The 51,305-nt window shown below is 62.8% G+C and carries 46 protein-coding genes, 2 tRNA genes and 1 pseudogene; 23 read left to right on the forward strand and 26 right to left on the reverse strand.

Annotated features, from left to right (window positions below):
- Nucleotides 1–192 (forward strand): annotated as a pseudogene (locus AB4Z10_RS27650) (glucose-1-phosphate thymidylyltransferase RfbA); the annotation flags it as partial.
- A 69-nt stretch (nt 193–261) separates the two neighbouring features.
- Here the strand turns inward: AB4Z10_RS27650 and AB4Z10_RS27655 are convergent.
- Nucleotides 262–1,143, reverse strand: a complete 882-nt coding sequence (locus tag AB4Z10_RS27655; RefSeq protein WP_441473610.1) for a rhamnan synthesis F family protein — start codon at nt 1,141–1,143, stop codon at nt 262–264.
- A gap of 489 nt (nt 1,144–1,632) precedes the next feature.
- Between AB4Z10_RS27655 and gmd the strand changes: the two genes are divergently transcribed.
- Genes gmd through AB4Z10_RS27680 form a run of 5 tightly spaced genes read left to right on the forward strand, consistent with a single transcriptional unit; the run spans nt 1,633 to nt 6,851 of the window.
- Nucleotides 1,633–2,706, forward strand: a complete 1,074-nt coding sequence (gmd, locus tag AB4Z10_RS27660) for a GDP-mannose 4,6-dehydratase (RefSeq protein ID WP_441473611.1) — start codon at nt 1,633–1,635, stop codon at nt 2,704–2,706.
- Nucleotides 2,703–3,644, forward strand: coding sequence for an NAD-dependent epimerase/dehydratase family protein (locus tag AB4Z10_RS27665; RefSeq protein ID WP_441473612.1), 942 nt, complete (start codon nt 2,703–2,705; stop codon nt 3,642–3,644). Before gmd ends, AB4Z10_RS27665 begins: the two co-directional genes overlap by 4 nt.
- Nucleotides 3,645–3,649: 5 nt before the next feature.
- Nucleotides 3,650–4,834 (forward strand): DegT/DnrJ/EryC1/StrS family aminotransferase, encoded by a 1,185-nt coding sequence (locus tag AB4Z10_RS27670; protein ID WP_441473613.1) that lies wholly within the window; start codon nt 3,650–3,652, stop codon nt 4,832–4,834.
- Complete coding sequence (locus AB4Z10_RS27675) at nt 4,831–5,712, forward strand: class I SAM-dependent methyltransferase (protein WP_441473614.1); 882 nt, start codon at nt 4,831–4,833, stop codon at nt 5,710–5,712. The genes AB4Z10_RS27670 and AB4Z10_RS27675 overlap by 4 nt, the downstream gene beginning before the upstream one ends.
- Nucleotides 5,712–6,851, forward strand: coding sequence for a glycosyltransferase family 2 protein (locus AB4Z10_RS27680; protein ID WP_441473615.1), 1,140 nt, complete (start codon nt 5,712–5,714; stop codon nt 6,849–6,851). The genes AB4Z10_RS27675 and AB4Z10_RS27680 overlap by 1 nt, the downstream gene beginning before the upstream one ends.
- On the opposite strand, the gene AB4Z10_RS27685 is transcribed toward AB4Z10_RS27680, so the two are convergent.
- From AB4Z10_RS27685 to AB4Z10_RS27715, 7 genes are all read right to left on the reverse strand, one after another.
- Complete coding sequence (locus AB4Z10_RS27685; protein WP_441473616.1) at nt 6,786–7,748, reverse strand: CatB-related O-acetyltransferase; 963 nt, start codon at nt 7,746–7,748, stop codon at nt 6,786–6,788. The two genes, AB4Z10_RS27680 and AB4Z10_RS27685, sit on opposite strands and share 66 nt — an antisense overlap.
- Nucleotides 7,749–7,787: 39 nt before the next feature.
- Entirely contained in the window at nt 7,788–9,599 is a 1,812-nt protein-coding gene (locus AB4Z10_RS27690; protein WP_441473617.1) for a glycosyltransferase family 2 protein, read from the reverse strand.
- A 59-nt stretch (nt 9,600–9,658) separates the two neighbouring features.
- Nucleotides 9,659–10,546 (reverse strand): alpha-1,2-fucosyltransferase, encoded by an 888-nt coding sequence (locus AB4Z10_RS27695; RefSeq protein ID WP_441473618.1) that lies wholly within the window; start codon nt 10,544–10,546, stop codon nt 9,659–9,661.
- Nucleotide 10,547: 1 nt separating this feature from the next.
- Nucleotides 10,548–11,579 carry a glycosyltransferase family 10 domain-containing protein gene (locus AB4Z10_RS27700; RefSeq protein WP_441473619.1) on the reverse strand — a complete coding sequence of 344 codons (1,032 nt, stop codon included), beginning with the start codon at nt 11,577–11,579 and terminating at the stop codon, nt 10,548–10,550.
- 44 nt (nt 11,580–11,623) lie between these two features.
- A complete protein-coding gene (locus tag AB4Z10_RS27705; RefSeq protein ID WP_441473620.1) occupies nt 11,624–12,856 on the reverse strand; it encodes an ABC transporter ATP-binding protein in 1,233 nt (410 codons plus the stop codon).
- A gap of 5 nt (nt 12,857–12,861) precedes the next feature.
- Complete coding sequence (locus AB4Z10_RS27710; protein WP_441473621.1) at nt 12,862–13,728, reverse strand: ABC transporter permease; 867 nt, start codon at nt 13,726–13,728, stop codon at nt 12,862–12,864.
- Nucleotides 13,729–14,436: 708 nt separating this feature from the next.
- Complete coding sequence (locus AB4Z10_RS27715) at nt 14,437–14,811, reverse strand: ParB N-terminal domain-containing protein (protein WP_441473622.1); 375 nt, start codon at nt 14,809–14,811, stop codon at nt 14,437–14,439.
- Nucleotides 14,812–15,224: 413 nt separating this feature from the next.
- Between AB4Z10_RS27715 and AB4Z10_RS27720 the strand changes: the two genes are divergently transcribed.
- On the forward strand, nt 15,225–16,637 hold the full coding sequence (locus AB4Z10_RS27720; protein WP_441473623.1) for a mannose-1-phosphate guanylyltransferase/mannose-6-phosphate isomerase: 1,413 nt from the start codon (nt 15,225–15,227) through the stop codon (nt 16,635–16,637).
- 759 nt (nt 16,638–17,396) lie between these two features.
- Here the strand turns inward: AB4Z10_RS27720 and AB4Z10_RS27725 are convergent.
- The 6 genes from AB4Z10_RS27725 to AB4Z10_RS27750 all read right to left on the reverse strand — a co-directional run bounded on the left by AB4Z10_RS27725 (nt 17,397) and on the right by AB4Z10_RS27750 (nt 21,324).
- A complete protein-coding gene (locus AB4Z10_RS27725) occupies nt 17,397–18,629 on the reverse strand; it encodes an HlyD family secretion protein (protein ID WP_441473624.1) in 1,233 nt (410 codons plus the stop codon).
- Nucleotides 18,622–19,074 carry a hypothetical protein gene (locus AB4Z10_RS27730; RefSeq protein WP_441473625.1) on the reverse strand — a complete coding sequence of 151 codons (453 nt, stop codon included), beginning with the start codon at nt 19,072–19,074 and terminating at the stop codon, nt 18,622–18,624. The genes AB4Z10_RS27725 and AB4Z10_RS27730 overlap by 8 nt, the downstream gene beginning before the upstream one ends.
- A 20-nt stretch (nt 19,075–19,094) precedes the next feature.
- On the reverse strand, nt 19,095–19,877 hold the full coding sequence (gene ppk2, locus AB4Z10_RS27735) for a polyphosphate kinase 2 (RefSeq protein WP_441473626.1): 783 nt from the start codon (nt 19,875–19,877) through the stop codon (nt 19,095–19,097).
- Nucleotides 19,878–19,893: 16 nt separating this feature from the next.
- Complete coding sequence (locus AB4Z10_RS27740; protein WP_441473627.1) at nt 19,894–20,382, reverse strand: hypothetical protein; 489 nt, start codon at nt 20,380–20,382, stop codon at nt 19,894–19,896.
- A gap of 61 nt (nt 20,383–20,443) precedes the next feature.
- Nucleotides 20,444–21,019, reverse strand: a complete 576-nt coding sequence (locus AB4Z10_RS27745; protein ID WP_441473628.1) for a hypothetical protein — start codon at nt 21,017–21,019, stop codon at nt 20,444–20,446.
- A gap of 35 nt (nt 21,020–21,054) precedes the next feature.
- Nucleotides 21,055–21,324: a hypothetical protein gene (locus AB4Z10_RS27750; protein WP_441473629.1), complete on the reverse strand. Its 270-nt coding sequence runs from the start codon at nt 21,322–21,324 to the stop codon at nt 21,055–21,057.
- Nucleotides 21,325–21,463: 139 nt separating this feature from the next.
- Here AB4Z10_RS27750 and AB4Z10_RS27755 point away from each other — a divergent pair, with 139 nt between their 5' ends.
- From AB4Z10_RS27755 to AB4Z10_RS27770, 4 genes are all read left to right on the forward strand, one after another.
- Nucleotides 21,464–23,338: an adenylate cyclase gene (locus AB4Z10_RS27755; protein WP_441473630.1), complete on the forward strand. Its 1,875-nt coding sequence runs from the start codon at nt 21,464–21,466 to the stop codon at nt 23,336–23,338.
- Between the two features lie 193 nt (nt 23,339–23,531).
- Nucleotides 23,532–23,963 carry a hypothetical protein gene (locus AB4Z10_RS27760; protein WP_441473631.1) on the forward strand — a complete coding sequence of 144 codons (432 nt, stop codon included), beginning with the start codon at nt 23,532–23,534 and terminating at the stop codon, nt 23,961–23,963.
- 62 nt (nt 23,964–24,025) lie between these two features.
- A complete protein-coding gene (locus AB4Z10_RS27765; RefSeq protein ID WP_441473655.1) occupies nt 24,026–24,655 on the forward strand; it encodes a response regulator transcription factor in 630 nt (209 codons plus the stop codon).
- 74 nt (nt 24,656–24,729) lie between these two features.
- On the forward strand, nt 24,730–25,392 hold the full coding sequence (locus AB4Z10_RS27770) for a hypothetical protein (protein WP_441473632.1): 663 nt from the start codon (nt 24,730–24,732) through the stop codon (nt 25,390–25,392).
- Between the two features lie 13 nt (nt 25,393–25,405).
- On the opposite strand, the gene AB4Z10_RS27775 is transcribed toward AB4Z10_RS27770, so the two are convergent.
- From AB4Z10_RS27775 to AB4Z10_RS27790, 4 genes are all read right to left on the reverse strand, one after another.
- Nucleotides 25,406–27,079: a SulP family inorganic anion transporter gene (locus AB4Z10_RS27775; protein ID WP_441473633.1), complete on the reverse strand. Its 1,674-nt coding sequence runs from the start codon at nt 27,077–27,079 to the stop codon at nt 25,406–25,408.
- 79 nt (nt 27,080–27,158) lie between these two features.
- Nucleotides 27,159–28,097 carry a DUF2950 domain-containing protein gene (locus tag AB4Z10_RS27780; protein ID WP_441473634.1) on the reverse strand — a complete coding sequence of 313 codons (939 nt, stop codon included), beginning with the start codon at nt 28,095–28,097 and terminating at the stop codon, nt 27,159–27,161.
- 54 nt (nt 28,098–28,151) lie between these two features.
- Nucleotides 28,152–29,831 (reverse strand): DUF3300 domain-containing protein, encoded by a 1,680-nt coding sequence (locus AB4Z10_RS27785; RefSeq protein WP_441473635.1) that lies wholly within the window; start codon nt 29,829–29,831, stop codon nt 28,152–28,154.
- A 380-nt stretch (nt 29,832–30,211) separates the two neighbouring features.
- On the reverse strand, nt 30,212–30,427 hold the full coding sequence (locus AB4Z10_RS27790) for a hypothetical protein (protein WP_441473636.1): 216 nt from the start codon (nt 30,425–30,427) through the stop codon (nt 30,212–30,214).
- A gap of 348 nt (nt 30,428–30,775) precedes the next feature.
- On the opposite strand from AB4Z10_RS27790, the gene AB4Z10_RS27795 reads away from it, so the two are divergent.
- Nucleotides 30,776–31,636 (forward strand): DUF4118 domain-containing protein, encoded by an 861-nt coding sequence (locus tag AB4Z10_RS27795; protein WP_441473637.1) that lies wholly within the window; start codon nt 30,776–30,778, stop codon nt 31,634–31,636.
- Between the two features lie 152 nt (nt 31,637–31,788).
- On the opposite strand, the gene AB4Z10_RS27800 is transcribed toward AB4Z10_RS27795, so the two are convergent.
- Nucleotides 31,789–31,863, reverse strand: a tRNA-Gln gene (locus tag AB4Z10_RS27800).
- A 147-nt stretch (nt 31,864–32,010) separates the two neighbouring features.
- On the opposite strand from AB4Z10_RS27800, the gene AB4Z10_RS27805 reads away from it, so the two are divergent.
- Nucleotides 32,011–32,087, forward strand: a tRNA-Pro gene (locus AB4Z10_RS27805).
- A 404-nt stretch (nt 32,088–32,491) separates the two neighbouring features.
- On the opposite strand, the gene AB4Z10_RS27810 is transcribed toward AB4Z10_RS27805, so the two are convergent.
- On the reverse strand, nt 32,492–32,653 hold the full coding sequence (locus AB4Z10_RS27810; RefSeq protein ID WP_441473638.1) for a peptidoglycan-binding domain-containing protein: 162 nt from the start codon (nt 32,651–32,653) through the stop codon (nt 32,492–32,494).
- Between the two features lie 88 nt (nt 32,654–32,741).
- Between AB4Z10_RS27810 and AB4Z10_RS27815 the strand changes: the two genes are divergently transcribed.
- Nucleotides 32,742–33,302, forward strand: a complete 561-nt coding sequence (locus AB4Z10_RS27815; RefSeq protein WP_441473639.1) for an NUDIX hydrolase — start codon at nt 32,742–32,744, stop codon at nt 33,300–33,302.
- Between the two features lie 147 nt (nt 33,303–33,449).
- Here AB4Z10_RS27815 and AB4Z10_RS27820 read toward each other — a convergent pair whose 3' ends face one another.
- On the reverse strand, nt 33,450–33,569 hold the full coding sequence (locus AB4Z10_RS27820; protein ID WP_441473640.1) for a peptidoglycan-binding domain-containing protein: 120 nt from the start codon (nt 33,567–33,569) through the stop codon (nt 33,450–33,452).
- Nucleotides 33,570–33,644: 75 nt separating this feature from the next.
- On the opposite strand from AB4Z10_RS27820, the gene AB4Z10_RS27825 reads away from it, so the two are divergent.
- Nucleotides 33,645–34,673: an acyltransferase family protein gene (locus AB4Z10_RS27825; protein WP_441473641.1), complete on the forward strand. Its 1,029-nt coding sequence runs from the start codon at nt 33,645–33,647 to the stop codon at nt 34,671–34,673.
- A gap of 1,024 nt (nt 34,674–35,697) precedes the next feature.
- Here the strand turns inward: AB4Z10_RS27825 and AB4Z10_RS27830 are convergent.
- Together AB4Z10_RS27830 and AB4Z10_RS27835 are read right to left on the reverse strand one after the other, a co-directional pair.
- Nucleotides 35,698–37,254, reverse strand: a complete 1,557-nt coding sequence (locus tag AB4Z10_RS27830) for an acyltransferase family protein (protein WP_441473642.1) — start codon at nt 37,252–37,254, stop codon at nt 35,698–35,700.
- Between the two features lie 364 nt (nt 37,255–37,618).
- Nucleotides 37,619–38,092 carry a hypothetical protein gene (locus AB4Z10_RS27835; RefSeq protein WP_441473643.1) on the reverse strand — a complete coding sequence of 158 codons (474 nt, stop codon included), beginning with the start codon at nt 38,090–38,092 and terminating at the stop codon, nt 37,619–37,621.
- Between the two features lie 144 nt (nt 38,093–38,236).
- On the opposite strand from AB4Z10_RS27835, the gene AB4Z10_RS27840 reads away from it, so the two are divergent.
- Nucleotides 38,237–38,698, forward strand: a complete 462-nt coding sequence (locus tag AB4Z10_RS27840) for a hypothetical protein (RefSeq protein WP_441473644.1) — start codon at nt 38,237–38,239, stop codon at nt 38,696–38,698.
- A 57-nt stretch (nt 38,699–38,755) separates the two neighbouring features.
- Here the strand turns inward: AB4Z10_RS27840 and AB4Z10_RS27845 are convergent, their stop codons facing one another.
- Entirely contained in the window at nt 38,756–39,436 is a 681-nt protein-coding gene (locus AB4Z10_RS27845; protein ID WP_441473645.1) for a transposase, read from the reverse strand.
- 566 nt (nt 39,437–40,002) lie between these two features.
- Here AB4Z10_RS27845 and AB4Z10_RS27850 point away from each other — a divergent pair.
- The 5 genes from AB4Z10_RS27850 to AB4Z10_RS27870 all read left to right on the forward strand — a co-directional run bounded on the left by AB4Z10_RS27850 (nt 40,003) and on the right by AB4Z10_RS27870 (nt 46,925).
- A complete protein-coding gene (locus AB4Z10_RS27850; RefSeq protein ID WP_441473646.1) occupies nt 40,003–40,848 on the forward strand; it encodes a hypothetical protein in 846 nt (281 codons plus the stop codon).
- A gap of 138 nt (nt 40,849–40,986) precedes the next feature.
- Entirely contained in the window at nt 40,987–42,975 is a 1,989-nt protein-coding gene (locus AB4Z10_RS27855; protein ID WP_441473647.1) for a hypothetical protein, read from the forward strand.
- A gap of 28 nt (nt 42,976–43,003) precedes the next feature.
- On the forward strand, nt 43,004–45,073 hold the full coding sequence (locus tag AB4Z10_RS27860) for a type I secretion system permease/ATPase (protein WP_441473648.1): 2,070 nt from the start codon (nt 43,004–43,006) through the stop codon (nt 45,071–45,073).
- Between the two features lie 51 nt (nt 45,074–45,124).
- Nucleotides 45,125–46,465 (forward strand): HlyD family type I secretion periplasmic adaptor subunit, encoded by a 1,341-nt coding sequence (locus AB4Z10_RS27865; RefSeq protein WP_441473649.1) that lies wholly within the window; start codon nt 45,125–45,127, stop codon nt 46,463–46,465.
- 322 nt (nt 46,466–46,787) lie between these two features.
- Entirely contained in the window at nt 46,788–46,925 is a 138-nt protein-coding gene (locus AB4Z10_RS27870) for a hypothetical protein (RefSeq protein WP_441473650.1), read from the forward strand.
- Nucleotides 46,926–47,014: 89 nt separating this feature from the next.
- Here the strand turns inward: AB4Z10_RS27870 and AB4Z10_RS27875 are convergent, their stop codons facing one another.
- Nucleotides 47,015–47,638, reverse strand: coding sequence for a biotin transporter BioY (locus AB4Z10_RS27875; protein ID WP_441473651.1), 624 nt, complete (start codon nt 47,636–47,638; stop codon nt 47,015–47,017).
- A 150-nt stretch (nt 47,639–47,788) separates the two neighbouring features.
- Here AB4Z10_RS27875 and AB4Z10_RS27880 point away from each other — a divergent pair, with 150 nt between their 5' ends.
- Nucleotides 47,789–48,703 (forward strand): MBL fold metallo-hydrolase, encoded by a 915-nt coding sequence (locus AB4Z10_RS27880; protein WP_441473652.1) that lies wholly within the window; start codon nt 47,789–47,791, stop codon nt 48,701–48,703.
- A gap of 103 nt (nt 48,704–48,806) precedes the next feature.
- On the opposite strand, the gene AB4Z10_RS27885 is transcribed toward AB4Z10_RS27880, so the two are convergent.
- Entirely contained in the window at nt 48,807–49,583 is a 777-nt protein-coding gene (locus AB4Z10_RS27885; protein ID WP_441473653.1) for a DUF1499 domain-containing protein, read from the reverse strand.
- 172 nt (nt 49,584–49,755) lie between these two features.
- Between AB4Z10_RS27885 and AB4Z10_RS27890 the strand changes: the two genes are divergently transcribed.
- Nucleotides 49,756–51,305 (forward strand): HAMP domain-containing protein (locus AB4Z10_RS27890; protein WP_441473654.1); only part of this gene is annotated, 1,550 nt, incomplete at its 3' end.

The following is a 51,305-nucleotide window of genomic DNA, read 5'->3' on the forward strand; positions in this document are numbered from 1 at the left end:
AGCATGCTCGAGGCCGGCGAGTTCGTCCGCACCCTCGAAGCCAGGCAAGGCCTGCGCATCGCCTGCCCCGAAGAGATCGCCTATCGCCAGGGATGGATCTCGAACGCCCAGTTGACCACCCTCGGCCAGAAGATCGCAAAAAGCGATTATGGTCAGTATGTACTGCGCGTAGCGCAAGAGTTGGCCGGCTAACGTTTGGCCGACGGTTCCCCCCAGAAGTGAGGCGTGGGCCTGCGTCCCTGCGCTTCCTGGGTAGGGCCCTTATTCAAGGACACGCCCGTCTAGGTCGCGGACAAGGAAATCGTCGGCCCGTGCGGCAATTGTAAAGCAGCGTTCGATCGCATGATGGAGGGTGCCGTCGAGCTGCCGCTCCTCGGGCTCGAAGTCCTCGATCGACAGCCGGAGCTGCCGCAGGCGTGCGAGCGCGGCCGGGCGGAACCAGAACATCGACCCCTCGAAGAAACCCAGACGAACCGCTTCCTTTGGCGCACACATTTGTGCCGTGATCATCCTGACGCGCGCCTCGTTGCCCATCCAGTATGGTGGTGCTTCACGATAGCAGTCCCTCCAACCGACGATGCCCGTGTCGGGCTTTTCGAACGTGACAAGCGTCCTCCACGTCGCGTTACGCTCTCCCGCCAGCATCGTGAAAAGGAGCTTACGCCGGATCTCACCGTCCAGCAGGTGCGGGCTGCGCTTGGTGTGAAGCTTCAGGACAGCATCGTAGGCGTCAAACACCCCGGCATTGAGCAGCGCAATGAAAGGAGCGATGTCGCGGCCCCGATTTTCGCACGGGTGGATGATCACGTCGGGAATGTCCCATACCAGCCGCCGCACCTGCTCGACTCGGTCGGTTGGAACAGTGAGGTGCAGTTTCGCGCCATTGGGGAGCATCGCGCGACAATCGAGAACCTCGGGCAAAAGGTCGAGATAGAACAGATGCGCGACGAGCGCCGCTCTCACATCTGGCTGGGGCGTGGGCGTTCTGAAACGCGCCGCCAATCGTCGTAGGCGTCGCCCAGCCGGCGACACGAAAGCCGCGCCGATCGTGAGCGCTGCAATCTTCTGATAGACGTGGCGGGCATAGGCGCGAGAGCGAAACCCGAGACGGCCGATCGCGGTCAAGCGCGCGGGCAAGGCCATAACACGAGCCTCATTCCGAATAAGGCGCAACTTCGTCGAAGGGCGTGCATGCGTGCTCAATAAGCATGTTTTTGGAGAATTCCAAGGCATTTACCGCGTTCAGACCCTACGTATCACGCGGTACATGATGGCCATCATTGATCCGCCGATTCTCATCACAAAATCAACTCGGGCCTGGCAATTTGCAGACGAGGCGCTCGCCTGCCCCGTGTCGCCAACTCAAGTGAAGATGGTTCGGCGCCCTCTCATATAGGGCGTTTCAACGACCCAAGCTGAGGCCGTACCCTGGCTCACGCGCCGAGCTAACTGATCGAACCCACTCGCGGCGGAATGCACGAAGTCTCTTTCAAGGTATTCGTTGAGCGCAGTCTGTTCGGGCTGGCCATCCTACGCCGCATGAATTAAATGCCTCGTGACTATAGAAGGCAGATTTCGCCTGTGACGAACGAGACTGCACGGACTGCCGCACGGTCGCATGAGGTATGTAAAATGAGCAGCTCGAATAGAGTAGCGTTGATTACGGGAATAACGGGACAGGATGGCGCCTATCTTGCTGAACTGCTCCTTGCAAAGGGCTACACTGTTCACGGCATAAAGCGGCGCGCATCGCTCTTTAATACTGCCCGTATCGATCATATTTTTCGCGACCCTCACGAGACGGACAGCAATTTTTATCTCCATTACGGAGACATGACAGATTCAACTAATATCATTAGAATAATTCAACAATGCAAACCTGACGAGATTTATAATCTCGCAGCTCAAAGTCACGTCCATGTCAGCTTCGATACGCCCGAGTATACGGCCAATGCGGACGCTATCGGGCCGCTGCGTATCCTGGAAGCCATCCGAATACTCGGCATCGAGCGGCGATGCCGCTTTTATCAAGCATCTACATCCGAGCTGTATGGAAAGGTCCAGGAGATCCCGCAGCGCGAGAGTACCCCTTTTTATCCCCGGTCCCCTTATGCCGCTGCGAAGCTCTATGCCTACTGGATCACGGTCAATTATCGCGAGGCTTATGGAATGCATGCCTCGAACGGGATCCTGTTCAATCACGAGAGCCCCATCCGAGGCGAAACGTTTGTGACTCGCAAGATCACGCGAGCAGTCGCCGCGATCGCGCTCGGCCAGCAGGAAACGTTGTTCTTGGGCAACCTTGATGCAAAGCGCGACTGGGGCCATGCCCGGGATTACGTCGAGGGCATGTGGCGCATTCTGCAGCAGGACGAACCCGACGATTACGTGCTGGCGACCGGGGAAACGAAATCGGTGCGGGAGTTCGTCGAGAAATCCTTTGCCCATGCCGGGTTTACGATCGCGTGGCGCGGCGAAGGCGTTGACGAAGTCGGCGTCGATACCAAGACCGGGAAGACGGTCGTGCGTGTCGATGAGCATTACTTCAGGCCGACGGAGGTCGATCTTCTCATCGGCGACGCATCGAAGGCCCGTCAGCGGCTCGGCTGGAAGCCGACGACAAGCTTCGAGCAACTCGTGGAGGAAATGACGCTGGCCGACCTCGCCCAGGCTCGGAAGGCGAAGCAGCTTGGCGACATGCCGTGAAGGTCCTGCTCACGGGAGGCAATGGCCTCGTCGGAAAGGCCATCAGGCGTGTCGCCGCAGAGCTGCAGCTTGATTGGGAGTTGGAGGCGCCCTCGCGCAACGAGATTGACTTCGGCAGCCAAGCGGCTGTAGCGGACTGGTTCGGCGCCCACAGATATGACGCTGTCATCCACGCGGCAGCCCGTGTTGGCGGGATCAAGGCGAACATAACCTACCCGACGGCGTTCCTCGCCGAAAACGCGCTCATCAACACGCTCGTCATCGAGGCGGCGCGCTCTCAGGGCATCGCAAATCTTCTGTTCGTCGGAAGCTCGTGCATGTACCCCAAGGATCTGGACAAGAAGCTTGAGGAGACAGACATCCTCACGGCTCCGCTGGAGCCGACCAATGAAGGCTATGCCTTGGCGAAGATCCTCGGCGCGCGCCATTGCAGCGCCATTTCAAGCGAGTTCGGACTGAACTACCGGACCATCATTCCGTGCAACCTGTATGGCCCGGATGACCATTTTGACCTGGAAAAGGGGCACCTCATCGCATCGGCCCTGCGCAAGATCACGACGGCAAGGGACGAGGCGCTGCCGTCGGTAGAGATATGGGGCGACGGGACGGCGCGGCGGGAGTTCATGTTCGTCGACGATCTCGCGCGCTTCGTGATTGATTGGCTGCCGCGTCTCGGGGAATTGCCCCAGATGATCAACGTCGGTATCGGCCACGACCATAGTGTCAACGACTACTACCGGATTGCCGCCGATGTGGTGGGCTACGCAGGCAGCTTCGCACACAACACCGCGCTGCCGGCCGGCATGCGCCGGAAGCTCATGGACGTGGGCATGTCTAACAGCCTCGGCTGGCAGGCCACAACAGCCCTGAGCGAGGGCATGCGGAAGGCCTATCTGGGCATGCTACGCCAAGACGGGCAGGTCTCAAGGAAGGTATGACAGATATGAGCGTTTCCTTTCCCCTCGCATCGACGACCTGGGACGACGAAGAGCGCGCAGCACTGCAACGCGTCATCGACAGCGGCCGCTTTACCATGGGCCAGGAAGTGCGGACCTTCGAGGAGCAGTTCGCCACGTTCTTCGGCAGCAAATATGCCGTGATGGTCAATTCGGGCTCGTCCGCCAACCTCCTGGGCCTCGCGGCCGCGTTCTATCATCCGGACCTCGGGTTGCAGCCCGGCGACGAAGTCATCGTGCCCGCCGTCTCCTGGAGCACGACCTACTATCCAGTGCACCAGTGCCGCCTGTCGCTTCGATTTGTCGACGTCGATCGCAGGACGCTGAACCTCGACCCCGATCTCGTCGAAGCTGCGATCACACCGCGCACCAAGGCCATTTTCGCCGTCAACCTCCTGGGCAATGCCTGCGACTTCGCCAGGCTCCGGGAGATCGCGGAACGACACTCGCTCCTTCTGTTCGAAGACAACTGCGAATCGATGGGGGCCCTCTTCGACAAGCGACAGGCGGGCACTCTGGGCTTATTCGGGACGTTCTCAACCTTTTTCTCCCATCATATCTGCACAATGGAAGGGGGGGTCGTCGTCACGGACGACCGCAAACTTTACCATACCATGCTCAGCATACGCGCTCACGGATGGATGCGAGAACAGCCGCAGGACAGCCATCTCGCCGGCGACACGGATGAATTCAAACGCCTGTTCCGGTTCGTTCTGCCTGGCTACAACCTGCGCCCACTCGAAATGGAGGGCGCGCTGGGCCAGACCCAATTGCGTAAGCTTCCGGGTTTCGTCGCGGAGCGGCGCGCCAATGCCGCGCGTTTCACAAACGCTTTTGGCAACCTGCCGGGCGTCCGCATCCAGCAGGAGACGGGCGAAAGCTCCTGGTTCGGATTCGCCATCATCCTGGAGGGAAAGCTCGCCGGCAAGCGTGGCGAGCTGGTGCAGAGGCTCCAGCAGGAAGGCGTGGAGTGCCGCCCCATCGTCGCGGGGAACTTCACGGCCAATCCCGTGCTCGCACATCTCGACCACACGATCGCCGGCCCGCTGCCGGTCGCCGAGGAGATCGACGCCAACGGCTTTTTCATCGGCAACCACCACTATGAAACAGGGGACAAGATCGAGGCCATCGCCGATCTGGTCCGCGATTTCGCGCTGAGGCACGCAGCATGACGACCGCCCCGGACAAAGCCCCCCGCAGTTGCGCGCTCTTCGAGCGGCCCACAGCGAATTACGTCGTTCCCGACGAGGTGATCGGCGGCATTCTCGCGGATCCGGCGCAGCCTCTTGCGCGCATCGCGAAGATCATCCCACCTGAAGCGAGCGTCCTCGACGTCGGCTGCGGCAACGGTAACCTGGGCCGAGTGCTGAAGCGCGCGGGCCGGACGGCCGCCATAGATGGGGTCGAGCCCAACGGATTCGCCGCAAATCTCGCACGTGAGCACTACCGGCAAGTCTACGAGAGCGGCATCGCCGAACTCATCGCTGACGGCACTTTGGGCGACTACGACTTTCTCATCCTCGCGGACGTGATCGAGCACGTGCCGAATCCGTTCGACTTCCTGAGCGGCATCGCTCCACTCGTCCAGCGCGGAACGCGCGTGCTGCTGTCAGTGCCCAACGTCTCCTTCGGCGCGGTGCGGCTTTCGCTGCTGAACGGCTATTTCGATTACGTCGATTCCGGCCTGCTGGAGAAGACGCATCTGCGCTTCCTGACACTGAAGACGCTGCTCCAGCTCTTCTCGGACCTCGGCTGGGGGGTCGAGAAGGTCGTGCGGCTGCAGCGCAGCTTCTTCAACGTAGAATTCGACCGGAAGACGATCGCCGCCGAAGAGTCGGTTCTCCGGCGACTAGCCGCAGACCAGGAGGCACGGACCTACCAGCATCTCTTCATGGTGTCGGCTCGCAGCGACGTTGCTCCGCAGTATGAGGAATACGGCGCCAGCGAAGCCGATATCATGGCCCAGATTCCCGACGCCGCTATTATTCCCGAGGGCGACGGGCGGCCTTTTCCTCGCCCGAGCCTCCTCGGGAAGCTTCTGGGACGTTGATGGTGCGCCGGGGCGACGATCGTTTCGACGCCTCGCGCATTTCTGGCAAAGCCGAGACAATGACCAAAGTTTCCATTTGTATTCCAGCGTACAAGCAGGTTGAATTCCTGAGGGCCACGCTTGCTTCGATCGCCGAGCAGCACTTCCAAGGCTACGAGATAATCGTTTCCGACGACTCTCCGAACGACGAGGTCGAAAGGCTGATCGGCGAGTTCGACTTCGGCGGGCGGCTTCGGTACGTGCGGAATAGCGAAGCGCTCGGTTCACCACGCAACTGGAATGCCGCCCTGGCTCACGCACAGGGCGAATACCTCAAGATCCTGCATCACGACGATCACTTCTCCCACCCCGACGCGCTGGGGCGGTTCGTCGCGCTTCTGGATGAGAATCCGCAGGCGCTCTTCGCGTTTTCGGGCACGACCGTAGAGCACGTCGGGGACGGCTCCAAGCGCCACCATCACATAACCGACGCTCAGGCGCGCTCGCTCGCGCTGTTCCCGGAGCAGCTGTTCATGGGCAACGTGATCGGCGCGCCCTCCGCGACGATCGTGAGGCGGTCGCTCGGCATCGCGTACGATACGCGCATGAAATGGCTGGTCGACCTCGATTACTACATTCGCGCCTTGCGGGTCTGCGCCATCTTCGCCTACACGCCGGACCCGCTCATCACAACACCGACCAGCGCCGCCCACCAGGTGACGGAACTGGTGCGCGACGATGCCGCCGTCGATATCGGCGAGGCGCTGATGCTGTTTGAAAAGTGCCTCGATCGTCTCAACACCACGCCCGACGCTCAGGAAATCTGGATCAGGCTGCTGAGGAAGTACAAGATCCGCTCTGCAGACGACCTCGCTCGTTTCGGGCGCGTATCCGTAGCAATGCAGAGCTATTTCAAGGAACTCTACCGGACACCGCGCCTCCGCCCCGTCAGTTCGGCCCTTGTCGATGCCGCCAGAAACATATTGCCACACAGGGCAAGCCGAAGCCTTTTCGCTTCGATCCGCTATGGCCGCCATGTGTTGCGGATGACGCGAAATACCGCGATTAGGACCGCCTCGCGCGTCTATTTCTCCTTACCCCCCGGCTTCAGAGATACCTGGCGCAACTTCAAGCGGAACCTCGGAGGGCATCCGGATTGATTTTCCGATCTCCGCGATCACCTCTTTCGCCTGATCGAAATCCTGTTCCCACCATTTCGACCGGCGGATGATGTCCTGCGTTTCGGCGTCGAAGCGAAACTTGATCAGTCGCGCGGGCGCTCCGACCACAATCGCGAAATCCGGAACATCCGCATTGACAAAGGAATTTGCGCCGACAACGGCGCCGTTCCCGATCTTTACACCGCGGCGAATAACCGAATTTGCGCCGATCCAGACGTCGTGCCCGACAGTGCAAGGTGCAGCCGTCAACTCACGATACACGTCATTCATGAAGATAGAATTCGTCGAGACAGCGCCCAGCGCATGCTCGCCGGGGCCGATGGATACGTTGTTTGCTATCGAGCAGTAGCGCCCCACAGTCGCATTCGATATCAGGCAATTATACCCGATATAGCTATAATCGCCCACAAAACTCTCATCGGAGATGATAGAGTTTTTCATGGCCTCGACATGTTTTCCTTCGAAAATTTTACTTTCAAACTCAGATGAGATTATCGAACGACCCAAAGGCATCGACGTTATCTTTGAATTCAACATTTCCAAATAAAGATCGCCGATGGAATCTCTTATCCCAAATTCAACCGTCCTGAATCCAAATCTCAGCAAATCGACCATTTCTTTGTTGTAGTTATTCTCCATCTTCTCCCGCAATAGGTCTCCGGTAAGCCCCTCCCTGACGACCTTCGCGGCAAATTCCCCCATTATCATCTCCGCCTTCACTCGCGAGAGGACAGCAGAATGATCGCCACGCTCGAAAAAATGACGCTCTACCAATTCGGAAAAGATACTATCGTCGATAGTCTTCACTACAAATTCACGGCTCATCAGCCTTGACAGAATACCGGCAAGCTTTCTCTCAATCTTTTTCTTGACCACGATTTTCAGCTTAGTAATCAGCGCCTCGCTCCCATTCCCTTACTTCGCGATCAGGCTCTTGATGCGTCGCTTGAGCGCTTGGCGGACATGTCCGGCGAAAGTCTCGCGAGCAGCGACTCCGCCGGCGCCTGGCGCCGGCAATTCCTTCGCGTCGCCTTCCACGTTCCAGGTTGTAACGGCGGAAAGCGCATGCGCCCGGTAATAGGCCTCCTCCTCGTCGACGACGGCGCTGTTGGTGTACCAGGGTAGATGGCGCGCCTGATAACGCCCCATCGTTCGCAGGGCGGGCCCGTAGCAATAGGGCACGCCCGGCCGGTAGAGCGCGAAGGTGGTGTCGATGTCAGCCTCGAACACATCGGGCTCGACCTGGCGGCCGTACAGGCCGCTTTCCCAGGATACGACGCGGTTCTTGAGATGGTAGTGATCAGGCAGGTCGTCGATGCGCAGTCCGAAGCCCGCCTTGAGGATATGCGGATAGGACTGCATGAGCCGCCTGAATCGGAAAACGGCGTCGAGCGGCACCTCCTCGGAGGGAATCACGTCCGGGTCGGTATAGACGAACCACTCCGACATGATCACGGGGTGAAGTTCGGGAAGCTTCCAGAGCGAAGTGTGCCCGAGATTATGGGGAGAGCGGATGACACGATGCCTGGTGGCCTCCAGATAGGCCAGGAGCGGCGGATAGGTCGAGGCGTTGTCGATGATCGTGATGTTCTCGTGGCCGGCGCGCTCCAGCCACTCCACGAGGCGCCGCAGGCAAGCCACCCGATCGCGGGTATTGATGAAGACCGGCACCGACCTGACGAAGGCGGCAGCCTCGTTCGCCGGCGCCGCCCCGGCATCTGCCGGGATCGATCGTGCGTTGCCTTCGCGGCGCATCAGCGGGCGCAACGACGAGACGGCCTTGTTCAGGGCCCTGTCGAGCCCCTGGCTGCCGCTCCGGAAGACTTTTCCATATTCTGCGATCCGACCACGAAGGTCGGCGATCTCGGTGCCCGACACTCCGAGCCGCGGCTCCGCCACCGCCAGCAAATCCTCGAGCTTCTGGACCTCCATGCCATCCCCTGGCCTTGCGGGCAGGGCATTTCCCGTGATGACGGCGTGCGCGACCTGTTGAAAGCGCGGCTCCAGCCACGGCCCCAGCTTTTGTGTTCCAGCCGTATAGTGTGCGAGCTGACGCAGTGCGGTCGAGCGTGCGACGCGTTCATGGGCAGCCGCGCGAACATTGCTGTCCGAACTCGGATGAACGCGATAACGCACCAGCGCCTCGGGAATGTTATCTCCTTTCGCGCCGCAATTGAGCATCCTGGCCCACAGGTCGTAATCCTGCGCAGGCATTTCATGATAGCGAAGCTGGTGAGCGTCCAGAAAGTCCCGGCGCATCATCACCGCCGGGTGGGCGAAAGGCGTCCCGACCATGGAATGCAGGGCGACCGCTGCAGCGCCGAGAGGTTCGCGATGCAAGCCGGTTGGATTGCCCTCTTGATCCATCATCTCGATGAACGAGCCGAGAATCGCGTGATCAGGATGAGCAGACAGCCACTCGACCTGCCGCGCGAGCCGGTGCGGCAATGCGATATCGTCCGCATCCAGGCGCGCTATCAGCGTGCCGCGCGCCTCGCCGAGGCCGAGATTGAGCGCATGCGACAGTCCAGGAGCGCCTCCACTGCGCCGCAGCACCCTGACGCGCGAATCCGTCGCCGCGAAACGGCGCAGGATCGTGGGAGATTCGTCAGTAGACAGGTCGTCCACCACCAGAAGCTCGAAGTCGGCGAAGGTCTGAGCGAGCACCGATATCAAAGTCTGCTCAAGATAGCGCTCCGCGTTGTGTACCGGCACGAGCACAGACACGAGCGGGGAAGCCTGCGGATGAGAGTCCATGTGCGATCAATACCTGACGAGATCCAACATCAGCACGTTACGGCGCTGTGGCCAAGCTCGACCTGCAGCCTGTTCCAGCGCGCTGGAATGAGGTCGGTGGCGTCCATTCCGGGATCGGCGAACCACCGAGCGGGTGCAATCACCCTCGCGTCCGGGCGCGGGTCGAGCCAGGCGCCCCACCAGCTGAACGTGCTGTTGGCGATCACATGGTGCCGACATGCGGCCATGATCCGCATGTCTTCGTAGGCCTTGTCGGCGGCATTGCCCTCGACATGCACCATCTCGATCGGCAGGCGGATGTTCTCGCGCGTCCACGCGTGATCGTCCGAAAAGACGAAACCGACCATGTCGGAGCCGCACTCCTCCATCAGCGTTGCGATCGCCTTCTCGTAATAGGCCGGAGAGCAGGTGCCGTGCACCGCGAGCGCGTTCGGGTTGCTTACGTAGTCCCCGCGCCGGATATGGATCGAAACGGTGTTGTCCGCCGCCGCCCGCTTCACGAACTCCGCATTCGCCGGAGACGGAGCATGGCGAAACTGAAAATCCCTTCTCAATGCATCCGCGAAGTCGGCAAAGTACCGCTCGCTCTGCCAATATCCATCAAGATAGACATTGCCAGATTGCGAAGCCACCGCTGGATCGAAGCGCAGCCCTTTCTCCACGACGTGCCGGACAGGACGGCGCCAAGGAAGCAAGCGGGTCCAGCGGCTGTCCGCTCCGAGGGGCACTGCCAGGCCGGCCGGCGCATCGGGGACTTCCAAAACGAAAAAATCCAGCGCATAGGCATGCACATTGTAGTCGGCGAATGCTTGGCGATCGATTGCTAGGCTGTCACGGTTCCTCAATGCCAGCGCGCGACCAGCTGCATACTGGAACATCTGGTTTCCGAGGCCGCCGATGATGCGGGTCGTTATCATGCTATCGTTGCTTTCCGCCGATCGACGACAAGGCGTCACGTAACGCAGACAGGAGACCACCTCGCGGATCAGCCCGAGGACCTTCGGCTTCAGCCGTCGATGGCCTGTCAGTCGCAGATTCGGGCAAGCTCGCCTCCGGAGCGGGGGCAACCGCTTGGCTGCGCGCGGCCTCTTCGGCGAGGAACTCGCTATTGGGCCGTATCGTGATCATCTCGGGCGGCTTCCGGCTCAATCCGACGATGATCTCCAGTGCGCCCGCCAGGTTTCCGAAGAACTGCCAGCGTGTCAGATAGTCCTGCCGCGCCGCCACCACGGCCGGAAGGCAAGTACCGTAGCCGGTCTCGTCTGCGAGCAAGCTACCAATCCGAGCGATCGCCGCTTCCGGCTCTGCGATATCGATGCGCGTGAACGCGTCGGGCGACGCATATCTCTCCGCATTGACGCTGCCGGAGTAAATCGGATGACAAAAGGCTAGCCACGCATCGGGCATCTTCTCGGTAACGAAATCCCGCTCGTCGCTGTTCTCCAGAACGAGCGTATATCGGTAGGGCAACAGGGTGTCCCACTTGCTTTCAAAAGGTCGAATTCCTCGCCCGAAGATATCGATCGCAGGATGCACTTGCCGCAAACGTTCGAGGAAATCGAGTCGCCGCCTGTGCCCTTCGGTAAAGGCTTTGTCGGATATCAGGACGCAGATGTCCCGGCTTTTGGCTGGCGGGGGCATCACCAGCAGTTCGTCGAGATCGCGCTCCACAAACCAGGGATGAGCGGGCTGAAGGTAGATCTGGCGGGGGTGAGACAGATCGTTGCGGCCACTGATGACATAGCCGAACTGAGCGAGAAACTCAGGATGATACCGGCCAATGTCACTTGGCTCTCCGGTGATGAACACTGTGCGATCCGGCGGACAGAAAACATCGGCTCGCGTCTCGAGCGACTCGAAGACGGCCCACGCCTCGCAATGCTTGAGCGCCTCGTCGACACTGAACCGAAAGCTTCCCCAACGGCCCGAGCGCCCTGGTGTCTGGCGCAACCAAGGCCACCGCGGCGCACAAGTATCTAGCCGGACCAACCGTGTCATATGCGCTGCATCTGCCACTGGGGATCGATATGGACATAGCCGAAGGGCTGCTCGCCCTTGTGTTGGACGTTGTAGTCCTTGGCTTCCGCGACTCGGAACGAGAGTTGCCCCGCCTCGCCGAAATAATCGCAGATCCCGAAACGGCTGGCGTGTACCTCAAAAATATATTCGCCGTGAACAAGAAGGTTAGCGGGGATGACGCCCTCCAGGACAAAATGCCCGATCGGGAACCGCGACTTTTCAGCATCCCAGTCGTCGAAAAGCGCCCGTGCGATCACATGACCGTCGATGGTCTTGACATAGAATCCGAGCCGAAGGTCGTCGATCGGCGTCAGAATCTCGACTTCGATCGAAACCGCAATCTGCTCTTCCCCGACGAAATCCATCAGGTTCCGCGTATCCTGACGGACGTTCATATCGACGAGAATGATATCGTCCGTGATGATCGGCAAGGACGCCGTCCGTCTCGTTATGGTACTGTTCAGGTATTTCCGGACGGCGCTTTCGACGGCCTGCTTCGGGCCGGCCCTGCCGGCCTCGAGCAGAAGGGCAGTATCGCACACGCCCCGCACCGCAGCCATGGAATGGCTAACGAACAGGACCGTCCGCCCTTCATGGGCCAAGGCGTCAAGCTTCTTCTGAGACTTGGCCTGGAAGCCCGAGTCGCCCACCGCCATGACCTCGTCGAGGATGAGAATATCCGGCTCCAGATGCGCGGCGACGCCGAAAGCGAGACGGACATACATGCCGCTCGAATAGCGCTTGACGGGCGTATCCAGAAACTTGGCGATTTCGGAGAAATCGACGATCTCATCGAACCGTCGCTTCACCTCGGCCTGCTTCATGCCGAGAACGGCGCCGCTAAGAAAGATATTCTCCCGCCCGGTCAACTCCGGATGAAACCCGGTGCCGACCTCGAGCAAGCTGCTGAGCCGCCCACGCACACTGACCTTGCCGCTGGTCGGCGCCATGACGCGCGACAGCACCTTTAGCAGCGTCGATTTCCCGGAACCGTTTCGGCCAATGACCGCCATGCGTTCGCCGGGCTCGACCTCGAAGCTGATATCCCGCAGGGCCCAAAAATCGGTACTCTCGTCGTCCTCGCCTGAAGGGCGCAACGAATGGAGCATGCGACCGACCGTGTCGCGCAAGCTCCCACTCTCGGAGTCGCTGGCTCGGCCGATCCGGAAACGCTTCGATAGGCCTTCGGCAATAATGGCTTTTTTCATCGTTTTTATAGGTCGTCGCAGAAACGACTTTCCGATTTCATGAAGAACCGCACGCCCGGAATCAGGCAAACTACGGTAAAGACGACCGCTACGCTGAAGCTGAATGTCGGAAACGGTGTTCCGGYGTCCAACAACGACCAGCGAAACCCATCGATGATGCCGACCATCGGGTTGAGCGCGAAGACCATACCCCACTTGCCGGGCACAACGCTGCTGGCGTAACCGACAGGGGACATGTAGGCGCCCAGCTGCAGAACGACCGGCAGAAGATACCTGAAATCGCGGTAACGGACATTAAGCGCCGCGACCCAGGTGCCGCAGGCCATGACGAACAAACACAACAACAATATACAGACTGGCAAGAATAAAACATTAATTCCAGGAGGATGCCTAAAATAGATCGCCAGCAAAAAATAGATAAAGAAAGATATTACGAAATCAACAACACCAACAAATATGCAACTGACTGGCAATATAATCTTAGGAAAATAAACTTTTGATACGATCGGCGTGTTCGCAATGACGCTATTGCCCGCCTCGGAAAAGGTCGTCGCGAAAAACATCCAGGGGAGGAGGCCCGTGAAAACGAGGAGTGCGTAGGGTGAGTCATTGGACGGCAGCTTCGCGAACCCGCCGAAGACGATCGTGAACACAATCATCATCGTCAGCGGGCGAATGACGGACCAGCTGAAACCAATAAGCGTCTGCTTGTATCGAACGACGAGATCGCGCCATACCAGCAATTGAAAAAGTTCACGGTGTTGCCAAACGTCGCGCCAATAGTTCGGATTCTGCGCGTCGGCCGTAATCTCGATCACTGCTTGATTGCCATCGGGCGCCGATTTGCCCTGTTCGGCAATAAGATACGCCATTAACCGATCATCCTGTGAAATTTCGCACGTTCGCGATGAAGCTGGTAGTGCAAATCCGCGCGCGTTTCTAGCCCGCATGGAGACGCAGCCCCGCCCCGCCTGTTGCGCTGATCGCACTGGCATCACCGACAATAACACTTCACGCGATGAGGCGGCTCTCTCGCCTTGTACAGGATCCCGCACTCAAAGCACACGGCTCAAATACTCGGCTCCAGCATCCCACGGGATCTGCCAAGCTTGCTCGGCACTCTGGAAGGGTAATAGACCGGATAATCCATGACCGAGCCACGACCACTGCCGTCCGAGCTGGGGTAGAGCGACTGAGGGCTCGTCTCAAAGAGGGCCGTTTGATGCGCTCCGAGCCGGAAGACTTTTGAGCGTTGATGCAAACGCGAACGCGTGGTGGAAAGCCATCAAATAGGAGACTTAGTGGGGAAACAACAAGCGTCGAAGCGGCTGCATTCCCAGCCCGAGCTGTTTGCGCCAGCGCATTATCGGTCGCTCGAAAGCGATATGCAGCACAATCCGAACAGCTACGGCGGAAGAAGCAGTTAGCGTGAGCCTGAGCGGCCGCGGAGCGCTAGCGGCGCCAGCAATTTCGCGACTGTAGCTATCATCCCTGCCCGAACCAGATGGATCGCGTAACTGCCTAACCAATGAAACGAAGAACGCGAGATGCAATCCCCAGTGAACACCATCTGGACCTGCTCACCGCGCATCACGACGACGTAAGCCGCCCGGTTGCGGGCGTCCCCGCACAGGATACGGTGTTCGCCGAGCAGCCACAGATCGCCACGACGGCTGACAGCAGTGGCCGCCAGCTCCGGCAGCGCATCGGCCGGATCCACCTTCGCCTGCAATGTGCACCTGTCCAGTCGGCCCGAGATGGCCCGGGCAAACGACAGGCACTTTGCTGATACCCAGCAGCCCGGCCGCCTCGTACCGATCGTGACCGGCGACGATCTCGCCGGCCTTGTCGACCATGATGGGCGCCACGAAACCAAACGCCTCGATGCTCTCCGCGATCAGGTGGATCTGTTTAAGCGCATGCGTATGTGCGTTGCGCGGCGACAGCTCGGACAACTCACGTTCGACGATCCGCAGCGCTAGTTGCGCTATCGCCCGGTCAAAGGCGGGTTGTCACCAACGCCGGTGCGACGCTGACGCGTCCGCGCGCGCGGGTGTCTCCCTTCCCACCACCGGTTGTTCCCAGCTACCTCAAAAGCAGTTCCCTGCTTGCGATCAGTTGAAATTCCTGCTGATTCAGGGGTCTTCATCGCCCGGCGTGTCTTGAAGATCTTCGCGTTTTCCGAATTCTGGAAGGTCAACGAGGCACTTTTCATCACGGAATTCCCTGATGTTTCCTGGCTAGCAGGGAGATGGCGCCCCACCGCCGAGGTTGATTTTCACCCCGCGCAGCATCGGCTCGGACATCGAGAAGCTTGTGCCATTTTGGCCGACGCCATAGACGATCTATAACGAGGAGTGCGCCACAGATGGTCTTGAAGATAATCCCGGTCGTGATGTGTGGCGGTGCGGGAACGCGTCTTTGGCCAGTCTCGCGGGACACGATGCCGAAGCAGTTCATCCCGCTGCTGGGGCAGGGATCGACCTTTCAGCGGGCGATGCAGCTGCTGTCCGATCAGGCCGTCTTCGCCGAGCCGATCGTGATCACCAACGAGGCCTACCGCTTCACTGTTCTCGAACAGTTGCAGGCCGTCGGGTTGTCCGCGCAGATCGTGCTGGAGCCGATGCGCCGTGACTCCGCTGCTGCAGTGGCTGTGGCGACCGAACTGGCTTTGGCGCGCGACGAGCAGGCCGTGGTCGGCGTCTTTGCCGCCGACCATATCGTTCAGGATGGCGCGCTTTTCGTCGAGACCTGCCGCAAGGCCGGCGCCGTTGCGGCACAGGGCCGGATCGTGACGATCGGCATCCCGCCGAGCCATCCTGCGACCGGCTACGGCTATATCCATCCCGGCGAGGAGATTGCCGGCGGCGCCCGACAGGTCGCGGCCTTCGTCGAAAAGCCTGACGCGCAGCGCGCCGCGCGATACCTGCTGGACGGCTATCTCTGGAACTCCGGCAACTTTATATTCGACGCCGCGACGATGCGCGGCGAGTTGGAGGCCTTCGAGCCGCAGGTCCTTGAGCCCGTGATCGCGGCTGTCGCCAAGGCCAAGCCCGATCTGGACTTCCTGCTGCTCGATGCCGAGGCCTTCGGGCAGGCCAGGACGATCTCGATCGATTACGCCGTGATGGAGCGGACGAAGAAGGCGGCTGTCGTCGCCGGCAATTTCGGCTGGTCGGATGTCGGCGGCTGGTCGGCGGTCTGGGACCTTGCGGAGAAGGACGCCAGCGGCAACGTCATCGAGGGCCGTGGCTATGTGCTCGACGGCTCGAACAATCTTGTCCGGTCCGAAGATGCGCTCGTGGCGGTGATCGGCCTCGACGATGTCGCGGTGATCTCGACGCGCGACGCCGTGCTCGTGGCGCCGAAGGCCAAGGCCGACAAGGTCAAGGAGATGGTCGCGCTCATCGCCGCCAGGGGCGAGTCGGAAGCCGGAGCCCATCGCGAGATTCAGCGCCCTTGGGGCAAATATCTCTCGGTCGACATCGGCTCCCGCTATCAGGTGAAGCGCATCACCGTGAAGCCGGGCGGCGTTCTTTCCCTGCAGAAGCACTATCACCGTGCCGAACACTGGGTCGTCGTGCGCGGCACCGCCGAGGTGACGCGCAACCACGAGACCATCGTCGTGCACGAGACCGAATCAATCTATCTGCCGATCGGCTGCGTCCACCGAATGGCCAATCCTGGCAAGATTCCGCTCGAGCTGATCGAGGTCCAGGTCGGGTCGTATCTGGGTGAGGACGACATTATTCGGATAGAAGATATCTACCGGCGCAGTTAGGGCCGGCCATGCATTGGATTGAAGCTGGCCACTCGATCGGGGCCGCACAACGATCCGGGCAGGGAGAGCACCGATGCGTGCTCGCGCCCAGGTCGAAATGGGAGTGCCTGTCGGGTTCGGGCTCGGCGCCAAAACGGCCTGTATGCGCAACCGAAACCACTGGCCGACGTGATTTTGGAGATCGAGTTACCAACGCCGACGCTTATGCTGGGGAATACGTCCCTCTTGCGAACGGGGCACTGAAAGCGGTCATTCGGCAGGACGGAGCGGGTCGGCAGGGGGCGGCCCACGCTGATTGTCATTGGCCAGAGCCAGGGCGATCGCGCCGCAATAGTTTGCCCACGTCGCGATGAACGCGCCGCATCGGCCGCAGAGGACTTCGCTCTCAGACTTGAGAACGCGCGGAGCTGAAACATGCGGAGAGCCACATGTTTCGCATCGGAACTCGTTCTGATCCATGTCGAAACACCCGGACTAATGTCCGTCTGTCGCGGCAAGTTCCGTGCCGGTTCATCCTCTGCCACGATAGACGCCGGAGCGCGCCTTGATCGAATGCCGCCAGCCGAGCGGCGATCCGAAGCACAAAGGCGGTGAGACGGCCGGTGCCGGGGCTGCCCGAGCGGCGCGATGGACCGCTGTTCGAATGCAACGTTCCCCCGATGCGGACAGGTTCGACCTTCTCCACCGGCAAGCCATGAACCGGACCAGGGCGGCCCATGATCGACGCTTGGAGCGCCTGGTTGCAGGTGCGGCTCGCGCTCAATGCCCGCTGAAGACCAGCGCCTGGATCGGGAGCACCACCGCCTGGATCCGCAGCAGCAGGGCATGCACCAGGGCCACTGCGTCGACGGCATGGAGAACGAACTTTCGCCCGGTCGAGAGCTTGCCCGATACAATCAGGTCGTGGTTGCTCGAATAGGCGTTGGCGATGCAGCTGCTGCCCGGCGTCACTCCATCAAGCCCGTCGGGATAGAGAGGCTCAAGGTAGGCCAGCAGTGTCCCCGGCTTTGCAACCTGCTGGACGTCGACCAATTGATCCCCAGCCCGCACCTGGCCTGTGGCGATGAAGTCCTGAACGCCCGTCACCACCATCGGGATGATCACCCAGGGCTTCGACATACAAGTTACCTCGGCGACCATGCCGACCTTCATCACCTGTCCCTCGACCTGCGAGAAGCCGGCCTGAAGATAATTCCGCCCCGCCTCCTCCGGGATCAGGACACCGGCCGGCCGCATGATGGGCGTGACGATGTCGCCGACGCGCAGCGTGAACTGCTCGACGCGGCCGTTCACGCCGGCGCGCACAACGGTCTTGTCGAGATCGGCCTGCGCTTGTGCGAGGGCGGCCTCCGCGCTGGCCTTCTCGGCCGGCAGCAAGGTCGAAATGCGGATCTCCGCGGTGGACTTCGCAGCCACGACAGCCGCTAGAGCAGCCTCGCGCCCGGCCGTCAGATTCTCGAGCCGTTCGATCTCGCGCCGGGCGACGACATCGTCGTTGCGGCGCCGCAGCTCCTGCTTCGTCTCCAATTCGTCGAGGGCTTGCTTATGGGCGCTCGCGGCCTCGAGAATGCGGCTCTCGTCGGTGAGGAGTTCGGCCTTGGCAACAGCGATGGCGGCCTCCGTTTCCGCGATCTTGCGCCGCGCCGTTTCGACCGCCGCCTCCTCCCTGGAGCTGTCGAGGCGAAAGATCGGGCTACCCTTTGTGACGGGACCGCTGAAGCCGAGATAAACCTGCGCGACGCGTCCGGTGCCCTCCGAAATGATCGGGACGGTACGGAACATCACGTTCGCGTTCGTCGTCGCCGGGTGATTGTAGAAGATCACCGTGATCAGGCCGATCGTCAGCATGAGGCAGGAGATGATGCCCCAGCGCAGCTCAAACCACACCGAATAGAAGGTGATTTCCTTGCCGAGCCGCTTGCCCTGCCCGTACCGCCGGTAAAGGTAGTCGGGCAGGAGCGTCAGCATGGAGCAGAACAGAAGCTCAAGCATGACCGCCCTCCACCTTCTGGAGTGCGTTGGGATCGCCCGCGCCAGATCCCGCCACCGGCTCCGCTGCCGCCGCGTCGTCAGCTCTTGTCGGCCGCCTCGGCGCTATCCCGGCAATGCGTTCGAGCGCATGTGCCATTCTGCCGAACAGCCCCGAGAAATCGGGGATATCGATCAAAGCGAGCAGTAGCCCGGCGACCCAGAACAAATGCACATGGGTGAACAGCGCGAGCAGCCCGAGGACCGCAACGATCTCGAACTGGAGCTTCTGGGATTTATGCGCCATGCGCTCCGGCAGGGTGTGCAGCCGAAGGAAGATCAAACCGACGCTCAGCACCGCCAGAAACAGGATCACGGCCGATACGACCATGAGAACGTCTGTCTCTCCCGGCGCAGTGATGAAGGCCGGCAGGGAGTGCGGTGCGAGCGGGTGAAGTTCGGCTGCCATAAACGCACTCCAGTCTCGAATCAGCCGATCCAATTCCGTGCGAAATCGGCTTCCTCATAGTCATCAGGCTTCTGCCGTTTGGGCAACTTGATCTTTTCCCGTGACGGCGCCTTGTAAGGGACGGAGCTGAGGATGTGGGAGATGATGTTGAGCCGGGCCTGGCGCTTGTCGTCGGAGCGTACCGCATACCATGGCGCCCAAGTCGTATCGCTGGCGCGAAACATCTCGTCGCGGGCCCGCGAGTAATCGTACCAGCGCGAGTATGATTTCAGATCCATGGGAGAAAGCTTCCAGATCTTTCGCGGATCGTTGATGCGCTCCTCCATCCGCCGCGTCTGTTCGTCCTGGCCGACTTCCAGCCAGTATTTCAGAAGGATGGCGCCGGAATCGACTATCGCCTTCTCGACGCCCGGGACGACCTGCAGGAACCCTTTGGCCTGCTCCTCGGTGCAGAAGCCCATGACCCGCTCGACGCCGGCCCGATTGTACCAGCTACGATCGAAGATCACGATCTCGCCAGCCGCGGGAAGATGCGGCAGATAACGCTGCACATACATTTGCGATTTCTCGCGCTCCGTCGGCGGCGGCAGCGCCACCACCCGGAAGATCCGGGGACTGACGCGCTCCGTGATCGCCTTGATGACGCCGCCCTTGCCGGCGCCATCCCGCCCTTCGAAGACGATGCAGACCTTTGCGCCCGCATGCTTCGCCCATTCCTGGAGATTGACCAGCTCCGCGTGAAGATCGCGCAGCTTCCGCTCGTAGGGCTTTCGTTTCAGAGGCTCGCTACCCTTGGCTTTCATCGTCGGCGCCCTCCCCCTAGGACCAGCTCAAGAAGAACGCGACATCGCCGGGCAGCCCGCTCGGCCAGTCGATGATCAGGGCACGAAGCTTGTACTTGGCCGGCTGGAGATGCTCCTTCCAGAATTCATAGGCTTGCCGCGGCCGGCCGGTGAGCGTGGTCGGCCAGTCGGCTTCCGCGTTGTTGATGGCCCTGCCCCGGTCCGTGCAGAGCTGGCTCGGGAAGCGCATGACGAGGACCTCGGTCTCACCCCGGCCGGCCGCCGCGCGGGTCTTTGCCGCGAGGCTTTGCTTGATTTCCTCGATCTTCTCCGGGGTGACGGCAATTTCCTCGCGCAGAGTCGCAGCAAGCTTGTTCTGCGCTTCCTCGGCCCTGCTCATGGCGCCCGCCAGCTTGGACGCCCTCGCCATTTCGAGATCGGCCATGTAGGACCGAAGATCGTCGGCCGACATGAAACTCTCGTCGGCGAGCGTGCCTGCGTTCGGATTTTGACTTGCGGGCGCCATGGTTCGTATCTCCTTCATCGATCGCAACCAGCGTCCTCGACGCGGGGTCGAGCCGGCGAATTCAATATTTCTGGATGTAGACGGCCTCGGCGAAGGTCAGGTCGATCATGTCGCCGCGCCGCAGGCGCCGGAGATCGTCCTTGATCGCTGGGTCGGCCACGGTAAGGCTGCGCGGCCCGGCCGGCCCGACGAAGTCCACGACGCCCGTGGCCGGATCGAACCTCTCGAAACGCGCGGTCAGCGTCAGCGACCGCGTGACGAACTTGTCGGGCAGGTTGTTGAAGGACGGCGCGCCGACGGTATCGGTATAGACGATGCCCGGCCGGGCCCCCTTCCTTGCGCGCCTGGCGCCTAGGATCACCCCTTCGGCGCGCTGGATCTCCAGCCTGTCGCCGACGCGAATGCCCTGCAGGTCGCCAAACACCTCCGGAACTGCGACGTCCCAGACGAAACGTCCTTGCCGTACGGAGACGATGCGCGCGGCGGGGTCGACTCCGGCAACTTCAACATTGATCCGCTCGATCTCCACGGGCCCGACACCAGCCACGACGATGGTCGTGGTGGTGACCGTGGGCGCGCAGGCGGCGGCGCCCAAAGCCAACGAGATCGCCAGAGCCCAGTATGCATGCTTTGACATCGTCACTCTCCACCCTGAGTTGAAGTCACCGCTTGTTATTCCTTGATCGCCCCTTCGGACCGGGCCTGCCACTCGCCTATCGACTGCCGAAGCTCGGACTCGAGGCCGTCGATCAGATGCCGATACTCGATGCATCGCGCAGCCGTCGCAGGAGCGTCGGAAGCCTCCCAACGCCGGAGGGCCTGTTCTGCGTCGGCGAGGTCCGTGCACAACGACCGGAAGCTCTGACTCCCCAACACCAGTGCCTCGATCGCCTTCTTATGCTTCGGCAGCAGCCGAATGGCAGCCAGAACGCCCGGGTCCATTGGAGCGCGCCCCCTGCGAAACGGAATAATTATGTGGTCGCCCGACTGGATTGGGAGTAAATAACGGTAGATTACACCGAGAGCGCGCCCTTGCCTTGAAGTTTTCACGTGGTTTTCTGGCTTGCGGGGGGCCGATTCCATGGAGAATTATCGGCTTTTCGAGCACGGAAATTTCGAAAACAGTCCGGAAGCCGAGCTTCAGGACGATGAAATTCGCGCTCAATTGGATAAAGTCATCGCCAGCACTGAATTCAACGTGCCCGAGCGTGTGCGGCAATTCTTGATCTATGTGATCAACCAGACTCTCTCGGGTCACGCGGACCGGATCAAAGCCTATTCCGTCGCGGTCGAAGTCTTCGGTCGCGATGCGAATTTCGACATCCAGAACGATCCGGTTGTTCGGATCGAAGCCGGGCGCCTCCGGCGCGCGCTGGAGCGCTACTATTTGCTGGCCGGGAGTTCGGACCCGATTCTGATCGAGATCCCCAAGGGCGGCTACGTGCCGCGCTTCCAGCGGCGAGAGGCTCCGCCGACCCACATCGAAAGTCCCGCGCTTATCCCTGCTCCGGAGAAGCAGGATTTGGCGGGAACAGGCGACGCGTGGTGGGGAAGCCGGCGGTTCGCCTGGGCTATCGTTATGGCAGCGCTATGCCTTGCCCTCCCGCTTTTTTGGTTAGCCATCCTGCCGGCGCCGGCGCCCCCCGCCAGGGAGCCGCCGCGACCGCAAGGCCCTTCCCTGATCGTTAGGCCGCTCTCGAACTTGTCGGGGCAGCCGGAGGTCAACGTCTATATCGCCGGTCTCGGAGAGGAGCTGCTGACGCAGCTCTCCCGCTTCAAGGAGCTGACGGTTTTCGGGGGGGAAAACTCCGCCGCCGTATCGCCCCGCGTCTCGGCCTCGGAGCTCACAAGCCAGTTCGGCAACCGTTACGTTCTTGAGGGTGGCATCCGTCTTTCCGACGGCAAGCTGCGGGTGACGATCCGCGTCCTGGATGGGGAGAGTTCCGCCATAATCTGGTCGGGAACCTACGACGCCGACCTGCGCGACGCCGGCATCGTCGGCGTTGAAACGATGATAGCCTCGAAGGTCGCGACGGCGATCGCCCAGCCCTATGGAATCATTTTCAGCGCCCCACCACGGCCCACGCAATCGGGGGGCGTCCAAAATCTCGAAACCTATCAATGCACCTATCGGTTCTATCGCTACCGCGCGGTGCTCGATCAAACCGAGCATGCGGCGACGCGCGCGTGCCTCGAGAACGTCACGGCACGCTACCCGGACTTTTCGACCGGTTGGGCGATGCTGTCCTACCTCTATCTCGACGAGGACCGTTTCCAGTTGAACAAGCGGCTAGGTTCGCCGCCGCCGCTGGAGCGGGCGAGGACGGCAGCCGAGCGCGCAGTTCACCTCGATCCAGAGAATGTCCGCGCCCTTCAGGCGCTGATGACCGTCCTGTATTTCAGCAGAGAAGCCACCGAGGCGCTGCGGGTCGGCTCTCAGGCGCTCGCGCTCAATCCGAACGACACCGAACTGCTCAGCGAGTTCGGCAGCCGGGTGGCCCAGGCCGGAGACTGGCAGCGAGGAGCGTCCTTGCTCGAAGAGGCGATGGCAAAGAACCCGGGCAACTCGGACTACTATACCGGGCTCCTGGCTTTGGCCGCCTATATGCAAGGCGACAACGCACGCGCCACCGACCTCATCCGCCGCGCAAACCTGCGTCGGTTTTCCATCTACCATTTCGTCGCCGCGCTGATATTCGCGCGGCAGGGATTGCACGCTGAAGCAGCGCAATCCCGCGCCGAGTTCCTGCGGCTGAGGCCGGGATTCTTCGACAAATTCGACGACGAACTCAACAGCCGCAACTTCAACGCGAGAGATCGCTCCATTCTGATCCGCGGCGCCATCGAGGCCGGCTTCCCCGTGCCCACCCGTTTCGCCGCTGAGACGGAGCGGAGATCCGGCGCTCTTTCGAATTCGGGATCAGGGGAAACCGGCTCGGCGCGTAGCCAACCGTAACCTACTACCCCGGGTTTCATTCGCAGCTTTCTCTCTATCGCAACAGGGAAGCAAAGCGCCCGGTGGACATGATGGCCCGACGCAGTCTCCCCGGCGGCCGCCATCGAGCACCTCCAGCTTTGATGCCCCGACAGAAACGTCGCGCCTTGCGCCGTTTTTGTCTCGATCAGGCAGGTTCTCAACCGGAGGCTCGATGATCGCCATGGCTTGCCGACCGTGCTTGCTCACCCTCGCCTTTGCAGCGCTCGCGATACAGGGCGCATGGGCGCAGACGACGGACTTCCAAGGAGCCTGGCTCGAAGAAGGGCAGATCTGCGCCAATGTCTTCTCCGCGGCGGGTAAGACGCTCGGCTTCAAGCGACCGGCCAACGCCTTTACGGCGGCGTTCGTCATTCAGGGCCAGCGGCTGTCCACTCCGCTCGCGACCTGCAGGATCGGTCGCGTCAACCCGCAGGGCGAGCGGCAGATCCTGCATCTCAGCTGCACGACGACGATAGCGACCGATACCGCGCGGGCCGTGCTCGCGCTGGGTCAGGATGGCGGCCTCTATCGCTACAGCGCGCCCGAGGGGGGCACTGCGATCAGATATCGGCGCTGCACTCCGGAGGCGCTGAAGATGCCTTAGGCCCGGACACCGCACGGCGATTGCCGGAAGCCCGGCTGTCTACGAGAGACCGAGGATTGGCCATGTCAGCTCTTGTCCACATCGTCGATGGCGACGCGGTATCCCAGGCCGACATCGATCGGATGCTTCGAGCTTGCGGATATGAGACCAAGGCTTATGTCAGCGCCGACGAAATCTTGAATCATCGGCCGGATATCGCAAGCGCGAGCTGCATCGTCATCGATACGCAGGCGCCGGATAAGTCGATCCCGGACGTCGTGAGCTTGTTCAGCAGGGCCGGCCTGAACCTGCCCGTGATCTTCGTGACCGACCAGGGGGACATTCGGGTTGGCATCCGGGCGATCAAGGCCGGGGCTGAAGACTTGTTCATGAAGCCTGTCGAGCCCGACGAGTTCATCGACGCTATCGGCCGCGCGATCTCCCGCCATCGTCTTGTCAGTGAACACGAAAGCTGGGTTCGCGTCGGCTTGGCACGGCTGGGGCGGCTGACCAAACGTGAGCGGGAGGTTTTCGATCTGGTCGTTCGCGGCAAGATGAACAAGCAGATTGCCTTCGAGCTCGGAACGACCGAACGCACCATCAAGGCCCATCGTCACAAAGTCATGGAGAAGCTGCAGGTCCGCTCCGTCGTCGAGCTCGTGACCTGCGCCGAGCGGCTCGGTCTGCTCCGCCCGACAACCCCTGAGGGATGAGGCTGAGGCCTGCCGCTTATCGGCATGCTTGGCTCGGAAATTTATGCGCAGGCCTCTGAAACGAGGGTCGCAACGTGCCGCCTCCTCACCATGCGCCGGATGGGCTCAAGACGCCGAAGGCAGCCGCCGTCGCCGGCATTCTCTTTTCGGCTCTTCTCCTGTCCTCGCTGGTGTTGGTGCTGCAGACTTTGCGCCTCAACCCCCAGGATCCTGGAGATTGGGTGGGGCCCCAATCCTGGAAGGTTGCGCTCGCACTGAACCTGATCCCCTTCGCCGGTATCGCCTTCCTTTGGTTCATGGGCGTGCTGCGTGATCGATTGGGAGCTCAGGAGAACAGGCTGTTCGCAACGGTATTTCTGGGCAGCGGGTTTCTCTTCATCGGCATGCTCTTCGTCGCGGCCTCGGCCATCGGCGCGATTCTCCTCACTCACGCGGCCCGGCCGGGCGAGCTCATCGGCTCGGTGACGTTCACCCTGGCGCGATCCTTCGCCTACAATCTCGCCAGCATCTACGCGATGAAGGTTTCGAGCGTTTTCCTGATTACCGCCTCGACCATCGTGCTCCGCACCGGGATCACGGGACGATGGACGGCGTTCACCGGCTATACGGCTGCAGCGGTCATCCTCTTCGGCAGTCACCTCGTCGACTGGACCTTCCTCGTCTTTCCGATCTGGGTGCTGATCGTCAGCTGCGACATCCTGGTTCGCGAATACCGGCGCGCCGACCGGCCCGGCTAAGCGGAATACCGGGCTACCGGGGCATCTTCTCCCCGAGCATCCGGACCGCGTCTTCGAGATCGTCGAAAGCGATCGTCGCATCCGGGCCTTCGAAGAGACCTGCCCTCTCCAGAATCTCCCGCGGCTCCTTGTGCAGTTCCGCGATGGCGAATGTCAGCCCCATCGCCGCCAGGTCGGTCCGCCACCGCAGGAGCATGGTGGCCGCGGTCATGTCGATCTGCGCGACGGCGCTCGCATCCAGCACGAACCAGGATGTGCCGGGCGGGGCCTCCTTCGCGACGCTGTCGAGCCGGGAGCGGACGTAGTCGGCGTTGAAGAACAGAATGCTGCCCTGGATCATGAAGAGCACCATCCCCGGCGGTGGCGCGGCGCTCTCCATCCGGTGCATCTTGTAGAAGCCCGGCCTGCCGGCAACGAGCCCGAGCAAGGCATCGCGCGGCCGCATTTCCTTCAGCAGGACATAGAGCAGCGTGCCGGCAATGGCGATGACGACGCCGCTGAGCACGCCCAGACTGATGGCGCCCCACATGCTGATGAGGGCAAAGCCGAACTCCATGCGGCTGATCCGCCAGGTTTCCTGCAGCCCCTGGAGATCGATCAGGCTCAGCGCCGCAAAGGCGAGGATCGCCCCAAGCGCAGCATGGGGCAGGACTCGCAGCACATCGTTCAGATAGATCAGCAGAACCGCCAGTGCGGCGGCAGAGATCAGGCCTGCCAGCTGCGAACGGCCGCCTGCGGCCAGATTGATCGCGGTTCGCGAATCCGAGACCGTAACGGGGAAGCCGGTGAACAGGCCGGAACAGATGTTGGCCGCTCCCAGCCCCGTCAACTCCCGGTCGGCATCGACCTTGAAGCCGTCTTTTGCACCGAAGCTGCGTGCCCCGACGAGGCCAGAGCTGACACTGACCAGCCAGATCGCCGCGCCGCCAAGCACGAGGTCCGGGATCGGCAAATGGGCGACGTTCGGCAGCGCCCATTTCGGCAGGCCGCCCGGAAGGCTGCCGATGACTTTCATGCCCCGGCCTTCGAAGTCGAAGACCGCAGACGCCAGCACCGCCACGACGACCACGACCAGCGGCCCGGGGATCGGGAAGCGGAGGCGAGCCAACACGACGAGCAGCCCGAACATGGCTGCGCCGAACCAGACCGTGAGCCAATGGATCTGCGAGGCCTTCCGGATGATCTCGAGCAGCGGCAGCACCAGCCCGTCGGACTCGATGCGCACGCCTGTCAGCCGCCCGATCTGCCCGACGAGGATCGATATCGAGATTCCGCTGATGAAGCCGATCAGGATCGGCCGGGACAGAAAGGAAGCGACGACGCCGAGCTTGAGCACGCTTGCGAGGATGCAGAATGTCCCGACCATCAGGGCGAGCGCGGCAGCCGCGGCGACGCGACTCGCGGGATCGTCGAGAGGCAAGGCGGTGAGCGTGGCCGCGAGAACCGTCATCGTCGCGGCGTCCGGCCCGACGATCAGCTTGCGCGAGGGGCCGAGAAGCGCATAGCCGACGAGAGACAAGATGCTGGCGTAGAACCCGACCTCAACCGGAAGCCCCGCGATGGCGGGATAGGCAACCGCGCTCGGAATGGCGACGGCGGCGATCGCCAGCCCCGCGGTGACATCGAAGCGCAGCCATTCCCACCTGTAGGGAAGCAGCCCTTCCGCGATCGGCAACCAGCGCTTCATCGACGCCACCATCCCGAGCTGTCGTCAGCGCCTGCGGAACCGCGGTTCGGCCCCGCCCGGCAGTGGGCCGCCCGCTCCGCTATTGCGCCTTCTGCGGTACGACTTTCTCCCAACCATGATCGGGGTTGAAGCTGTTCATGCGCGACGCGATGAGACGCGTATTCGGGCCCAGATCCTTCTGATAGACAGTGCCCGCGTGATTGACCAGGAAGCTCGTGATCCCCGATCTCGCATAGGTTGCAGGATAGGCGAGAATGGCGAATCCCCCGATCATGTTGCCGCCCGCGATGTAGTCGGTTGCCCCGCCCGCGGCTGAGGGCCCCTGTTTTTTCAGGATCTTGAAGTAGTAGCCGTGATATGGCTGCGGCGTCCCGCTAGCCTTGTAGCCTTCAGTTGCAGCCTGGGCAGCGAATTCACCAAGCGGGCTCGGTTCCTCGCCCGGCCCGGTCGGCCAGTAGAGACCGTCATGCTTGTCCGGTTGGCTGATGATTCTCTGCGCGAAGATGCCTGTGTTCCGGCCGTCATGGCCTTTCGAGGCGTACTCGAATTGCGCATCGAGGATCGCGAGGCTCGCCTGGATGGCATCCAGCTCGTTCTTGCCGATCCGGCGGGCGAGGAGTTCCCGGCGCCCGGCCTCGACCAGGAATTTCCAGCCGCCGCGCGAACGGACGATCGGGATCGGAAACGGAAATGCGTCCTCCCCGACCAGCAGCGTGGCGGTCCGGCCGGTTTCGACGATCGAATGCCGGGCATCATAGGCCGCGATGAAGCGCTTGCGATTGTCGGCGTCGCGAATCTCGTCACCCGAGAAGATGATGTCCCGCCCGGACATGCCGAAAACGGAATACAAGCGCATGGAATCGCCATCGCGCACCGCGGCGGCAAGTGCCGCGGCCGCCTGTTCCGGCGATTGGAACAGCTCCTGTGCGCGAGCGGCCGTCGAAGCGGCACAGAAGCCCGCGGCAATCGCGCAAAGCAGGCGAACGAGCAGATGCGCCGCTGGCCATGTCATGATCATGGAACTGCACCCTCAGTTGCGAAACGCTCCAGCAGATGGCGACGCCGTTTCAGTTCAGAGCTTCCCGGCGGGAATGCGCGAGCCCGAAGCCTTCCAGTGGTCGAAGGTCTGGAAGGGAACGCCGATCTGGCGGTAGTCGACCCGCAGATAGCCATCCGCGCCGCGGTGCACCGCCTCGGGCGCAACCTCCTGCACCTCCTGCGCGATCACCCCGACATAGGTTGTGTGGGCGCCATTATAGGCGAAGCGGTAGAAGCCAAGCCCGTTCTCCGTCACCCCCAGCAGCACGACGTGGTTCTTGAGCTGGATGTCGGAACGGCGCCCGCCGCCACCTCCGCGGCCACCGCCGCCTCCCATTCGCCCGCCACCGCCGCCGCCAACGCGCCCGCCATATCCTCCACCGCCCATGCGTGCACCGCCACCAGCATGCATCGCGCGCCCGCCACCGCCCGACGGCATGCGAGCCATGCTGGCCTGCCCGCGCTGCGATTGAAGGCTCGCGGCTCGGCCCGGCTGCATATTGCCGAAAGCGTTGTCGCGTGCCGGCCCCGGACGGCTTGCTCCGGATTGAGGGCGACGGGGCTGAGCGTTTGCCCGCGGCTGCGCTGAGCCCCGGCCACGGTCGGCGCCTGGACGCTCGCCACCGGGACGCCCTGCCCGATCCCCGCCCGGCCTGTTGCCGGCAGCCGCAGCACGATCCCCGCCCGGACGGTCGGGTCTGGCACCGGCTCCAGGACGATCCCCCGGCCTCTGATCCGGTCGTGCGCCTGCCCCCGCTCCGCCGCGATCACCATCGGGGCGCAGAACCTGCTCGCCGCTGCGTCCGCGGAAGTCCATCCGGCCTTCGGCTCCGGCACGGATGCTGTTGTCGGAGAATTTCTGCCTGACCGCGTCGTTACGATATTGAACGCCTTGGCGATGCTGGGGGTTATGCTCCCAATGCGTCACGCGATTGCGGTCGATATTGATGTTCCCTCCGGCCCAGTTGACGTTTCCGCCCCAATACCCGCCAGAGGCCCAGCGCCCCAGCGCATAAGCGGAGCCGAAGGCGAGACCCGTCGCAAGAACGCCGGTGGCGATATAGCCCGGCTCGGGGAAATAATAGGGCGGGTATGCGGGATAGGGCCAGGTGCCGTAGACCACGCCCGGGTCGTAATAGGGCACATAAACCGTGCCCGGGTTGGTCGGCTCGATCAGGATCGTCTGCTTGCCGCTAGTCTGCTGGACCGTCACCTTCTGCTGGGAGCCGGACGACAGCTTTTTGGCGTCGTAGGCCCGCGTCCGCATGCGCTGGACGCCGTCCATGATATCCGGCTGCTGGGCAAGCACCGCGTCGCCGAGCTTTTGTGTCCAATCGAGATTCTTGCTCATCATCTCCAGCACGGAGGGCGTCGCGACCAGCGACTTTACGCTCGCATCCCAGGACTGCTTCTCGGCAGCCGCCTTGAGCTGGTCGCCCTTGAGCTTCTTGTTGGCTGCAACCCATCGATCCGCCTGCACCACCTCGAGCGGATAGGTCGAGGCCATCAGCACTTGCGCCAGCAAGTCGTCCGGATAGAGCGCGATCGGCGCGACCAGCGCATCGAGCTGGGCGGCGGAGAGAACCTGCTCGCCCTGCTCCGCCTGCGCTGCGGCTGGCGCTTGCGGCTGTGGAGGTGGCGCAACCGTCTGCGCGAGCGCCTGAGAAGCGAGCCCACTGACGACGACAGAGGCGAACACAATTCGCAGATGCATGGCATGACCTCGCAACAGCTCCGAAACGCCATCTGGGGTTTCGCACCGCAGTGACGCTCGTTTGCCTATCGGCGGCGTTCGACCAGCGACCTGATCGGCCCCTGCCGCCGAAAAGTCTGAACTTCTTCCTGGGCCATGCGCATGTTTGCGGCCACGCGCCCGTCTAGAATGGTGTCCTGGCCTTCGAGGACCATGACCTTCAATCTTCATCTCCGACAGATTCTCTCCAACCAGACGATTACTACCATCCCCGAGGACCGACACCTGTCCCTAGGGACAATAGGCCACTGCTCGGCCCCGCCGACCGGGATCGGGATTTCAACCCGAAGGGGAGCGGGTCCGGTCGCGGTCCTCATCCGTTCCCACGCTTTTTCGCCTGGTCATCCCGGAGCGCGGACGGGCCGTGCCCCTTGAGAGAACAGGCCGCGCACGAAGCCTCGGGAAACCGCGCGATCGGCATCGGCGAGGACTGCTTTCAACGTCTGGTACGTCGCGCGCAAAGCGGCCCGTTCAGTTCCATACTCGTCGACAAGCTCGACGATCTCCCATTCGAGTTCGTCCGCTTCCGGCGGCTCTTCAAGCGGCTCGGCTGTCATTGTTCCCATCCTCGGAAATGAGAACATTAGAAGAACATATCAGGTGACGGAGTCAATCGACCCGGAGTTGCACCTGTCGGTGGTGCCGACGATCTCGGCGGGAGCTGATGCGCCCGAGAGCTGGGTGGAATTCGGATGTCCCGAACCTGCCCGGCAACGGCCTGAGGCTTGCCTGACATTCGGTCTCGGCAATCCCGCCGCCGCCGGCTGTCACCGGGCATGCCCCACTTTATTCCTATTTCCGGGCGCGTTTTCCCACATGGAAACCCTATGCCTCCCCTCATAAATCCGGGAGCGCCGGCTCGCTGACGGCCGTCAGCGGCAGCCGGCAATCGAGGGAGGCTTGCGATGGCGAACTCGGAAAGCATCCAGGACGCAAATGGGCTGCCGGTCGATCCAATCGCCGGTGCAGCGTATCGGGAGCGACCCGATTTTCCGGTAGCGGCCGGGTATCTGGCCGCCCTGGTTTTGACGGCCTTGGCGACGGTGATCGCGTCCGCCCTGGAGAGCGTGGCAGCAGTTCCAAACCTTTCGCTTATCTACGTCCTGCCAGTCATCATGGCTGCCATTGTATTTGGATTTGGCCCCTCGATGCTCGCCGCCGTGGCGGGCGCGTCGGCCTACAATTTCTTCTTCACCGCGCCGCGCTTCTCGTTCCAGGTCGAGGATCCCGCGAACATCTGGGCAATCGGATTGCTTCTCGTCGTGGGCGGGATGGCGAGTGGCCTGGCATCGTTGGCGGCCCGGCGGCAAGGGGCGATCAAATTGCGGCTCCGCCAGGAACAAGCCTTGCAGTCCTTCAGCTCTGCCGTCTCCGTAGCGAGGCAACCCCGTGACATGGCGAACAGGGCCGCTGCGGCGCTGGAAGAGATGTTCCATGTCTCGGTCGCAGTGATGACGCCCGCTGACGGGCGGCTTGAAATCATATCGTCTCTTGGACCGATCACCGCCAGCGCAAGCGAGCTGGCTGCCGCGCAGTCATCGCTCGACCAAGGCCATCTCGCGCGAGCTGGAGTATATCCTTTCGACACCTCGCGCTTCGACTTCTGGCCGATCAAAGCCCCCAATCAGCAGCCTGTGGTGTTGGGCTTGGCATTCGACCCGCAGGAATATCCTGAACATCCCGAGCTGTTCATTGTCGTTGTGGGTCGACTTCTGGCCGCGGCCTTGAGTTCACGAAGCACCGTCCAGCCGGCGGTAGCGGAATGAGAGGCGCCATCGCCCCCTATCCGGCGCACCAGAGCCGCATGCCTTGGAGATCGCGACGGCCTCAGAGCCATGTCCACAAGATCGCGGCGAGCTACAAATGGCTGGCGGCGAGGGCAGAAGAACAGCCCGTAACCCAGCGCCTTATGAGAAACTGGCTGGGGCGCCAGGATTCGAACCTGGGAATGGCGGTACCAAAAACCGCTGCCTTACCACTTGGCGACGCCCCAATGCGTCGCGCCTTCTAGAACGCGTCGCCGTCCTGCGCAACCGCCTCGCGACGTCCATTCGGGGCCTTCGCAAGAAATCATCCCCAACCTGCAAACGAGCTGTTGCGCCGCGCCCGCGTGCTGGCTATAAGCCGGCCACCAGTTGATCGGAGTGTGGCTCAGCCTGGTAGAGCACCTCGTTCGGGACGAGGGGGTCGCAGGTTCAAATCCTGCCACTCCGACCAAAATTTCCCGAGACATATCAAGTAGTTGAGAATGGGCCGAAAGGCCCTTTTTCGTTTCCGGACAGAAACTCCCGCCCACGCAGCAAAAAGCCGGCCCCGATCCGAGCCAGCCTTGTTGGTCAGTTGTGCCTGCCCTATGCCGCCCGGCTAGCCCGGACGGCCTCCTCCCAGTCGCGCACGGTCGAACCGACGTGATCCTGCAAGTGCGAGACGCACCTCAGGATGGCGGCAACGCCGCGGGGGTCGAGGCGATGGCTCGCGCCAGCTTCGAGGAGCGAGCAGACCGCGTCCGCCATCTCGCGAGCGGCAGAGACGTCGTCCTCCATCGCGAGGATAAGCGAAGAGCTTTGCGCGATGGATGTTTGCGGCGTGACGGGGCTAGGACCCGGCGGCGATAGCGGACCTCAGCGCTGCCTCGGCCCTCGGACCGACGTTCCGTCGGCACTCAGGCCATGTGCAGTCTGGAACGCCTTAACAGCTGCTTTGGTCTTCGGCCCGGCCACGCTGCCAACAACAAGCGAATTGCCGAGCGCGACCAGCGCCCGCGGGATGGCGGTCGTATCCATGAAATGCTCCGAATGCGAAAACCGCGCGAGGCAGGCGGGAAGGGGCACAAGCTTGGCTATTCGGCCTGCAGTGGCTAATCCCCAACGCATGGACAAGAAATGGACCACGCAAGCGTCGCGAACCGTGATCAAGGATCGCTGGATCAATCTGCGCGCGGATGACTGCTTCACCCCCTCAGGTCATGAGGTCGCGCCGTTCTACGTTCTCGATTATCCCGATTGGGTGCATGTCGTGGCAATCACGCCGTCCGACGAGCTAGTCCTGGTACGCCAGTATCGGCATGGCGCCTCGGACTTCTTTCTCGAGCTCCCGGCTGGCACCGTCGATGCGACTGATACGGATCCCACCCAGGCTGCTTCTCGTGAGCTGGAAGAAGAAACCGGATATCGGGCTGCGGATTATCGATTCGTGACGTCGCTTTATGCCAACCCTGGCAATCAGACGAACCGTGTCCACACGTACCTTGCCCTAAACGCCATGCCGACGGGCGTTCGCAAGCTGGACGCCGCCGAAGACGGCATGACGGTTCATTTGATGCCGGTCCGAGAGATGGTGTCGGGGCTGAAGGACGGGCTGTTGCCAGAGTCGCTCAACGTTGCATCGCTGTTCATGGCGCTTGCCGCCGCCGGGCGAGTTTCCCTGAGTTAGGCGGCGGCCCGGTCGGAGCCTCGCCCGATCGCATAAAGGCAAAGAGCTTTACGCGGTCGACAGTTGCGACGTGACGGGGCTGGGGCTTGTCGGAAACTGCGGACTTCCGCGCCGCCTCGATCCTCGGACCGACAATTCCGTCGGCACTCAGCCGTGTGCAGCCTGGAGCGCCTGAACCGCCGCCTTCGTCTTCGGCCCCATCACGCAGTCCACGACCAGTGAATCGCCAAGCGCGACCAGCACCTGCTGAATTGCGGTCGTGTCCATGGAATTCTCCCGGTGTGAAAGGCCCGCCAGAGGCGGCCGGTGGTTGCCAAGCGAGCGATGTGCTAGGCTATTTAAATGAAGCCGCGCATTCTTGAGCTAGATGGCCTGCGCGGGATTGCCGCGCTCGCTGTCTACTTCATCCACTCCGGTGGGTTTGGTTTGCGAGGTTTCGGCGATCTCGGGAACGCGATCGTCGATCACGGCAAGTTCGGTGTGACGCTATTCTTCGTCGTCTCTGCGTTTTGCCTTTGCCTCAGCATCGCAACCGCGGTCGAAGGTGAGCCTGTTGATTGGCGTAGGTTCTTCATTCGCCGGTACTTTCGGATCATGCCACTGTTCTACGCGGCCTGCGCGGTGACGGCTGTGGTAAAGATCTGGGGCGGGATGCCTGCAGATTATGTCGCCGGGGTTCTCACCAAACATTTTTCACTGATCACAATGGTTGACCCGACTACGCGAAACGCCCTTATTGGCATCGAATGGTCAGTTTTCGTCGAGTTTCTGTTCTACTTCATGTTCCCCTTCGTGCTCGCGTGGCTCATTGAGGCGCCTTTGAGCATGGTAGCGGTCACGGCTGTCCTGATGTGGCCCCCCGTATGCAAGGCTATTACAGACAATCTCGGGATCGTCGAACCCAACTTCACGATCTTTTGGCACTTCCACTCGTTCTTAATCGGAATGCTGGTCTTCAGGCTTGTTTGGGCCGATGCCCAGAGACGACCGGTGCTTGGATCGGCTCTGTTTGCGGTCGCCGTTGGCCTGAGCGTCGTCGCAATTGACAAGCATGATCACGGATTCAGCGTCTCGGCCGTTTCACTGGCTGCGGCATGCACGATTGCAGCAGCCCATTACGGCAGCCCCCTTGTCGCATGGTTGCGGTGGAGGCCGCTCACTCTCGTGGGAGCCGTCAGCTTCTCGATCTATCTGTTCCACCCGCTTATGATGGGCGTTGTGGGTGAATTCAACGCTCTGACACCGCTGCAGGCCGTTTTGGCGCTTTGTCTCACGCTGGGCGTATCGTCTTGCACCTATCTGGCAATTGAAGTCCCAGCCCAGCAATTCGCGCGGCGCATGACTCTGCGACACTCGCCAACTCCGGCCTGACGGTCTCCACTGGCGTCAGGGTACGGGCTTTCGCAGTGGCCGCCAGTCAGATTGCGCCCGCGCGCGGGAGTGTTGGACAGCCGCGCTCGTCTTCAGCCCGGCCTCCTTCGACCTTCGGCGTCTAGCGAAGCGCTGCCTGCACCTTGGCGACATTCATATCGATGCTCCGCGCATGAAGCGCCTCGGGGGCGGCGAATGGGCTATCAGCCGAAGGGCTCGGCCTTCCGCCGTTCCGATCAGAGGCGGTGCGGAAAACCTCCGCCCACAGGTCCAGCCAGGCTGGACCTCGCCAGGGCACGGGATGAACTGGCTCGCGATCGATGGGTGGAAGCAATCTCCAATCCCAACGCCTGCGGGCGGCTGAAGACTTCGACAACGTGACCGTCGACAACGCGCGCATACTTCTGCATTGCGGACCTCATCAAAACTCCAGGAGGACCATGCCGTCAGCGCCGTTCTGGCCGTCAGCGGTCGTTGCCGCCACGCCCGAGGAACCTCCGCCGGGCTGCATGGCCTTCGAGCTGCTGCCGACAGTGATCGGAGTGCCGGGAGTATTAAAGGCGCCTCCGCCTGCCGAGGCGATATAGGCGGAGGCAAATGAGGTAGCTGTTCGCCGCCTGCTGGCCGAGTTGGTTGATCTGGCCGCTCGAACCAGCGCCGACGACGTCGGACGGCGTCGCGGCGTAGCCGGAGCCACCACAACCGGTCGCAGAGTTACCCGTTCCGAACGAAGAAGATCCTTCAGCTTGGGTGTTGGCGCCGGCACCGGCCGAAGTACCCTTGGTGCCTCCAGCGCCCATAACGATAGTGATGACTTCGCCCCGCATGACGTCGAAGACGCCTTCCCAATAGCCACCACCGTTGCCGCCACAGCCGGATCCCCCGGCCGAAATTAGCGCCCCCCACTGCCGCCAGCGCCCCAAACGCGAGAGCGGGCCTTGAAGATGCCGGCTGTGTCGCCGATACCGAGCAGAGCGGCGCGGGATTTGCCTGATTGAGGCAAACCAGCCCATCCCCGGCGAGGCTACGCACACAATCGGACCGACGGTGCGATCACGGGGACGATGAGCCGGCCGTCGTCGAATGCGACGCGCACGTCGAAATCGCCAGCCGAGCAGGCAACTCGCTTCGGCACCATCAGCACGAAGCCGAACCGGGCCCCGGCAAGATCGGGCCGCGACCATGAACGTGCCTTGTCTGCCCGCATCCGCCGCGATCGCTCCATGACGACGATGCTTCCGTTTCGAAGGACGGCGGCGTGGGTCACGAGCTGAGGCTTGTCGAGGTCGATGGCATATCCGCGTATGACCAATGTGTCGTCCGGCAGCCGGTCGACGGAGTCGACTTCCGCGCGAATCGTCGCCGAAACGGCTGGCTTGCCGTCGGTGATGATCGCCGTCGCATGAGCGTAGGCCGCCCGCTTTTCCCGGGCATCGAACTCGGCATAGGCGGCGATGCCGACGAAGATCGCGATGAAGCTGAACGCGAGCGCGCGAAGACGGGATATGGGAGCTGCAGCGATCCTGGTCTTGAACCAGCGGTGCATGCCGAGATCCGCCGGTGCGAGCGCCAGCGCGAATGCGATGGAGGCCCCGATTCCGCCGAGCCAGAGCGCAAGGCCGGGCGCGAAAGCCGGCGCGAAGCCGCCGAAGAGCGTCATCAGCGGCATATGGCAGAGATACAGCATGTAGCTCGCGTCACCCAGACGCTCACCGATGATGCCGAACACTGTTTCGGGCGCCGGCTTCGGAACGCGGACGGCTGCCGCGACGATGAGGATCGCAGGGATGACCGACTTCATTCGCGGATCGCCCGGGATGAGATAGGCGGCCGCCACCGTCGCGGCTATCGCGACAAGCCAGAGGCCCGGTGGCAGCCAACGACGCCGGGCCAGGCCTGGAAGCAGGAAGCCGACCAGAAACGGCAGATTGATCGCCTGGAGCGGCAGTGCGCTGAGGAGCGGGAGAGTGTCGTCCCGCACGAGACCGTCTTTCGCGAGCGCGACGAGAATGAGGGCGATCCAGCACGCCGCCAGCCAGGCTGCAAACTGGCGCAGGCCGGCAAAACCCAGAAGAGCGAGAACGACGTAGTAGCTCATCTCGTAGACGAGCGTCCATTCGACGGCGAGGAAATAGTCTCGGGGGCCTGCCGGCGCGAGCAGGAGGCCGACGACATCGATGCTGCGCAGGAAGCCGGCGGCGAAGAACGCGACCCAGAAGATCGCCACCGCGAGCAGCATCGGCGGATAGATCCTGACCAGTCGGTTCACCATGAAGCGGGCAGGATCGTCGCGCTGGATGAGTTCTCCCATCAGATAGCCCGAGAGGGCGAAGAACACCGCCACGCCATAGGCGCCCCAGAACCCGCCGAAGACCGTCAGAAAGCTGGCGTTGCCGCTGATCCGCTCGACGATGACGGAGGCATGGTAAAGCAGGACGGACAGCGCGGCGGCAGCGCGCAGATACTGCAGCCTGACATTTCGAAGCATCAGCGAGCCGTCCTTCGCCAGCGGCGCAACGAAGCGGTCGGACAGGATCGGCTGGTCTGCTGCTGGAAGTAGCGATGTCGGCGTATGGCGCATTTGCGATCACTTGCTGCGTTTCGAGGCAAGCACACCCATGTGCCATAGATTGGCGATATTCTAAAGTTCGAGCAGAAGGGCGTCGCCTGACAGAATAGACGCCGAGCGTTCGCCGCCGAGCCCCCAAAGAAACCAACGAAACCTGGATACCCGATTTTTGCCGGGGGACGTTCGGGACGAGCGGGGACGCGCAGATTCAAATCCTGCCGCTCGGACCAAAATTCCGGAGATAATTCAGCCGGCTACAGGAATGGCCCTCTCGGGCCGCTTCTTGCCGCTGACGGGGGATAGCGACGGTCTCGGACGGCAGCAGCCAGCCCTGCCTGCTCACCACGCGGGTCGGTCTGTGACAGCGAAGCGACGGCTATCTCTCAGCCCGCGTCGCGGCCTCCAGAACTGGCATGAGATCCCAGATTCGCCGGTTGAGCGCATGAAGCTCGCGGATCGTGCGGGAAATCTCCTCCAGCCTGGCCTCATCGACGGCCCGTTGGATACCAAAACGCAGATTGCCTCGGCTTTCCTCCACCTTCATGTGCTGGGTATGGGTGATCTCGCCCTGCGAATCGAGGACGAAGGTCGCGTGGCTGAGATCATTGCGCAGCCGCGTCGCCGCCGAGAAACGTTCAACGACCTCGCCGAGCTCGCTACGCACGGCCCTGTCGGCCAGCGCGATCTTGGCAAGACGCTGCACCAGATCCAGCCGCGCGCGCGTGGTGTTCAGCGTGGCGAAGACGATCGCCGCCGCTTTCTCGTCACTGCCCAGCAGCCACATCAGCACATAGATGAACAGGCTTTCGTTGTTCGACCAGGCGAGATTCAGATCGCCTACGAGGTTCATGAAGGCTACTCTTCGGCTCGAAGACGGGCGCGCGGCCGCCGCTTCCAGAGCATCGAAATCCGGCCGGGGCGGCAAGGCAGCTTGTCCTCGGGAGAGCTTGCGCATCGGACGTTTCCTCTAGGCTTCGCTCAGAGCGGAGGCGCCATGTTCGAATTGCTCAAGATTCGCAAGGCGCGCCGCATGGCCCATGCCGCGATCGACCCCTTCTTGCGTCGCGACCCCGGGGGAGCGGCAATATTGCAGGCCGGCGACTGGCTTCATCCGCAGATCATCGGCTTCCTCGCGACGCTCGTCACATTGATTGCCCAGCGCCATTGCGGCCCGATGCGCACCCATGCGCTCGCCGCGGTTCAGGCCCATGTCCTGAACGCCGTCACGGGAATTGGCCCGGAACTGATCGGAGAGGAAATCTGCCTGCTCACCAGCCACGAGGATCCGGCCTTTGCGGTGGGTGCCCGCGGCGCCGTCGCTTTTCTCGAGATGCTGCGCCCCGCGACCGAGCTTGACGAACTCGACACCCCCGTCATGACGCTCGACCCTGCCTTGCAGCGGCTCTGGGAAGAACATGTCGATCAGTGCCTCCGCCGCAGTCCCCGGCCGCAGTAACCGGCGCCGCCGAAACGACGATGAGGGCGCCTCGCGCCGACTTCTCCGCCGCAGTCGTCAACGCCCCCCCTCGTCGTCGGCGCCGCCCTCTCGGCCGGCTGGCTCATCGAACAGACTCAACTCAAGCTGCTGTTCGAACACTTCATCCCGGGGATCGGCGCTTGTGCCGGAGCCTCGCAGCAGCCTGTGCAAAGCCGCGAGGAAAACAGTATCGTCGAGGTGATGTGCTGCGCTCGCAGTCACCGCCAGGAAGCGTTCATAGCGCGCCTTGCAGACGGCCTGCCCGGGCTGGAGCGGCGCGGGGCTATCGGGAAACGGCTCACGCAGCACTCGTTTCACCACGCTCTCGCTGAGCCATGAACCCGGCAACTCCTTTGCAGCGTCCAGGCCGGTGGTGATTTTCGTTTTGAGGTGCCAGGCGGTCCGGACGGACACCCCGAGGATCTGCCCCAGTCTCTGTGAACTGATGCGCTCTCCGGTCGCCGTCAGCAGATAGAGCGCTTGCAGCCAAACATGCATGGGCACGTGGCTGTTCTGAAAGATCGTGCCATGCCTGATGGTGAAGGGCTTGCGACAGGCATAGCACTTCCACATGCCGATCGGCGTGCTCAGCCCGCTCAGCCGGCCGAGCCGACTGCTCTCCCCGCAATGCGGACAAACCGGCCCATCCCGCCAGACCAATGCCTCGAGCGAGAGGAAAGCAGCCTGTTCGTCGTGCATGCGGACGGCATTCGGCATAGCCAATCTCCGGCACACAAAGCAGCAAGCGCCACGAGGCCACCTCCTGGGTCATTAAAATTCAATGAAGCCGATAACGCAGGGTAACAATTCAGCACATTGACCCATAAGCCCCTTCATGGCTGTTTATATACAGCAAACGAAATCTGCGAAAGAAAAAACTCAAATATATTACTGGTTTAAATCACCCTTAATTCGCAATTCAGACCATTAACAACTCTTTGTTTCTATATTTTACTATAACATTCATCACATATAACAAATATTACGACAACTTGTATGAATATTTCGGCCATATTTCCTGATATAAAATCTCGAAACAGCCTTGCAAAAAGGCCCTGCCGAAAAATTTATCCTTACCCGCCCCTCTCATGAAAGGAGAAGGAATGAAATAATTGTACCTTATCCCGCGCCGAAATCCAAGATCGAGCACATCTTCCATGTAACGCGTAAGATTCAAGTGCTCAATCACCTCCAATCGACATCGTCCGAATCCGTGCTGCGCACCGCAGAAGAGAGGCGCTGCCGGACCTTATCGATGTCTCCCGAACGCGTAGGAGCATGTCATGGGTCAGCCCAACAACCAGCGGAACTATCACGACGACGATCCGACGCAGGGCCAATTGCAGGGCCAAGCTGAATTGCAGGCTCAGTTGCAGGGCCAAGGTCAAGGACAGGGCCAAGGACAGGGCCAGGGCCAGGGCCAGTCGCAGGGTCAGGCTCAGTATGCGGCTCAGGCGGTAGACACCGACGTCTGGAACTCTGCCAGCAATTCGAGCGAAAACGGCAATCTCAACCTGAACGGAAACGGCAACCTCAACGCAAACGGCAACCTGAACTTCAACGAGAACGTCAATCACATCGACAACCAGGTCGAAAATCACGTAGACAACGCCGTGAATGTCGATGTGGCCGTTGACCTCGACCTGTCGGGAGCGCTCCTGCCTCCATCGGACAATGATGTGATCGATATCGACACGATCCACGATATCAGTGAATCGATCATCATGCCGGACGTGGTCACCCAGACCCTCGAAAGCGGCAACAACTTCAATCTCGATCAGGTCAACAACCTGGCCGACAACGATACGCTCAACAATCCGTCCGTGAGCTACAGTGCGAACGGCCTGTCGGGTGGCTTGGCCGAGACGTCCTGCTGGGATCCCAGCTCGAGCGATCCGGGTGGCGTCGGCGACTTCACGATGATCGCGCGGGCCGTCGGTGGCGAGGCGGAATCCCATGTCGGCGCGATCACCGGCGACGACGGCACCTTCAGCGGGATCGGCGCTGCTTCGGCGGCTGCCAGCCTCACGCAGGAGGCCTTCACCCAGTCGATCGTCATGGGTGCCAACATCCAGTTCAACTCGGTCGACCTGACGATGGTCGGAGGGGACGCGAACGACGCGTTCTGAAAGCTGGCGCAACCATGGGACCGCGCGGGGTCGAAACTCCCCGCGCGGTTTCGGCTCCGGGCTCTTCCATGTCCATGCGCGACATGCGCCTGAAATCTTCCCGCCCGGCGCAAGCTGGACGCAGCGGAGGATCGTGCCATGCAAGCCGGCGGCTTCACCGAGACGATCTGGCAGTTCATCGGCTATCTCCGCCTGTCCGATTCCGTCGCGCGGACATCGAGCTTCTATGAAGCTGAGGCACCGTCGCCCCTCCCTCCTGGCGTTGACGACCTTCTTCGCGAGCCGCGCCGCGGGCTGGATTTCGACGAGCTCACCTCGGTCCCGACCACGATCAAGGAACCGCCGACCTCGGACCCGCATGCGAGTTTCGCACAGGTATCCATGCCGGATCCCCATGGCCTGCCGAACAAGGCACTCCCGGCGCTTCCGCCGCCGTTGAAGCCGCATCCTTTCGACGCCTACGAGGTGAGCGTTGCGCAGCATGCGGGTCCGCGGGTGATCGTCGCCGAGTATCAGGCAGGCGGGGATGAAACCCTGCTGCAGCTCAAGCAGATCAACATCGCGGATGACCGCGATCTCGTGACGTCGAATGCCGTCACCAATGCCGACGGCACCCCGGTGGTCCCGCCGGAACTGCATCTCGAAAGCCAGTTCGCGACCCTCGTCCATCAGGCCAACGACATCGCGCCGGATGGCATTCCCGATATGAACGAAGCGCTCCATGCGGGGCCGCAGGAGATCATCGCGATGGTTTCGGCGCGCGATGCCTTGTGGGCACAAACCGGGAGCCCCTATCCGGAGGGCAGCACCGTTCCTGCAGCGCCGGAAGGGCGCATCGTCGACGGCGTCGTCGGCGCGCCCGATCCCATCGTGCCGACCGTCCTCGACAGCGCCCCCTGGCGGCCCGAGGATTCGCCCGCCCAGCCTGTCACGGAGGCGAAGCTGGAGGTGGCGGCCCCGACAGGCGGCGTCGCGACGCTGGCCGAGACCGGTCTCAACGTCCAGATCAATGCAGCCGCCATCGTGGACGCCAACGAAGCTGTCGGGTCGATGATGGTCGGCGGCGACTATTTCTACAGCCGTGGGATCGTTCAGACGAACATCCTGGTCGACAACGATCACGTCGACGTCGCCATCGCTGGCTCACTCTCCCCTGTCATTGGAACTCACGGCAACGAAGTCCACAACATCGCGGAGTTCGTGACTCATCACTCGACCATCGACGTCAAAGGCGCGGCGGCGACGCCCCATTGGAGCGTCGATGTCGTCTCGGGCGACTTCTACGACATCAAGTCGGTCATTCAGTTCAACAGCCTGGACGACAATGATAGAACCGTCCAGGCGGAAGCCGGCACCTACTTCGATCTCCGCACCGGCGGGAACGAGCAGCTCAACCTGGCGAAGATCCACGGCGCCGCCGACTATGACGTCATCGTCATCGGCGGAAATTACCATCGCGCCGACTGGATCTATCAGTACAACATCGTGCTCGATCCCGACTATGCCAAGCTCTACAGCACCGGCAATGCGGACGACGACGCCACGGTCACCACTGGCTTCAACAGCCTCACCAACAACGCATCGATCGAGACCTACGACGCATCGGCCTTCAGGCCGATGCTCGGCGCCCATCACGAACTGATAGACCAGCTCGCCGCCCGAGAGACGATTTTCACGCCCAATGCCGATTGGCATCTTTACGGCAGTGCCTCCGGGACGTTGAAGATCCTCTACGTGGCCGGCGACTACTACGATGCGAACGTCATCACCCAGGTCAATTTCATGGTGGATGGCGACCAGAGCATTCAAGCCAGCGCCAGGGAAGGCACGGAGCAAGGTGTCGCCGCGGGCGGCAACAGCGCTCTCAACGAAGCCTTCATCGTCGATCCCGGGCTGATGTCGACCTCGAACTATCTCGGCGGCCACGCCTATGAGGAGTCCGTGCTGATCCAGGTCAACATCGTCACCGACAGTGACACGGTGAAGGTCCACGACACCAGCACGCTCGTTCCGGAACTCGTGGCCTTCGCCGAGCACGCCACGCAGCAGCCTGAGCCGCATTGCCGACATGCGCCTCCACCGGACCCGGCCCAGCACGATCATCTGACGTCGAACATCATGGTCTGAAAGCAAGAAGACGAGACGGGGAAGGGGCATGACCGAGAAGTGCGAAGCAACGTCCGCGGCACTGCCTTCGGCCGCCGCCAAGCCGATGCGAGTGGTCGGTCTGCCGCCGACGATCGGGCTGTCGGCTATCGCGGTCGACCACACCGCCAACACCAACAGCCCGGCCGCTTCACCGAGGATCGAGGCGCCGCCGCCTCGCAGGGAAGCGGATGTCCGCGCGGATGCGCGCGGCGACGGCCAGCCGGCGCCCGAGCCGGTCCCGCTGCGCTCCAGGACCGACTCGGAGGCCCCGAGGAAGGCCTCTGACGGCGGCAGGGGCCGGGGCGGCGGTGGAGGGGGCCGCGGAGGAGGAGGCCCGGGTGGCGGAACGCCGATCGAGCAGCGCCTCGGCGATCGCGACTTCAAGCAGGTTCTCGGCGCGGGCCTCGCCGGCGCACGGCGCAACATGATGATCGTGGCAGTGTTCTCGATCGTGGTGAACACGCTGGTGCTCGCCGTGCCGATCTATCTCTTCCAGATGTCGGACCGCGTGCTGACGAGTCGCAGCCTCGACACGCTCATGATGCTCTCGATCATCGTCATGCTGGCGATCGGGGCGCATGTGCTGCTCGACATGGTCCGACGCTTCATCCTGATGCGCGTGGCGGTCGATGTCGAAAGCCGGCTCGGCGGCCCGGTGCTCGCCGCAGCCGCCAAGGCGGCCCAGACAGGCTCGAACCGCGAATTTCAGACGCTCGCCGATCTCCAGCAGATCCGCAGCTTCGTGACCGGTCCGGTCATCCTGACCATGCTCGATGCGCCGACGGCGCCGATCTATCTGCTGGCGGTCTTTCTGATCCACCCGCATCTCGGATACATCGTCACCGTTGCGGCGTTCGTCCTGTTCGTGATCGCCTATCTCAACCAGCAGTTCACGGCAGCCCCCTTCGCGCGGTCGAGCGCCTTTTCGACCAGGGCGAACCTGCAATCGGAGGCGATGTCCCGCAACGCGCAGGTCATCAACGCCATGGGCATGATCCCCGAGGGCGTCGTGATGTGGGGCCGCGAAACGGCGGAATCCCTGAAGGCTCAGGTCAGCGCCCAGGACCGTAACATCGTGATGACCGGCGCTTCCAAGTTCTTTCGCCTCGGGACGCAGGTGGCGATGCTGGGTTGGGGGGCGATGCTCTCGCTCGAAGGCCAGCTGACGGGCGGCATGGTGGTCGCCTCCTCCGTGGTCGCCGGCCGTGCGCTGGCGCCGCTCGAAGGCACGATCGAAGGCTGGCGCAGCTTCATCCATGCACGCGCCGCCTTCCAGCGCGTCAAAGCGCTGCTGCAGGCCTCCCCGCTCAATCTCGACCGCCTGAAGCTGCCCAATCCCAAGGGCCGCCTCGATGTCGAGCGCATCCTCTACGTGCCGCCGCCGACCAAGAAGGTCATCCTCAACGGCATCAGCTTCAGCCTCGAACCCGGGGATTCGCTGGCCATCGTCGGGGCCTCCGGCTGCGGCAAGTCGACCCTGGCGCGCATGCTCGTCGGCTCGATCGTGCCGACCGCCGGTACGGTCCGGCTCGACAGGATGGAACAGCGCAACTGGGATCCCCGCCAGTTCGGCGAGAATGTCGGCTACCTGCCGCAGGATGTTCAGCTCTTCCCGGCCTCCATCAAGGCCAACATCGCCCGCATGCGCGAGGACGCTTCCGACACCGATGTCTTCGAGGCCGCCGAAATCGCCGATATCCACGAGATGGTCGCGCAATTCGCCCATGGCTACGAGACGCAGATCGGCATCGATGGCGCGCCGCTCTCCGGCGGGCAGAAGCAGCGGCTCGGTCTGGCGCGTGCCTTCTTCGGCAATCCGCGCCTCGTCGTGCTCGACGAGCCGAACTCCAATCTCGACGTGCTGGGCGAGGTGGCGCTCGCGCGCGCCTTCGAGCGGGCAAAGGCGCGCGGCATGACGGTGGTGGCGATCACGCAGCGCCCTGCCCTGCTGCGCAGCGTCGACAAGATCATGATGATCAAGGACGGCGCCGTGCAGGCGATCGGAGCACGCGACGACATCCTGCCGATGATCGTCGGGCGGCGCAGCATCGACGGCGGTACGCCGAAGCCGCACTGACGGGAACGGGCGACCGCTGTCGCTGCACGGGTCGGGGAGACGGAGGGGCAAATGGCTAGTCAATTGATCTCGCAGCCCTGGTATGCGGACGTGCCGCGCAGCACGCGCATGGCCACCTTGAGCGGCGTCGTCATCGTCGCCGCGACGGTCATGGGCTTCGGTGTCTGGGGCAACACCGCCCCGATCGCAGGCGCGGTCATCGCGACCGGCGTGTTCGTCACCACCGGCCAGAACAAGACGATCCAGCATCTCGAAGGCGGGGTGATCCGGGAAATCCTCGTCCATGAGGGCGATGTGGTCGAAAGCGGCCAGCCCCTGGTCAAGCTCGACGACACCTCCTCGCGCGCCGAGTTGCGCCGCCACGAGCTCAAGCTCTTTCGCCTGGAGGCGATCGAGACGCGGCTCCGGGCGGAAGTCGCCGGCCGCAGCGACTTCTCCTTTCCCCAGCATCTGACCGAAAAGCGCGAGGATCCCGACATCGCCGCGTTGATGGCGGCGCAGCTCATCGCTTTCAGAGCCCGGCAGAACAACACGGCCAGCGAGATCGCCGCTCATCAGAAGAGCATCGACGCGCTGGAGGAGAAGATCACCGGCAGCAAGGTGCAGCTTGCCGGCGTCCAACAGCAGTCGCGATTGCTGAAGGAGGAGCTCGAAGGCAAGCAGGCGCTCCTGCAGCGCGGCTACATCCGCAAGCCGGAAGTGCTCTCGCTCCAGCGGCTGGCCGCCAGCCTGACAGGTGAAGCCGGGCGCATCACCGGCGATATCGGCGATTCCCGCGAGCGGATCGCCCGCTCCCTCGAACAGATCGACGGCGTGCGCAAGAACGCCCAGAAGCTCGCCTCCGACCAGTTGCAGGACATCAGCGCCGACCTCAACGACGTCCGCGAGCGCATCCATACGGTGAAGGGCATCCTCGACCGCTCGACAATCGCCGCTCCCGTCAGGGGGACGGTCGTCAAGCTGCGCTATCACACGCCCGGCGGCGTCATCGAGGCCGGCAAGAACATCATGGAGATCGTCTCGCTGCAGGACGAACTCATCATCGAGGCGCGTGTCCGGCCCCAGGACATCGACAAGATCAAGCACAGCCAGCTCGCCACGGTGCGGCTGACCGCCCTGAACCAGCGCACGACGCCGATGGTCAGCGGCCGCGTCATCTATATTTCCGCCGACGCGCTGCCGGACGAGAAGCAGCGCGCCTACCCCGGCGTGCCGGATCTCTACGTGGTGCGTGCCCGGCTCGACGCCAGGAGTCTCGCCAGCGTTCCCGGCTTCCAGCCGACGGCCGGCATGCCGGCTGATGTCTACATTCAGACGGCCGAGCGGACCTTCTTCGAGTACTTGCTGCAACCGCTCAAGGACAGCATGGCGCGGGCTTTCCGCGAGACCTGACTTCGGAACGTCGACCGGCGAGATCGCCTTCGCCGGTCGAGACGGCGGTTTCCCCGGGCTCCCAGGCACCGGGGAAACCGTCACCCCCCTGTTAAATGGTATGACTATTGCTTCGGCTCCCGTAACGGAGTCGAAGCATGCAGCACCGCTGGCCCAACGACGCGAAAGCCATGATCACCCTGATCGCCGTCTCGGCGTTCTGCATTCTGGGCTGGCTTGCGGATATCGGCCTCTGAACCTCGACCTTCGGCTGTCGAGGCCATTGTTGCACACCGCCGGCCCGTTCTAGATTACCCGCCGGATCGAAACGAACGGTTGGGCCATGAAGCGCATCATCCTCCTCGCCGGCCTGCTTGGGCTCGCTCTCTCGCTCTCGGGCTGCGACAAATGCGGGAACTTCCCCCCGCTCTTCGGCCCCTATGACGGCAAGAGCTGTGGTGGCGGCCAGTCGACGAGCTAGGCCGCGCCGCAAATCACCGACGAACAAAAAGGCCGGGTGCAGACCCGGCCTTTGTCTTGAGAGTTCCTATCGAGCGGGGGAGGACCGGCTCAGCCGCGCCGGCCGATCAGCGACCAGCCCGCCCCGGCGACGCAAGCCGTGAGCGCGACCTTCAGCGCTTCGCCGAGCAGGAAGGGCTGCACGCCATAGGCAAAGGCCTTGGCGAAACCGACGCCCGTCGCGCCGCCCGCCATCTGGGCACCGAAGGCGAGCCACAGGCAGCCGATGGCCAGGAGCGCAACATCCGCCAGGACCAGCCCGCCGAGGAGGCGCAGCAGCGAGGCGCCGCGCTGGGCAGCCCAGCCGGCGATCGCGGCCGCAACGACGAAGCCGATCAGGAAGCCGCCCGTCGGTCCGACGAGATAGAGCGGGCCAGCGGCGACCGGCGGCGTATTGGTGAACACAGGCAGCCCGGCCAGCCCGTACGCAATGTAGAGCGCCATGGTTGCGGCGCCGAGGCGCGCGCCATAGGCGGCGCCGAGGCCAAGCACGGCCAGCGTCTGCAGTGTCATCGGCACCGGCCAGAACGGCACCTTGATCTTGGCCGCCGCAACGAGGAGCAGGCTGCCGGCAAAGGCGAGCGCGACATTGCGCAGCATGGCGGTGCGGCTGCCCGCCGCGGGAAAGAGCGTGCCGGCGAGCGTCGGAGCTTGCATGGGGATCATATCGGCCATGGGCTTGTCGTCCTTTCCCGAAAAGACCGCGCGCCGCGGCCGCTATTGCGTCTATAGAAAATGCGGCTAGGCCTCACAAGCGAGCAGGCTTTGCAGGAATGGGCAACCGGTCTGGCGAAATCGGCTCAGGCCCGGACGAGGCACGGCAAGATGGCGGACGACATCGAATTCGACAGGAGCGCGACGATGCCGGCCGGTGAGGTCGCGACACTGTCACCGCTGGTGCGCCGCGTCATTGCCGGCAACGGCGGGCCGATGACCTTCACCGGCACCTGCACCTACATCGTCGGCCGTGGCACGGTCGCGGTCATCGATCCCGGTCCCGATGATCCCGTCCATGTCGAACGCCTGCTGACCGCGCTTCGCGGCGAGACGGTGAGCCATATCGTGGTGACGCACACCCATCGCGACCACTCACCGGCCGTGCCGGCCCTCAAGGCGGCGACCGGCGCGCGCGTGGTCGGCTGCGGGCCGCATCGCCCCTCCCGAGAACTCGGCCCCGGCGAAGGCCGCGTCCTCGATGCCGCCGCCGACACGGGTTACGAGCCGGAATGGCTGATGCAGGACGGCGACACGGTTTCGGGGCCGGGCTGGAGCCTGGCCGCCGTCGAAACGCCCGGCCACACCGCCAATCATCTGGCCTTCACGCTGGCTGAGGAAGCGACGCTGTTCTCGGGCGACCACGTCATGGCCTGGTCGACCTCGATCGTGGCCCCGCCGGACGGCTCGATGGCCGCCTATATGGCCTCGATCGAAAAGCTGCGCGGCCTGGAGCATGCACGCTACTGGCCGGGCCATGGCGGCCCCGTCACCGAACCGCAGCGATTCCTGCGCGGGCTCGTCCATCATCGCCGGCAGCGCGAGGCGGCGGTTCTCAACCGTCTGAGCCAAGGCGACGAGACGATCGCCGCGATGGTGCCCGTAATCTATCAGGGCCTGGCGCCGGCCCTGCATGGCGCGGCTGCGCTCTCGGTGCTGGCGCAGCTCGAGGATCTGGTGCTGCGTGGCGCGGTCCAGGCCAGCGACGCCGTTCCCGCCCTGACCAGCCGCTACCGCCTGGCCTGAGCGTCCCGCCTGCATCGGACAGAATAGTGGTTTCCACTTTTCGGAGAAATCCGATGCTAAAAGGCTAGATCGCCACTTCGCGTGCGATGGGACGCGCGGCGAGCTAGCGGTTGTCCATCAGCAGCTCGACCTCGTCGACGAAGGCGGCGATGCGCGCCGCGTTGGCGCCGAGATCGTGGCTGCCCAGCCGCGAGGCCGAGCGGATGTCGATGCGGCTGCCGTCGACACGCGGCCTGACCCGGATGGTGATGTCCTCCGAGAAATGCAGGATGCGCCCGCGCGCCACCGCCTCGATCCGCCCCGCCCCGCTGCGCCCGCCCGGTCGCACGGTTTCCAGCACCTGCCAGCCGAGCCCGGTCGCAGCACGGCGCGCGACATCGAAGGCGCTCTCGGCGGGAACCTCCAGAAGGATCGGCACCGCCTTGGGATAAGCCTGACGCTGCACGCGCCGGCGCACGGACGGCACGTCGGGCGGCACGCGCCCCCCGCGCGCGGTCATCGCAGCCTGCGAGCGGCTGAAGGCAGGCGGATCGTCGATATCGGTCGAGACATCGGACAGAGCAGGCTTCGTCACGAGCTTCACTGCGACAAAGCCGAGCGGAACGAGCAGGACCAGCGACAGCAGCATCGCCCAGGCGGCCATGCCGACCCCGCGATGACCGGACTGCCAGATGCGGATGAAGGCCAGGATCGCCAGCCCCAGCGCGGCAAAGACGAAGATGTAGGCACCGGCGACAGGCGCGAGCCCTTCGATGCTTGGCTCACGGAGCCGCACGAGCAGAAGCGACAAGAGCAGCACCGCGAGCGAAAACCACGCCAGCCGCCGGCTCCAGATGGCGGCGTGCGAAACCGGTTCCTCGAAGACGAGACGGCGATGCATCGCCTTTAGGTGACGCCGGACGAAGAGGAAGGCAAGACAGCGGCGGAAGCTAAGCGCAATCTTAATCAAATTGGCGGTAGCTGGGCGCGAAGAGGCGCCGGCTCGCGCCGAGGCGTCTCTTCGGCCTGCGTAAACCGCCTTCCCAGCCGCACGTCGCTTCCCGAGTCCCGCCGTGAAATTCTTCCCCTCGTCGATCCAGAACTACCTTGTGGCCACCATGGCCTGCCTGTGCGTGCCCGGCATCGGCGCGCTGACCTACATGGCGGAGCAGTCCATCGCGGAGGTGCGCACCAATATGCAGCTGGCGGAGCTGGTCGAGGCCGACAAGGCCTTGCTCCTCGCCGGCAACATGATCCGCTCCGCCCGCGGCCAGGCGCAGACCAGCATTCAGGTCGCTGATGACCCGACCCCTGGCCTGAAGCAGATCGAGGAGGCCAGCCGCGTCCGCATCGCCGAGGCGATCAGGCAGCTGCAGGACACGGATCTGCCGAACCGCAAGGGGCTGATCGCCGGCATCCAGCAGGAGCAGAAGCTCTCCGACGCCAAGATGGCCGACCTCTATGCCGAGGCCGGCAAGCCGAAGGCCCAGCGCAGCCTCGCTGCTACCATGCCCTGGTACAACAGCGTCGGCGCCATCGAGACGGCCATCGTCAAGGCATCGGACGAAACCTCCAATGCCACCCGCCTCGCCGACCCCATCCTGGCCGATCTTCAGGGTTTCAAATCCACAGGATGGGACGTTCGCGCCAATTACGGCACGCAATGCTCGCTGCTGCGCCCCGCCTTCGGCTCGGGCAAGGCGCTCGATGCCGCGCAGCTGCGCCGCCTCGGGGAATTGCGCGGCGTCTCGAACGCTTCCCTGGATACCTTGAAGCAGCTCGCTTCACGGCCGGGCGTGGGCAGCGAACTCACCCGGAAGATCGGTGTCATGACGGCAGACGTCAACGCCTCGAACCGCAAGATGGATGAGCTGATCGGCAAGCTCGGCCAAGGCTCCGCCCCCGTCATCGCGGCCGACGAGTGGACGAAGCAGTGCAACGCCCCCTTCGAGCCGATCGTGGCGGCCGTAACCCAGTCGCTCGACGATATGAGCACGCGGACGAGCGAGAAGCTCAATCAGGCCTGGGTGAAACTCGGCATTGTCGGTTCCCTGCTCGCAGCGCTTCTCGTCATCTGTGTCCTGAGCTGGCGCGGTGTGCAGCGACGCGTCGTGCGTCCGCTCATCTCGCTGAAATCCGCCCTGGACGGCATGCAGCAGGGCGATTTCACGCAGGCTATTCCTCCGGCTCCCTCGCCGGATGAAATCGGCGCGCTCAGCGGCGCGCTCGAAACCTACCGAGAGAACGCGCTGGCGCTCGAACAGAACCGGCGTGACCGTGAATTCGCTATGCTGGCCGATGCCGAGCAGGCCGCCCATGTCCAGAAGCTGCTCGGCGAGGTCGCAACCATCGTCGCCGACGCCCGGAACGGCAACTTCTCCGGCCAGGCCAAGGTCGGCGGCATGGAGGGTCCGTTGAAGGAGCTCGTCGAGGGCATCAACGAGATCAACGTGGTGGTTGATTCTGCGACGACGGAGTTTGCGCAGACGCTGTCGGCGATCGCGGGTGGCGACCTGACCAACCGGGTCGAGACGGCCTATCGCGGGCGCTTCGCCGATCTGAAGGGCGCGATCAACGAGACGGTCGACCGCCTCTCGGCCACGGTGGCGACGATCCAGACCAC

Origin of the sequence: Allobosea sp. RAF48, assembly GCF_052114025.1 — a bacterium.
GTDB lineage: Bacteria > Pseudomonadota > Alphaproteobacteria > Rhizobiales > Beijerinckiaceae > Allobosea.

Coding starts and splice junctions, on each gene's coding strand:
- AB4Z10_RS27815 (WP_441473639.1), top strand. CDS start 32,742: ATGGACAAGAAATGGACCACGCAAGCGTCGCGAACCGTGATCAAGGAT.
- AB4Z10_RS27750 (WP_441473629.1), bottom strand. CDS start 21,324: ATGGACCCGGGCGTTCTGGCTGCCATTCGGCTGCTGCCGAAGCATAAG.
- AB4Z10_RS27845 (WP_441473645.1), bottom strand. CDS start 39,436: ATGCCGAATGCCGTCCGCATGCACGACGAACAGGCTGCTTTCCTCTCG.
- AB4Z10_RS27885 (WP_441473653.1), bottom strand. CDS start 49,583: ATGCATCGCCGTCTCGTCTTCGAGGAACCGGTTTCGCACGCCGCCATC.
- AB4Z10_RS27795 (WP_441473637.1), top strand. CDS start 30,776: ATGGCGAACTCGGAAAGCATCCAGGACGCAAATGGGCTGCCGGTCGAT.
- AB4Z10_RS27880 (WP_441473652.1), top strand. CDS start 47,789: ATGGCGGACGACATCGAATTCGACAGGAGCGCGACGATGCCGGCCGGT.
- gmd (WP_441473611.1), top strand. CDS start 1,633: ATGAGCAGCTCGAATAGAGTAGCGTTGATTACGGGAATAACGGGACAG.
- AB4Z10_RS27740 (WP_441473627.1), bottom strand. CDS start 20,382: ATGGCGCCCGCAAGTCAAAATCCGAACGCAGGCACGCTCGCCGACGAG.
- AB4Z10_RS27775 (WP_441473633.1), bottom strand. CDS start 27,079: ATGAAGCGCTGGTTGCCGATCGCGGAAGGGCTGCTTCCCTACAGGTGG.
- AB4Z10_RS27675 (WP_441473614.1), top strand. CDS start 4,831: ATGACGACCGCCCCGGACAAAGCCCCCCGCAGTTGCGCGCTCTTCGAG.
- AB4Z10_RS27835 (WP_441473643.1), bottom strand. CDS start 38,092: ATGAACCTCGTAGGCGATCTGAATCTCGCCTGGTCGAACAACGAAAGC.
- AB4Z10_RS27765 (WP_441473655.1), top strand. CDS start 24,026: ATGTCAGCTCTTGTCCACATCGTCGATGGCGACGCGGTATCCCAGGCC.
- AB4Z10_RS27875 (WP_441473651.1), bottom strand. CDS start 47,638: ATGGCCGATATGATCCCCATGCAAGCTCCGACGCTCGCCGGCACGCTC.
- AB4Z10_RS27680 (WP_441473615.1), top strand. CDS start 5,712: ATGGTGCGCCGGGGCGACGATCGTTTCGACGCCTCGCGCATTTCTGGC.
- AB4Z10_RS27865 (WP_441473649.1), top strand. CDS start 45,125: ATGGCTAGTCAATTGATCTCGCAGCCCTGGTATGCGGACGTGCCGCGC.
- AB4Z10_RS27840 (WP_441473644.1), top strand. CDS start 38,237: ATGTTCGAATTGCTCAAGATTCGCAAGGCGCGCCGCATGGCCCATGCC.
- AB4Z10_RS27830 (WP_441473642.1), bottom strand. CDS start 37,254: ATGCGCCATACGCCGACATCGCTACTTCCAGCAGCAGACCAGCCGATC.
- AB4Z10_RS27730 (WP_441473625.1), bottom strand. CDS start 19,074: ATGGCAGCCGAACTTCACCCGCTCGCACCGCACTCCCTGCCGGCCTTC.
- AB4Z10_RS27870 (WP_441473650.1), top strand. CDS start 46,788: ATGAAGCGCATCATCCTCCTCGCCGGCCTGCTTGGGCTCGCTCTCTCG.
- AB4Z10_RS27755 (WP_441473630.1), top strand. CDS start 21,464: ATGGAGAATTATCGGCTTTTCGAGCACGGAAATTTCGAAAACAGTCCG.
- AB4Z10_RS27695 (WP_441473618.1), bottom strand. CDS start 10,546: ATGATAACGACCCGCATCATCGGCGGCCTCGGAAACCAGATGTTCCAG.
- AB4Z10_RS27725 (WP_441473624.1), bottom strand. CDS start 18,629: ATGCTTGAGCTTCTGTTCTGCTCCATGCTGACGCTCCTGCCCGACTAC.
- ppk2 (WP_441473626.1), bottom strand. CDS start 19,877: ATGAAAGCCAAGGGTAGCGAGCCTCTGAAACGAAAGCCCTACGAGCGG.
- AB4Z10_RS27820 (WP_441473640.1), bottom strand. CDS start 33,569: ATGGACACGACCGCAATTCAGCAGGTGCTGGTCGCGCTTGGCGATTCA.
- AB4Z10_RS27780 (WP_441473634.1), bottom strand. CDS start 28,097: ATGATCATGACATGGCCAGCGGCGCATCTGCTCGTTCGCCTGCTTTGC.
- AB4Z10_RS27790 (WP_441473636.1), bottom strand. CDS start 30,427: ATGACAGCCGAGCCGCTTGAAGAGCCGCCGGAAGCGGACGAACTCGAA.
- AB4Z10_RS27655 (WP_441473610.1), bottom strand. CDS start 1,143: ATGGCCTTGCCCGCGCGCTTGACCGCGATCGGCCGTCTCGGGTTTCGC.
- AB4Z10_RS27670 (WP_441473613.1), top strand. CDS start 3,650: ATGAGCGTTTCCTTTCCCCTCGCATCGACGACCTGGGACGACGAAGAG.
- AB4Z10_RS27860 (WP_441473648.1), top strand. CDS start 43,004: ATGACCGAGAAGTGCGAAGCAACGTCCGCGGCACTGCCTTCGGCCGCC.
- AB4Z10_RS27810 (WP_441473638.1), bottom strand. CDS start 32,653: ATGGATACGACCGCCATCCCGCGGGCGCTGGTCGCGCTCGGCAATTCG.
- AB4Z10_RS27760 (WP_441473631.1), top strand. CDS start 23,532: ATGATCGCCATGGCTTGCCGACCGTGCTTGCTCACCCTCGCCTTTGCA.
- AB4Z10_RS27745 (WP_441473628.1), bottom strand. CDS start 21,019: ATGTCAAAGCATGCATACTGGGCTCTGGCGATCTCGTTGGCTTTGGGC.
- AB4Z10_RS27850 (WP_441473646.1), top strand. CDS start 40,003: ATGGGTCAGCCCAACAACCAGCGGAACTATCACGACGACGATCCGACG.
- AB4Z10_RS27720 (WP_441473623.1), top strand. CDS start 15,225: ATGGTCTTGAAGATAATCCCGGTCGTGATGTGTGGCGGTGCGGGAACG.
- AB4Z10_RS27705 (WP_441473620.1), bottom strand. CDS start 12,856: ATGAAAAAAGCCATTATTGCCGAAGGCCTATCGAAGCGTTTCCGGATC.
- AB4Z10_RS27825 (WP_441473641.1), top strand. CDS start 33,645: ATGAAGCCGCGCATTCTTGAGCTAGATGGCCTGCGCGGGATTGCCGCG.
- AB4Z10_RS27785 (WP_441473635.1), bottom strand. CDS start 29,831: ATGCATCTGCGAATTGTGTTCGCCTCTGTCGTCGTCAGTGGGCTCGCT.
- AB4Z10_RS27855 (WP_441473647.1), top strand. CDS start 40,987: ATGCAAGCCGGCGGCTTCACCGAGACGATCTGGCAGTTCATCGGCTAT.